We start from the raw sequence: 54925 nt of genomic DNA on the forward strand, positions 1-54925 counted from the left end.
GTGCACGACGGCGCCGCCACCATGGACTGGATGGAGCAGGAGCAGGAGCGGGGGATCACCATCACCTCCGCGGCCACCACCTGCTTCTGGAAAGACAACCAGATCAACATCATCGACACCCCCGGGCACGTCGACTTCACCGTGGAAGTCGAGCGCTCGCTGCGTGTCCTCGATGGCGCCGTCGCCGTCTTCGACGGTAAGGAGGGCGTGGAGCCGCAGTCCGAGCAGGTCTGGCGGCAGGCCGACAAGTACGACGTCCCGCGCATCTGCTTCGTCAACAAGATGGACAAGATCGGGGCCGACTTCTACTTCTCCGTGCGCACCATGGAGGAGCGCCTCGGCGCCAACGTCATCCCGATCCAGCTGCCGGTCGGCTCCGAGGGTGACTTCGAGGGCATCGTCGACCTGGTCGAGATGAACGCCAAGGTGTGGCGCGGCGAGACGAAGCTGGGCGAGACCTACGACACCATCGACATCCCGGCCGAGCTGGCCGAGAAGGCCGAGGAGTACCGCACCAAGCTGCTCGAGGCGGTCGCCGAGACCGACGAGGCGCTGCTGGAGAAGTACCTGGGCGGCGAGGAACTGTCGGTCGACGAGATCAAGGGTGCGCTGCGCAAGCTCACCATCAGCTCCGAGGCCTACCTGGTGCTGTGCGGCAGCGCGTTCAAGAACAAGGGCGTGCAGCCGATGCTGGACGCCGTGATCGACTACCTGCCCTCGCCGCTGGACGTGCCGCCGGCCGTCGGCCACGCGCCGGGCAAGGAGGACGAAGAGGTCACCCGCAAGCCGTCGACCGACGAGCCGTTCTCCGCGCTCGCGTTCAAGGTCGCGACGCACCCGTTCTTCGGCAAGCTGACCTACGTCCGGGTGTACTCCGGCAAGGTCGACTCCGGCAGCCAGGTCATCAACGCCACCAAGGGCAAGAAGGAGCGGCTGGGCAAGCTGTTCCAGATGCACTCCAACAAGGAGAACCCGGTGGAGACCGCCTCGGCGGGTCACATCTACGCGGTGATCGGGCTCAAGGACACCACCACCGGTGACACCCTGAGCGACCCGAACCAGCAGGTCGTGCTGGAGTCGATGACCTTCCCCGATCCGGTCATCGAGGTGGCCATCGAGCCCAAGACCAAGAGCGACCAGGAGAAGCTGTCGCTGTCGATCCAGAAGCTCGCCGAGGAGGACCCGACCTTCAAGGTGCACCTGGACCACGAGACCGGCCAGACGGTGATCGGCGGGATGGGCGAGCTGCACCTGGACATCCTGGTGGACCGGATGCGCCGCGAGTTCAAGGTCGAGGCCAACGTCGGCAAGCCGCAGGTGGCCTACAAGGAGACCATCCGCCGCAAGGTGGAGAACGTCGAGTTCACCCACAAGAAGCAGACGGGCGGCTCCGGCCAGTTCGCGAAGGTCATCATCAACCTCGAGCCGTTCACCGGCGAGGACGGCGCGACCTACGAGTTCGAGAACAAGGTCACCGGTGGGCGCATCCCGCGTGAGTACATCCCGTCGGTGGACGCGGGCGCGCAGGACGCCATGCAGTACGGTGTCCTGGCCGGTTACCCGCTGGTGAACATGAAGGTCACCCTGCTCGACGGGGCGTTCCACGAGGTCGACTCGTCGGAGATGGCCTTCAAGATCGCCGGTTCGCAGGTGCTGAAAAAGGCTGCGGCGCAAGCGCAGCCAGTGATCCTGGAACCGATCATGGCCGTCGAGGTCACCACGCCCGAGGACTACATGGGCGATGTGATCGGCGACCTGAACTCCCGCCGTGGCCAGATCCAGGCCATGGAGGAGCGGAGCGGTGCGCGCGTCGTGAAAGCGCATGTGCCGCTGTCGGAGATGTTCGGCTACGTCGGCGACCTGCGGTCCAAGACCCAAGGCCGGGCGAACTACTCCATGGTCTTCGACTCGTACGCCGAAGTGCCGGCGAACGTGTCAAAGGAGATCATCGCGAAGGCGACGGGCCAGTGAGCGAAGACTCACGATTCCAGAGGCGAGTAAGCGGAGCTTACGAGCAAGGAGTCGAGCCAAAAGCTCAAGTCCGCTCGGAGTAATCTTGCCGGGTCATTGGAATGCCTTGGGCGCGGCACAACTGAAAACACCAACACTGCTTTAACAAGCACCAACTAGTCCAGGAGGACACAGAAGTGGCGAAGGCGAAGTTCGAGCGGACGAAGCCGCACGTCAACATCGGGACCATTGGTCACGTTGACCACGGCAAGACCACGCTGACCGCGGCTATCACCAAGGTTCTGCACGACAAGTACCCGGACCTGAACGAGTCCCGCGCGTTCGACCAGATCGACAACGCGCCCGAGGAGCGTCAGCGCGGTATCACCATCAACATCTCCCACGTGGAGTACCAGACCGACAAGCGTCACTACGCCCACGTCGACGCCCCGGGTCACGCCGACTACATCAAGAACATGATCACCGGTGCGGCCCAGATGGACGGCGCGATCCTGGTGGTCGCCGCCACCGACGGCCCGATGCCGCAGACCCGTGAGCACGTGCTGCTCGCCCGTCAGGTCGGTGTGCCCTACATCCTGGTCGCCCTGAACAAGGCCGACATGGTCGACGACGAGGAGCTCCTCGAGCTCGTCGAGATGGAGGTCCGCGAGCTGCTGGCCGCCCAGGAGTTCGACGAGGACGCCCCGGTGGTGCGGGTCTCCGCGCTCAAGGCGCTCGAGGGCGACGCCAAGTGGGTCGAGTCCGTCGAGCAGCTGATGGAGGCCGTCGACGAGTCGATCCCGGACCCGGTCCGCGAGACCGAGAAGCCGTTCCTGATGCCGGTGGAGGACGTCTTCACCATCACCGGGCGTGGCACCGTGGTCACCGGTCGTGTCGAGCGCGGTGTGATCAACGTGAACGAGGAAGTCGAGATCGTCGGCATCCGCCCGACCAGCACCAAGACCACGGTCACCGGTGTGGAGATGTTCCGCAAGCTGCTCGACCAGGGCCAGGCCGGTGACAACGTCGGTCTGCTGCTGCGTGGTATCAAGCGTGAGGACGTCGAGCGCGGCCAGGTCGTGACCAAGCCGGGCACCACCACGCCGCACACCGAGTTCGAGGGCCAGGTCTACATCCTGTCCAAGGACGAGGGCGGCCGGCACACGCCGTTCTTCAACAACTACCGTCCGCAGTTCTACTTCCGCACCACCGACGTGACCGGTGTGGTGACGCTGCCGGAGGGCACCGAGATGGTGATGCCCGGTGACAACACCAACATCTCGGTGAAGCTGATCCAGCCCGTCGCCATGGACGACGGTCTGCGGTTCGCGATCCGCGAGGGTGGCCGCACCGTCGGCGCCGGCCGGGTCGTCAAGATCATCAAGTAGTTCGCTACTGAGTCAGGTCGAAGCCCGGATTGCCCACACGGCAATCCGGGCTTCGTCTGCTGTGCGCATCGCCTCGCCGGACCGGCGCGGAAATGATGCGGCCGCAGAGCGCCCTGCACTAGGATTTCGGCATAGTTCTCGGTGACCGTGAGGCGTGGCGGGGAGGTGCCGATGTCGTTCGTTCAAACGATTCCCGAATTCGTTGCGGCTGCCGCGACGGACCTGGCCAGGATCGGGACGACGATCACCTCCGCCAACACGGCGGCGATGGGGCCGACGTCGGCGGTGCTCGCCCCCGGCGCCGACGAGGTGTCGGCGAGCATCGCCGCCCTGTTCGACGCCCACTCCCAGGTCTATCAGGCACTCAGCGCCCAGGCGGCCGCCTTCCACAGCCAGTTCGTCCAGCTGATGAACGGCGGTGCGATGCAGTATGCCGCCGCCGAGGCGGCCAACGCGACGCCGCTGCAGACCGCGGCCGCGCCCGCATCGATGGCCGCGCAGGTACCGACGATGACGGCCGGCGCCATGAGCGCCTCCGCGCCGACCGCGCCCGCGGGGCCCCTGGCGGCGGCGGTGGCCCCGGCGGCCGCGGTGCCCGCACCGGCCGGCACGCCGGTCGCGGCGGCGCCGGTGGGGTCGGCGACGCTGGCCTCGGCCACCGCACCCGCCGGACCGGCGCGGGTGGCGACGCCGGCCTACGCACCGGCCGGGCCCGCGAGCACCGTCACGCCCGCGGCGTCGGCACCGACCGGCACGTCCGCCGCGCCGCCGGCGCAGGTGGCGCCGCAGGCCTCCCCGGCCACGACGCTGCCGGTATCGCCGCGCACCGCCCCGCACTCGCCGGCGGGGACGCAGCCCGCGGCGCCCCCGGTGCGCCGGGTGCCGATCGTCCCGCCCGAATCGCTGGCCTGATCGCGGCCGAACCCGGTTTGCGCGTATCGCGTTCGCGGCGAGCCCCCGAGCGCTAATCTGACACAAATCCCCAGCAAGCCTAGGAGGGGCAAGTGTTAGCGCGCTACCTGAAGGCACAGTTAGTCGTTTTGCTGTGCGGAGGCCTCGTGGGGCCGATTTTCCTGGTCGTGTATTTCGTCATGGGGCTCGACAGCCTGCTGCAGTGGATGTTTTACGTCGGCCTGCTGATCACCGCGGCCGACGTGCTGATCGCGCTCGCGCTGGCCAACTACGGCGCCAAGACGTCGGCGAAGGTGGCCGCCCTCGAACAGAGCGGCGTGCTGGCGCTCGCGCAGATCACCGGCATCACCGAAACGGGCACGTGGGTCAACAACCAGCAGGTCGTCAAGGTGCACCTGCACATCGCGGGGCCCGGGCTGCTGCCGTTCGACAGCGAAGACCGCGTGATCGCCAGCGTCACCCGGCTGGGCAACCTCAACGCCCGCAAGGTGGTGGTCCTGGTCAACCCCACCACCAACGAATACCGGATCGACTGGGAGCGAAGCGCTTTGGTCAACGGCCTGGTGCCCGCGCAGTTCACGGTGGCCGAGGACAACCGGACCTACGACCTGAGCGGGCAGGCGGGCCCGCTGATGGAGATCCTGCAGATCCTCAAGGCCAACAACGTTCCCCTCAACCGGATGGTCGACATCCGGTCGAACCCGGCGCTGCGCGGCCAGATCCAGGCGGTGGTGCGCCGGGCCGTCGAGCAGCAGTCATCGGCCGCCCAACCGGCGCCGGGTGCCCCGCCGTCCGCGGGCGCGGCGCCGTCGGCGGTCGTCACGCCGCCCGAACCGTCGATCGCCGCGCGGCTGCAGGAGCTGAACGATCTGCACGCGAGCGGCGCGCTCACCGACCAGGAATACAACAGCCGCCGCGCTGCGATCATCGCCGAAATCTAGGGGCTCGTCCGCCCACCTGCGGGCGAATTAGAACACGTTTCAGTTCCGCTGCTAGCCTGGCTTGGTCTGTCGGCGGTCGAAGGGGTTACACGTGGCTGGATCACTGCACGGGCGGGTGGCATTCATCACCGGGGCCGCCCGCGGCCAGGGGCGATCGCACGCGGTGCGGCTGGCCGCCGAGGGCGCCGACATCATCGCGCTCGACATCTGCGCGCCGGCATCGGCCAGCGTGACCTACCCGCCCGCCACCCCCGAGGACCTCGACGAGACCGCGCGCCTGGTGGAGGGGCAGGGGCGCAAGATCCTGACCCGCGTCCTCGACGTCCGCGACGACGCCGCGCTGCGGGAGCTGGTGGCCGACGGGATGGAACAGTTCGGCCGGCTCGACATCGTGGTCGCCAACGCGGGAGTGCTGAGCTGGGGCCGCGTCTGGGAGCTCACCGACGAGCAGTGGGACGCCGTCATCGGGGTCAACCTGACCGGCACCTGGCGCACGCTGCGCGCCACCGTGCCCGCGATGATCGAGGCGGGCAACGGCGGTTCCATCGTCGTGGTCAGCTCCTCGGCGGGGCTCAAGGCCACACCGGGCAACGGCCACTACTCGGCCAGCAAGCACGGGCTCACCGCGCTCACCAATACCCTCGCGATCGAGCTCGGCGAATACGGCATCCGGGTCAACTCGATCCATCCGTACTCGGTCGAAACCCCGATGATCGAGCCCGAAGCGATGATGGAGATCTTCGGCAGGCATCCCAGCTTCGTGCACAGCTTCCCGCCAATGCCGGTGCAGCCCAACGGCTTCATGACGGCCGACGAAGTCGCCGACGTCGTGGCGTGGCTCGCCGGCGACGGGTCCGGCACACTGACCGGCACGCAGATCCCGGTAGATAAGGGTGCCCTAAAGTACTGACCGGCCACCGTGCTAAGAACTCCACGTGAGTACTGACGCGAGCGCCACCAACGGAATCGTGATCGTCGGCGGCGGATTGGCCGCCGCCCGCACCGCCGAGCAGCTGCGGAAATCGGAGTATTCCGGGCCCATCACGCTCGTCAGCGACGAGGTCCACCTGCCGTATGACCGCCCGCCGCTGTCGAAAGAGGTGCTGCGCAAAGAGGTCGACGACACCGCGCTCAAACCGCGCGAGTGGTACGACGAGAACGACATCACCCTGCGGCTGGGATCGGCCGCGACAAGCCTGGACACCGCGGCGCAGACGGTGACGCTCGACGACGGGACGACGCTTCGCTACGACGAACTCGTCATCGCCACCGGGCTGGTACCGCGACGCATCCCGTCGATCCCCGACCTCGAGGGCATCCGGGTGCTGCGCTCGTTCGACGAGTCCCTGGCGCTGCGCGAGCACGCGTCCGCGGCGCAGCGCGCCGTCGTCATCGGCGCCGGCTTCATCGGCTGCGAGGTGGCGGCCAGCCTGCGCAGCCTGGGGGTGGACGTGGTGCTGGTGGAGCCCCAGCCCACTCCGCTGGCCGCGGTGCTCGGCGAACAGATCGGTGAGCTGGTGGCCCGGCTGCACCGCGCCGAAGGCGTCGACGTCCGGCTCGGGGTCGGCGTGGCGGAGGTGCGCGGTGACACGCGCGTCGAGGCGGTGGTGTTGAGCGACGGCACCGAGTTGGCGGCCGACGTGGTGGTGGTCGGCATCGGGTCGCGCCCGGCGACCGAATGGCTCGAGGGCAGCGGAGTTGACGTCGACAACGGCGTCATCTGCGACGAGGCCGGGCGCACCAGCGCGCCGAACGTGTGGGCGCTCGGGGACGTCGCGTCGTGGCGTGACGCGACGGGACACCAAGGGCGCGTGGAACATTGGAGCAATGTCGCCGATCAGGCCCGCGCCGTGGTGCCCGCGATGCTGGGGCAGGACGTGCCCACCGCGGTGGTGGTTCCCTACTTCTGGAGCGACCAATACGACGTCAAGATCCAGTGCCTGGGTGAGCCGGAGGCCGACGACATCGTGCACGTAGTCGAGGACGACGGTCGCAAGTTCCTGGCCTACTACGAACGCGACGGCGCCCTGGCCGGCGTGGTCGGCGGCGGGATGCCCGGCAAGGTCATGAAGATGCGCGCCAAAATCGCTGCGGCCGTGCCCATTTCGGAAGTGCTGGGCTGAGCCTTCGCTAGCCGACGGCGGTCGCGTACCGGTCGCCGACGTTCTCGGTGTTGCGGATCACCGTCGCGAGTTGCTCGGCGATGCCCGGCGCGCTGATGACCGTCGACGCGGACTTGTGGGTGTGGGGATTGCCCTGGGCGTCGGTGAGCTGCGCCCCCGCTTCCCGGGCGATGAGGGTCCCCGCCGCGGTGTCCCAGGGCTTGTTGGACATCATCACGCAGGCGTCCAGGGCGCCCTCGGCGACGAACGCGAGGTCCAGGGTCGCCGCCCCGATCATGCGGATGCGCTCGACCCGCGGCACCAGCTCGGCGGTGAGCGCCAGCCGGTGCTCGTTCAGCCTGCCGGCGTCGTGGCCGACGGCGTAGTCGCCGAGCGACACGATGGCCCCGCTGAGGCTGTCGGCGGCGCTGGCGTTGATCCGCTGGCCGCCCAGGAAAGCGCCCTTGCCCTCGATGGCGTGGTAGGTCTTGCCGAGCAGGGGAGCGTGGGTGACCGCGACCACGGTGCGCCCGGTGCGCATCAGCGCCAGTGATACGGCGCACAACGGCAGCCCGTGGACGAAGTTCGACGTTCCGTCGATGGGGTCGAGTACCCAGAGCCACTCGGAGGTTTCGATGTCCGGCTGTTGCTCGGACTCTTCGGCCAACAGTGGGATCTCGGGTGTGGTTTGGGCCAGGTAGTCGGCGATGTCACGCTGGATCGCGAGGTCGATGTCGGTGACCAGGTCACGGTCTCCCTTGTGCTGCACCGAGCTCGGCTGTGATTTCTTGAGCGTGGCGGCACCGATTTGCGTTGCTTGCCAGGCAATTTCGAAAAGCTCTTGCATTGTCTTCATGCGACAGACTTGCCTCGCTTCCAGGGGTAGCGCGTGGTCGCGTCTCTCGAGGATAGGGGACAGGTGATTTCACATCACAGTCGCATCACGGTATATCACGTTCGCATCACGACGCAGCTATGTCCGTTCCCCCGGGAGTGAAACACGCACCATTGTCGGTGTTTTCGCCGGTAAGGCGCCTGCCCCAGGGAGAATTACGCTGAAATCGGTGATGCGCCACAACGCAATTCGATGGTGTTGCACATCACATCGGTTTGAGGTTTCGTTTGTCTTCGTCGAGGGCACCGGGCGCTCGTGTTTGCGGTGTCACAAAATTGCCAAAATTCCATCGCCAATCTTATTGTGCTGGAAAGACGTAACTTCTGAGCTCGCGTTTTTTTGCTAATGCGACGTCGACCGCCTCGGTCCGGGCGCCGTCCGCCCGGCTCGGTTATTGTCTCCAAGCGAACGATGTATGGGGCCCATACGCACCAGAAGGGGTTGGCATAAGCCGCCTGGTGTGTTGTCCCTGAATCGTTTACGTCGAAGAAACCCCACACCCCAACCTGGCAGGCAGGTGATTGAAAAGTGACAGTGATTGATGAGATATACAGCGCTTCCAGCGTGATTCCGACCGTCGCTCTCAACGACGAGGCGAAGATGCCCGTACTCGGCTTGGGCGTAGCCAAATTGTCCGATGAGGAGACGGAAAGCTCGGTACTCGCGGCCCTGGAGGCTGGCTGCCGCCTCATCGACACCGCTGCCTCGTACGGAAACGAAGAAGCCGTCGGGCGGGCGATCGCCGCGTCGGGCATCCCGCGTGAGGAGTTGTTCGTCGCCACCAAGCTGGGCACCTCGAGGCAGGGCTTCCAGAGTGCCCAGGAGTCGTGCAAGGAGAGCCTGGACCGTCTTGGGCTGGATTACCTCGACCTCTACCTGATCCACTGGCCGGCGCCGAAGCTGGGCAAGTACGTGGAGAGCTTCGAGGGCATGAAGGTCGCCCGCGACGAGGGGCACGTCCGCTCGATCGGCGTCTGCAACTTCACCGAGGAACTGCTGGCGAACGTCATCGAGGAGACCGACGAGGTGCCCGCGGTGAACCAGGTCGAGCTGCACCCGCGCCTCAACCAGGCCGAGCTGCGCCAGGCGCACGCCCAGCACGACGTGACCACGCAGTCCTACAGTCCGCTGGGCGTCGGCAAGATGCTCGAGGACCCGACCGTGACGGCGATCGCCGCCGAGTACGGCCGCACGCCGGCGCAGGTGCTGGTCCGGTGGAACCTGCAGTTGGACAACGTGGTCGTCTCGCGGTCGTCCAAGCCCGAGCGCGTGGCCCAGAACCTCGACGTGTTCGACTTCACTTTGGAGTCCGAGCACATGGAGGCCATCAACGGATTGCACGACGGCACCCGGGTGCTGCACGATCCGATGACCTTCATGGGGACCTAGTACACGCAACGTCAATGCGGCCGAATTGCCGGGCCTAGTCCGGCAATTCGGCCGCATGCGTTTTACCGCCAGTGCACCGGCGGGCCGTGCGGGTGGCATTCGCCCAGCACGCGCGATTCGCCGTCCGGCCAGCTGCGGGCGCACACCTCGAACCTGATCGGGGCGCCGGGCCCATCGCTCGCCGGCTCCATCGTGAGGTGGGCGAACGGTGAGCGCGCGCCGGCCCGTGCGGCCAGCGCGTCCACGTGGGCGCGCACGGCGTCGCGCTCGTCGGCCGACAGGTATTGCCAGGTGATGGAATGCCAGAGGACGGTGAGCGCGCCGTCGGCCACCCGCAGGCCGGCGACCGCGCCGGCCGCCGTCCGGCGTTCGAGCCGGGCCGGGACCCGGCGGGCCACCTCGATGGCCCCGCGCAGCCGGGCCAGCCGCGTGGCCTGGTCGGGCCAGACGTAGCTCAGCACGGTCAGCTCCCCGTCGGTGTCGCCGACGTCGATCGGCGCGATGTCGTAGCCACACCGCTCGGCGATCCGCACGTCACGCCCGGGCGGCAGCGCGCCGCGCCACGCGTCGTCGATGGCCACCGGCGAGTCGGGCGGCCCCCACTGGCTCCCGGCGAACCGGTAAAGGTAGTGGTCGGCTCGCAGGTTCAGCCCCGCGCTCGACCCGATCTCGAAAAGCCTTATCGGCAAACCGGATTGATTGAGGTGCAGCAAGCCGCCGATCAGTGCGGCCGATCGACCCACCTCGTTGGTCTGCGGGGGTTGATCCAGCGCCGCGCGCAGCGCATCGGCGTGGCCGGCCGCGGCGTCGCGGATCTGAGGCCAGGCCGCTCCGGCGTTCCAGCTCCCGCCGGTGCTGGGGTACCAGCGGCGCAGGTGCGCCGCCCGGCCGTCGAGCACCAGCCGGTGCAGCCCGCCGAGCAGCCGAAGCGGCACCGCGTCGCGCGAGGGGGCGTGGCGGTGCCGGGACAGGATGGCCGCGAACACGCCGCCGGCTTCGACGTCGGCGGCCACCAGCTCGAACAGCTCGCCGTACATCGCGGAGCCCGACGAGGCGCAGAACCTGCCCTGGGCGCGCAGCGTGTGCGCCAGGTGCTCGACGCTCAAGTGTCCAGCTCGTTCAGCCCCGCGCCGACCACGTCGAAGGCATTGCCCAGGGCGACCGGCAGCGGGACGGACTCATCGCTGAGCCAGTGTTCGTAGGCCGACAGCGCCACCCCCAGCATCGTCCAGGCGGCGGTCTGCGGCAGCAGGTCGGTTGTCTTGCAATCGCAACGGCGGGCCACGAACCCGGCGATCACCTCGCGCCAGCCGGCGTACATCGTCATCGAATACGCCTGCAGCTCAGCGGTTTGCAGGATCACCCGCATGCGCTGGCGATGGCGGGCGGTCTCGGACTCGTCAAAGGTGTTGAACGCCAACAACGCCGCGCGCAGGGCATCGCCCAGGCGCACCCGGGAATCCACGTTGTCGAGCAGGTCGCGGAGGTGGGCGAGGTGAGTGTCGAAATCGCCCCACGGGATGGCGTTCTTGGACGCGTAGTAGCGAAAGAGCGTGCGGCGGGAGATGCCGGCGGCGTGGGCGACGTCGTCGACGCTCACGTCGGCGAAACCGCGGGCGGTGAACAGGTCGATGGCCACGTCGGTGATGTGGGCCGGCGTGGTCGAGCGGCGCCTGCCCACCCGCGGCTGCGGCATCTTCGGACCCCGCCCTTCCATTTCGGCACTCGATGCCATATTCTGGCGGCGAGTGTGACTCAGACCCCATCGTTGTCAAGACCCGACGAAAGGCAAGGCCCCGTGGACCACGAGACCGAAACTGACACCCAGCTCGTCACCGAGACCCTGGTCGAAGAGGTGTCCATCGACGGCATGTGCGGGGTCTACTGACCGTGCCTGCGCCCGCGCAGGCCGAAACGGCTCGCCCCGCCGGCGACACCGTGTTCGATCCTGATCGCGGCTGGCGACTGCACCCGCAGGTGGCGGTGCGGCCGGAACCGTTCGGCGCGCTGCTCTATCACTTCGGCACCCGCAAGCTGTCGTTTTTGAAGAACCGCAGCATCCTCACGGTGGTGCAGTCGCTGGCCGAGCACCCCGACGTCCGCTCCGCTTGTCGCGCGGCGGGCATCGACGACGCGGGGCAGGGTCCCTACCTGCACGCGCTGGGTGTACTCGTCGACTCCAAGATGCTGGTGCCCCGGGAGGACCATCAATGACCGCACCGACCCAAGCGGCCGTACCGCGGCTGATCGAGCAGTTCGAGCACGGGCTCGACGCGCCCATCTGCCTCACCTGGGAGCTCACCTACGCCTGCAACCTGGCCTGCGTGCACTGCCTGTCGTCGTCGGGCAAGCGGGATCCGCGCGAGCTGTCCACCCGTCAGTGCATGGACATCATCGACGAGCTGGAACGCATGCAGGTGTTCTACGTCAACATCGGTGGTGGGGAACCCACTGTGCGCCCGGACTTTTGGGAGCTCGTCGACTACGCGACCGCCCATCACGTCGGCGTCAAGTTCTCCACCAACGGCGTCCGGATCACGCCCGAGGTCGCCGCGCGGTTGGCGGCCAGCGACTACGTCGACGTCCAGATCTCGCTGGACGGCGCCACCGCCGAGGTCAATGACGCGGTGCGTGGACCCGGGTCGTTCGACATGGCGGTGCGGGCGCTGGAAAACCTGGCCGACGCCGGCTTCAAAGACGCCAAGATTTCCGTGGTCGTCACGCGGCACAACGTCGACCAGCTCGACGAATTCGCCGCGCTGGCAAGCCGTTACGGCGCCACGCTGCGGATCACCCGGCTGCGCCCGTCCGGGCGCGGCGCCGATGTCTGGGAGGAGCTGCACCCCACCGCCGACCAGCAGGTCCAGCTGTACGACTGGCTGGTCGCCAAGGGCGAGCGGGTGCTCACCGGCGACTCCTTCTTCCACCTGGCCCCGCTCGGTCAGTCCGGCGCGCTGGCCGGCCTGAACATGTGCGGCGCGGGCCGCGTCGTGTGCCTGATCGACCCCGTCGGCGACGTGTACGCCTGCCCGTTCGCCATCCATGACCGCTTCCTGGCCGGAAACGTGCTGTCGGACGGCGGCTTTGACAACGTGTGGAAGAACGCCCCGTTGTTCCGCGAGCTGCGCGAACCGCAGTCGGCGGGCGCCTGCGGCAGTTGCGGGCATTACGACAGCTGCCGGGGCGGCTGCATGGCGGCCAAGTTCTTCACCGGGCTGCCGCTGGACGGGCCGGACCCCGAATGCGTTCAGGGCCACAGCGCGTCGGCGCTGGCGCACGACCGCGAGACGCCGCGCCCCCGGGCCGACCACTCCCGCGGCAAGCGCATCCGCCAACCGGTGCCGCTCACGCTGTCGCTGCGGCCACCGACGGTCACGCCCGCGGCGCCGCCGGCGCGCCTGTGTAATGAAAGCCCGGTGTGACAATGGCCGAGAAATGGTTTGAAACCGTTGCCATCGCGCAGCAACGCGCCAAGCGCCGGCTGCCGAAATCGGCCTATTCGTCGCTGATTTCGGCCAGCGAAAAGGGAATCACGGTTTCCGACAACGTCGAAGCCTTCGGTGAGCTCGGTTTCGCCCCCCACGTCGTCGGCGCGCCGGCCAAGCGCGACATGTCGACCAGCGTTATGGGGCAGGACATTTCGATGCCCGTCCTGATCTCACCGACCGGCGTGCAGGCCGTGCACCCCGACGGCGAGGTGGCCGTCGCGCGGGCCGCCGCCGCCCGCGGCACCGCCATGGGCCTGTCCTCGTTCGCCAGCAAGCCGATCGAAGAGGTCATCGCGGCGAACCCCAAGTTGTTCTTCCAGCTGTACTGGCTGGGTGACCGCGACGCGATCGCGGCGCGGGTCGAGCGCGCCCGGGCGGCCGGCGCGGCAGGCCTGATCGTCACCACCGACTGGAGCTTCTCGCACGGCCGGGACTGGGGCAGCCCCTCGATCCCGGAGAAGATGGACCTCAAGACCATCCTGAAGATGAGCCCGGAGGTGATCACCAAGCCGCGGTGGTTTCTGCAGTGGGCGAAGACCATGCGGCCGCCGGAGCTGCGGGTGCCCAACCAGGGCCGCCGCGGCGAGCCCGGGCCCCCGTTCTTCGCGGCCTACGGCGAGTGGATGGGCACCCCGCCGCCGACCTGGGAAGACATCGCCTGGCTTCGCGAACTGTGGGGCGGGCCGTTCATGCTCAAGGGCGTGATCCGCGTCGATGACGCCAAAAGGGCTGTGGACGCGGGGGTTTCGGCGATCTCGGTGTCGAACCACGGTGGCAACAACCTGGACGGCACCCCGGCCTCGATCCGCGCCCTGCCGGCGATCGCCGCGGCCGTCGGGGATCAGGTCGAAGTGCTGCTCGACGGCGGCATCCGGCGCGGCAGCGACGTCGTGAAGGCCGTGGCGCTGGGGGCGCGCGCGGTGATGATCGGCCGGGCGTACCTGTGGGGCCTGGCCGCGGCGGGCCAACCGGGCGTGGAGAACGTCCTCGACATCTTGCGTGGCGGCATCGACTCGGCCCTGATGGGTCTGGGACATTCCTCGATCCACGACCTCGGGCCCGGCGACATCCTGGTGCCGCCCGGTTTCACCCGGGCGCTGGGCGTGCCGCCGGCCGGCGGATAACGAAAGCCGGGCTATCCAGGGCGGCTTTGTCGGAATTATTTGACGGCCACGGAAATCGTGGTACGGGCGGGGTAACCGTGACGAACGAGCCGACAATTCGAATGACCGATGAACGGCGCGGAAAAAAAGTTATTTTCAAGCTTCAACAATTGGTGCACGCCAGGTGAATTCGTCCTACCATCACCGAGTGCCCGTACTCGGCGAACTAGGAACAGCGACGTCGAGCCAGCTGTCCGGCACGGCGGCATCGGTCATGATTCCGCTGGGTTCGACCGAGCAACACGGGCCGCACCTGCCGCTGGACACCGACACCCGGATCGCGACGGCGGTCGCCCGGCGCGCTCGCGCGCGCCTCGGCGACGGGTGGCTGGTGGCGCCGGCCATCGCCTACGGCGCGAGCGGCGAGCACCAGAGCTTTGCCGGGACGATCTCGCTCGGCACCGAGGCGCTGACGCTGCTGCTGGTCGAGTACGGCAGGTCGGCGGGCACGTGGGCCCGGCGCCTGGTCTTCGTCAACGGCCACGGCGGCAACGTCGCCGCGCTGGGCGCCGCGGTGGCCAGGCTGCGCGCCGAGGGCCGCGACGCCGGGTGGTGCCCCTGTGTGGCCCCCGGCGGTGACGCCCACGCCGGGCATACCGAAACATCGGTGTTGCTGCATATCTCGCCAGCCGATGTCCGGACCGACCGGTGGCGCGCCGGCAACACCGCACCGTTGCCGGAGTTGCTCGGGCCGATGCGCCGCGGGGGAGTCGCGGCGGTCAGCCCGGTCGGCGTGCTGGGCGACCCGACCACCGCCACCGCCGCCGAGGGCGAGCGCATCGTCGCCGAGATGGTCGACGAGTGTGTCCGCCGCGTCGCCCGCTGGGGGCCCGGCCCCGACGGGATGCTGACATGACCTCCTCGGCGCCCCGGCTGCCCGACGGCTTCGCGGTCCAGGTCGACCGCCGCGTGCGGGTGCTCGGCGACGGCTCGGCGCTGCTCGGCGGTTCGCCGACCCGGCTGCTGAAGCTGGCCCCGGCGGCACAGGACATGCTCTGCGACGGCCGGCTGAAGGTGCGCGACGATCTCAGCGCCCAGCTCGCCCGCACCCTGCTGGACGCCACGGTCGCCCATCCCAGGCCCGCCGGCGGGCCGTCGCACCACGACGTGACCGTGGTAATCCCGGTGCGCAACAACCTTTCTGGCGTGCGCCGGCTGGTGAGCTCGCTGCGCGGGCTGCGCGTCGTCGTGGTCGACGACGGCTCGTTCAACGCCGTCGAGCCCGAAGACTTCGTCGGCGCGCACTGCGACATCGAGGTGTTGCGCCACCACCGCAGCAAGGGCCCGGCGGCGGCCCGCAACACCGGGCTGGCGGCCTGCCGGACGGACTTCGTGGCGTTCCTGGATTCCGACGTCGCGCCGCGCCGGGGCTGGCTGGAGGCCCTGCTCGGTCACTTCTGCGACCCCACCGTCGGCCTGGTCGCGCCGCGCATTGTCGGCCTGTCGCACAACGAGAACGTGGTGGCCCGCTACGAGGCCGTGCACTCCTCGCTCGACCTCGGTGAGCGCGAGGCCCCGGTGTTGCCCCACAGCACGGTGTCGTATGTCCCCAGCGCGGCCATCATCTGTCGCTGCTCGGCCATCCGGGAGGTTGGCGGGTTCGACGAGACATTGCAGTCCGGCGAGGACGTCGACCTGTGCTGGCGGCTGATCGAGTCGGGCGTCCGGCTGCGTTACGAGCCGATCGCGCTGGTGGCCCACGACCACCGCACCGAATTGCGGGATTGGCTCGCGCGCAAAGCGTTTTACGGCGGCTCGGCCGCCCCGCTGTCGGTGCGCCACCCGGACAAGACGGCGCCGGTGGTGATCTCCGGCTGGGCGCTGATGACCTGGACGCTGATGGCCTTCGGGTCCACGCTGTCGCGGCTGGCGTCCATCGTGCTGGCCGTCCTGACGGGGCGGCGCATCGCGCGGGCGATGCGCAGCGCGGAGACGTCGATGGCCGATGTCGCCATGATCGCGGGCCGCGGCCTGTGGTCGGCGGCGCTGCAGCTGGCGTCGGCGCTGTGCCGGCACTACTGGCCGCTTGCGCTGATGGCCGCGACCATGTCGCGGCACTTCCGGCGGGTGGTACTGGTCGCGGCCGTCATGGACGGGGTGGTCGACTGGCTGCGCCGCCGGGACGCCGTCGGCGACGACGTCGAACCGATCGGGCTGCCGACCTATCTGGTGCTCAAGCGCGTCGACGACCTGGCGTACGGCCTCGGGTTGTGGTGGGGTGTGCTACGGGAGCGCAACGTGCGCGCCCTGAAACCCCAGATCCGCAGTTAGCCGCCGCCTTGACCGCAGCCGTCTCGCACAGCGATGTGCTGATCGTCGGGGCCGGCAGTGCTGGATCGGTTGTCGCCGAACGCCTTTCCGCCGACGCGGACCGCACGGTCACCGTCCTCGAGACGGGCCCCGCCCTCGACGATCCGGGCCTGCTCGCCCAGACCGCCAACGGTCTGCAGCTGCCGATCGGCGTCGGCAGCCCCCTGGTCCGGCGCTATCAGACCCACCTCACCGACGAACCCGTCCGCCAGCACCCCCTGGTGCGGGGGGCCACGGTGGGCGGATCGGGAGCCATCAACGGCGGCTACTTCTGCCGCGGATTGCCCCGCGACTTCGACCGCATCGGCCTACCGGGCTGGGGATGGTCCGAGGTGCTGGACAGCTTCCGGGCCATCGAGACCGACCTGGACTTCGACGGTCCCGCCCACGGCGACAGCGGCCCCATCCTGGTGCGCCGCACCCACGAGATGACGGGAACCACGGAGCGTTTCATCACCGCCGCCCAGCGCGCCGGATTCGGCTGGATCGCCGACCTCAACGACGTTGCGGCTGAACCGATTTCGGGGATAGGCGCCGTCCCGCTCAACATCGTCGACGGCGTGCGCAGGGGGTCCGGCACCGCGTATCTCATCCCGGCGCTGAGCCGGCCGAACCTGCGCCTGCACGCGCGGACCCGGGCGGTGCGGCTGCGCTTCGCCGGGAGCGTCGCGGTGGGCGTGGACGCGATCGGGCCGGACGGCCACACCGCGTTCACCGCCGACCGAATCGTGTTGTGCGGCGGCGCCATTGAAACGGCGCACCTCCTCATGCTCTCGGGCATCGGCGACCCCGACGCGCTGGCGGCCGCCGGGGTGCCGGTGGTCGCGGCGCTGCCGGTGGGGGCGTCGTTCAGCGATCACGCCGAGTGGGTGCTGCCCACCGACTGGACGGTGGCCCCCGGGCGCCCGGTGCTCGAGGTGGTGCTGAGCACGGCCGACGGCCTCGAGATCAGGCCGTACACCGGTGGATTCGTGGCGATGACCGGCGACGGCACCGCCGGGCACGCCGATTGGCCGCACATCGGGGTGGCCCTCATGCAACCGCGCGCGCGGGGCCGCATCACGCTGGTCTCGTCGGATCCCGACGTGGCGCCGCGCATCGAGCACCGCTACGACAGCGAGCCCGACGACGTCGCGGACCTGCGCCGGGGCATCGACTTGGCCCACGAATTGGCTGGCAGCACAATCGGTTCCGCGACGGCGGTCTGGTCCACCTCGCAGCATCTGTGCGGCACCGCGCCGATGGGTGTCGACGGCGACCCGCGGGCCGTCGTCGACCCCCTGTGCCGGGTCTACGGCATCGACAACCTGTGGGTGATCGACGGCTCGGTCCTGCCCACGATCACCAGCCGCGGTCCGCACGCCACCATCGTGATGATCGGGCACCGGGCGTCAGAATTCGTTTCGACCCGATAGTCTCGTCTCAGACAGGAGGTGGTCGCCATTACCGCCGGGACGACCGACCCGCGCCCCGCGAGGTCGCGGGCCAGGCTGCTGGACGCCGCCGTCACGCTGCTGCGGGCCGGGGGTCCCAGCGCGGTGACGGTCGACGCGGTCACCCGCACCGCCAACGTGGCCAGGGCGACCCTGTATCGCCACTTTCCGAGCGGAAACGACTTGCTGGCAGCGGCTTTCAACAGCCTGATACCGGCGTCACCGACCCCGCCGGCCGAGGGATCGCTGCGGGACCGGCTGGTCGCGGTGGTGTTGGCCCAGGCCGAATCCGTGGCCCACGCGCCCACCCTCATGACGGCGATGTCCTGGCTGGCGCTGGGGCGTGACCTGGAGGGGCTGCCCGAACCCCGGCACAGCGCCAATGCCGACAGCGCGGCGATCACCACCCTGCGCGAGCGGATCGCTCAGCAGTACGCGGAGCCGTTCGACGTCATCTTCGACAGCCCGGAGGCCGCCGAGCTGGGCGAGGTGGACCGATCCCGGGCGATCGCCATGCTCATCGGACCCCTGGTGCTCGGCCGCCTGTCCACCCTGCCCGATTTCGACTACCGCGAATGCGCGCTGGCGGCGGTCGACGGCTTCCTCCACGTCCAGACCAATCGGGCTAACGCAGCGAATACCGAATCGGCAGGTGCTTGAGACCACCCACGAACGTGGTGGCGACGAGTTCGGGTTCCCCGGCGCACTCGACGGACTCCAGCCGGGGCAACAGTTCGGTGAAAAAGCTGTTCACCTCCATGCGGGCCAGCGCGGCCCCCAGGCAGAAGTGCACGCCGTAGCCAAAGGCCAAGTGCTTGTTGGGGTCTCGGCCGACATCGAACCGGAACGGGTCGTCGAACACGTCCTCGTCGCGGTTCGCCGACACGTAGGACAGATACACCGATTCGCCCGCGGCGATCGGCACCCCGCGAACGGCGGTGTCGGCGACCGCGGTGCGCATGAACTCTTTGACCGGCGTCACCCAGCGGATCATCTCCTCGGTCGCCAGCGGCATCAGTGCGGGGTCGGCGGTCAACCGGGCGCGCTGGTCGGGGTTTTCGATCAGCGCCTGCAGCCCGCCGGCGATGGTGGCGCTCGTGGTGTCGTGCCCGGCGGTCGCGATGATGACGTAGTAGGAGGCCGTGTCGACGTCCGACAGCGGCTCGCCGTCGACGCGCGCGTTGGCGATCGCCGACGCCAGGTCGTCGGTGGGGTGGGCCCGCCGCGCCGCGGTGAGATCGCTGAAGTAGCCGAAGAAGTCGAGCAGGATCTGCATCTGCTCCTCGGGCGTGGTGCCCCGCTTGAACTCCTCGTCGTCGCCGCCGAACAGTTCCTGGGTGAGTCTGAGCATGCGCGGGAAATCCGATTCCGGCAGGCCCAGCAGCGACAAGATCACGTACAGCGGGTAGTTCACGGCGACCTCCTGCACGAAATCGCATTCGCCGCCCGCGGCCATCATCTTGTCGACGTAGCTCTTGGCCAGCTCGTCGACCCTGACCTTCAGCGCGCGCATGGCCTTGGGTCGAAACCAGTCGGCACCGATCGCGCGCACCACCCGGTGCCGGGGGTCGTCCATGTGGATCAGGGTGCGCAGGCCCATCCCGGCGTCCAGCTGGGCGCGCGCGAAGTCGTCGGCCTCGGCGGGGGCCAGCAGCGGCCGCGGCTCGTTGAGGAACAGGTCGTTGGCCCGCTCGATCTCCATGACGTCGGCGTGCTTGGTGATCGCCCAGAACGGCCGGTACGGCGGACAGTCGACCAACGACACCGGTGCGTGCGCGCGCAGGTGCGCCAGCGCCGCATGCAGCCGCGGCTCGTCGGCGTACGCGGTGGGGTCGGCGAACACCTTGACGGCCTGCGCGGTTTCCGGATCGACGGTCGGTGTGCTCATGGCACTAGTCTTGGCCTCGGCACCGGCCATCTCAAGGCCTCTGACCTGGGCGTTAGCGTCGCGTAGCGACGGCGTCCGGGCCGGGCGTGACGGATTGGGCCCGCGATCTCGCCCGAATTTTGTTCGGGCCCCGATCTAGGGCATACTGTTCAGGTTGCCTTGAGCCGGGTTTGCGCCTGGTCGGGCATACGACCAGCGTCCAAACGGGCGCGTCCGGTCCCATCCTTCGAGTGCGACGAATTTCGATCGTGAAATCGGCGCGCCGAGGCCGCGCGAGGGTGACACACCCGACCGCGGGGGCCGGTGGACCACGACAGGTAAACAGCGGCGCACTATCCGGCGCAACGCTCGATCGGCCAACATCGGCCGGCCCGATCGGCGCGCCGGTGGCACTGAGGACATGGATTATTTGAGCCCGGAAACCGGGCCTCAACAGGAGCGAGGGTAGGAGAAGCGTGGCGGGACAGAAGATCCGCATCAGGCTTAAGGCCTACGACCATGAGGCTATCGACGCGTCGGCGCGCAAGATCGTCGAGACCGTCGTCCGCACGGGTGCCAGCGTCGTAGGGCCGGTGCCGCTGCCGACCGAGAAGAATGTGTATTGCGTCATCCGCTCTCCGCACAAGTACAAGGACTCGCGGGAGCACTTCGAGATGCGCACGCACAAGCGGCTGATCGACATCCTCGACCCGACGCCGAAGACCGTTGACGCGCTGATGCGCATCGACCTTCCGGCCAGTGTCGACGTCAACATCCAGTAGGGGGTTACAGAGCAATGGCGCGTAAGGGCATTCTCGGTACCAAGCTGGGCATGACGCAGGTATTCGACGAGAACAACAGGATTGTGCCGGTGACGGTCGTCAAGGCCGGGCCGAACGTGGTGACCCGCATCCGCACGCCGGAGCAGGACGGCTACAGCGCCGTGCAGCTGGCGTACGGCGAGATCAGTCCGCGCAAGGTCAACAAGCCGGTGACCGGTCAGTACGCGGCCGCGGGCGTCAACCCGCGCCGGTTCTTGGCCGAGCTGCGGCTGGACAACCCGGACGCGGCGGCGGAATACCAGGTCGGCCAGGAGCTGACGGCCGAGATCTTCACCGACGGCAGCTACGTCGACGTCACCGGAACCTCCAAGGGAAAGGGCTTCGCGGGCACCATGAAGCGCCACGGTTTCCGTGGTCAGGGCGCCAGTCACGGTGCCCAGGCGGTGCACCGTCGCCCGGGTTCCATCGGTGGTTGCGCCACCCCCGCCCGCGTGTTCAAGGGCACGCGGATGGCGGGCCGGATGGGTAACGACCGGGTGACCGTCCAAAACCTGTTGGTGCACAAGGTCGATACCGAGAACGGCGTGCTGCTGATCAAGGGTGCGGTCCCCGGCCGCACCGGTGGACTCGTGGTGGTCCGCAGCGCGGTCAAACGAGGTGAGAAGTGATGGCAGCACAAGGTTCCAAGACGCTCAAGATCGACGTCAAGACACCGGCCGGCAAGGTCGAAGGCTCGATCGAGTTGCCGGCCGAATTGTTCGACGCCCCGGCCAATATCGCGCTGATGCACCAGGTCGTCACCGCCCAGCGGGCGGCGGCGCGCCAGGGCACGCACTCGACCAAGACGCGCGGCGACGTCAGCGGCGGTGGCCGTAAGCCCTACCGGCAGAAGGGAACCGGCCGCGCCCGGCAGGGTTCCACGCGGGCCCCGCAGTTCACCGGCGGTGGCGTCGTGCACGGCCCCAAGCCGCGTGACTACAGCCAGCGCACGCCCAAGAAGATGATCGCCGCGGCGTTGCGCGGTGCGCTGTCCGACCGGGCGCGCAACGGGCGCATCCACGCGGTCACCGAAATCGTCGCCGGCCAGACCCCGTCGACCAAGAGCGCCAGGGCGTTCCTGGGCACGCTGACCGAGCGCAAGCAGGTGCTGGTCGTGATCGGACGCAGCGACGAGGCGGGCGCCAAGAGCGTGCGCAACCTTCCCGGTGTGCACATCCTGACACCCGGCCAGCTCAACACCTATGACGTGCTCCGCTCCGACGACGTGGTGTTCAGCGTGGAGGCCCTCAACGCCTACATCAGCGCCAACACCGGTACTCCCGAGGAGGTTTCGGCCTGATGGCGACCGTCACTGACCCCCGCGACATCATCTTGGCCCCGGTCATCTCGGAGAAGTCCTATTCGCTCCTCGATGACAACGTGTACACGTTCGTGGTGCACCCCGATTCGAACAAGACGCAGATCAAGATCGCCATCGAGAAGATCTTCTCCGTCAAGGTCGCATCGGTGAACACCGCGAACCGGCAGGGTAAGCGCAAGCGCACCAGGACCGGGTTCGGCAAGCGCAAGAGCACCAAGCGGGCCATCGTCACGCTGGCGCCGGGTAGCAAGCCGATCGATCTGTTCGGGGCACCGGCCTAGCCGCCGCGAGAGGAAGACCTGATTAGACATGGCAATTCGTAAGTACAAGCCGACGAGCCCCGGCCGTCGCGGCGCAAGCGTGTCCGATTTCTCCGAGGTCACCCGTTCCACCCCGGAGAAGTCGTTGGTTCGGCCGCTGCACGGCCACGGTGGGCGTAACGCGCACGGCCGCATCACCACCCGCCACAAGGGTGGCGGCCACAAGCGCGCCTACCGGGTGATCGACTTCCGCCGCAACGACAAGGACGGCGTCAACGCCAAGGTCGCCCACATCGAATACGACCCCAACCGGACCGCCAACATCGCGTTGCTGCACTTCCTGGACGGCGAGAAGCGCTACATCATTGCGCCGCAGGGACTTTCGCAGGGCGACGTGGTGGAAACGGGTCCGAACGCGGACATCAAGCCGGGCAACAACCTGCCGCTGCGCAACATCCCGGCCGGTACCGTGATCCACGCCGTGGAACTGCGGCCGGGCGGTGGCGCCAAGCTGGCGCGGTCGGCCGGCGCGAGCATTCAGTTGCTCGGTAAGGAGGGCACCTACGCGTCGCTGCGTATGCCCAGCGGCGAGATCCGTCGCGTCGACGTGCGTTGCCGCGCCACCGTCGGCGAGGTGGGCAACGCCGAGCAGGCGAACATCAACTGGGGGAAGGCCGGCCGCATGCGGTGGAAGGGCAAGCGCCCTTCGGTCCGTGGTGTGGTCATGAACCCGGTGGATCACCCGCACGGTGGTGGTGAGGGCAAGACCTCCGGTGGTCGCCACCCGGTGAGCCCGTGGGGCAAGCCCGAGGGCCGCACCCGCCATCCGAACAAGGCCAGCAACAAGCTCATCGTGCGACGCCGGCGTACCGGCAAGAAGCACGGTCGCTGAGGAAGCCCAGGACCAGGAGTAGTCAGCACATGCCACGCAGCCTGAAGAAGGGCCCGTTCGTCGACGGCCACCTGCTCAAAAAGGTGGACGCGCAGAACGAGAAGAACACCAAACAGGTGATCAAGACATGGTCGCGCCGTTCGACGATCATTCCTGACTTCATCGGCCACACGTTCGCGGTCCACGACGGACGCAAGCACGTCCCGGTGTTCGTCACCGAGTCGATGGTCGGCCACAAGCTTGGTGAATTCGCCCCCACCCGCACCTTCAAGGGACACATCAAGGACGACCGGAAGGCCAAACGGCGATGACCACGACTGAATTTCCCTCGGCGGTGGCCAAAGCGCGCTTCGTGCGGGTGTCGCCGAGAAAGGCGCGACGGGTGATCGACCTGGTGCGCGGCCGCTCGGTGGCCGACGCGCTCGACATCCTGCGCTGGGCGCCGCAGGCCGCCAGCGAGCCGGTGGCCAAGGTGATCGCCAGCGCCGCGGCCAACGCGCAGAACAACAACGGGCTGGACCCGTCGACCCTGGTGGTCGCCACCGTCTACGCCGACGAGGGCCCCACCGCCAAGCGCATCCGGCCGCGCGCCCAGGGCCGCGCGTTCCGGATTCGCAAGCGCACCAGCCACATCACGGTCGTGGTGGAGAGCCGCCCGGCCAAGGACCAGCGGTCGGCGAAGTCGACCCGGGCCCGCCGCGCCGAGGCGAGCAAGGCCGCCGCCAAGAAGGCCCCGGCCACCAAGGCGCCGGCCAGCAAGGCACCCGCCAAGAAGGCCGCGGCAAAAGCGCCCGCGAAGAAGGCCGCACCGAAAGCCGAAGCCAAGACGTCTGAGACTTCTGACGCGAAGGGAGGCTCAGACTAGTGGGCCAGAAGATCAATCCGCACGGCTTCCGGCTGGGCATCACGACCGACTGGAAGTCCCGCTGGTACGCCGACAAGCAGTACTCGGACTACGTCAAGGAAGACGTCGCGATCCGGCGGCTGCTGTCGACCGGCCTGGAGCGGGCCGGGATCGCCGACGTGGAGATCGAGCGCACCCGCGACCGCGTCCGGGTGGACATCCACACCGCGCGTCCGGGCATCGTCATCGGCCGCCGCGGCACCGAGGCCGACCGGATCCGCGCCGACCTGGAGAAGCTGACCGGCAAGCAGGTCCAGCTCAACATCCTCGAGGTCAGAAACCCTGAGTCCCAAGCGCAATTGGTGGCCCAGGGCGTCGCCGAGCAGCTGAGCAACCGCGTGGCGTTCCGCCGGGCGATGCGCAAGGCCATCCAGTCGGCGATGCGCCAGCCCAACGTCAAGGGCATCCGCGTGCAGTGCTCCGGCCGTCTCGGCGGCGCCGAGATGAGCCGCTCGGAGTTCTACCGCGAGGGCCGGGTGCCGCTGCACACGCTGCGCGCCGACATCGACTACGGCCTGTACGAGGCCAAGACCACCTTCGGCCGGATCGGCGTGAAGGTGTGGATCTACAAGGGCGACATCGTCGGTGGCAAGCGCGAACTGGCCGCCGCCGCTCCCGCGGGCGCCGAGCGTTCCCGCCGCGAGCGCCCGTCGGGCACCCGCCCGCGCCGCAGTGGCGCCTCAGGCACCACGGCCACCAGCACCGAGGCCGGCCGGGCCGCCAGCGCCGAAGAGGGCGCCGCGGCCGCCGCACCCGCTGCAGAACCGCAAAGCACGGAGAGCTGAATCATGTTGATTCCACGCAGAGTTAAACACCGCAAGCAGCACCACCCCCGCCAGCGCGGTATCGCCAGCGGCGGCACGGCGGTGAACTTCGGCGACTACGGCATCCAGGCCCTGGAGCACGCGTACGTCACCAACCGGCAGATCGAGTCCGCTCGTATCGCCATCAACCGGCACATCAAGCGTGGCGGCAAGGTGTGGATCAACGTGTTCCCCGACCGCCCGCTGACCAAGAAGCCCGCGGAAACCCGGATGGGTTCGGGTAAGGGTTCGCCGGAGTGGTGGGTCGTCAACGTCAAGCCGGGCCGGGTGCTGTTCGAGCTCAGCTACCCCAACGAGCAGATCGCCCGTGCGGCGCTCACCCGCGCGATCCACAAGTTGCCGATCAAGGCGCGCATCGTGACTCGAGAGGATCAGTTCTGATGGCAGTGGGAATTTCGCCGGGCGAACTGCGCGAGCTCACCGACGAGGAGCTGAGCGAGCGGTTGCGCGAGTCCAAGGAAGAGCTGTTCAACCTGCGCTTCCAGATGGCGACCGGCCAGCTCACCAACAACCGCCGGCTTCGCACCGTGCGTCAGGAGATCGCGCGCGTCTACACCGTGCTGCGCGAACGAGAACTGGGCCTGGCTTCCGGGCCGGATGGTAAGGAATCGTGATGGCAGAAGCCAAGAAGGCCGCCCCCAAGAAGGCCGCCGCAGCCCAAGCCGCGTCGAAGGACAAGGGCCCCAAGCACACTCCCGCGAACCCGAAGGTGCGTGGCCGCCGCAAGATGCGCATCGGTTACGTGGTGAGCGACAAGATGCAGAAGACCATCGTGGTCGAACTGGAAGACCGCGTCCGTCACCCGCTGTACGGCAAGATCATCCGGACCACCAAGAAGGTCAAGGCGCACGACGAGAACAGCGCCGCCGGGATCGGCGACCGCGTCTCGCTGATGGAGACGCGCCCGACGTCGGCGACCAAGCGCTGGCGGCTCGTCGAGATTCTGGAAAAGGCGAAGTAAGGCATCGAGCGACATCGAAACGCCCGGGACGTGATCGTCTCGGGCGTTTTGCTACCCGCACGTAACGCCGCTGCGAAAAAACGCGGAAAGTTCGCGGCCACGTTACGCTCGGCGCATGTCCACTGACTCGCGAGCCTTCAACGGCAAGATCGAGCTCGATATCCGCGATTCCGAACCGGATTGGGGTCCCTACGCCGCGCCGACCGCGCCGCAGGATGCACCGAACGTCCTCTATTTGGTTTGGGATGACACCGGCATCGCGACCTGGGACTGCTTCGGCGGCCTGGTCGAGATGCCGGCCATGTCGCGCATCGCCGAACGCGGCGTCCGGCTTTCGCAGTTTCACACCACCGCGCTGTGTTCGCCGACCCGGGCGTCGCTGCTCACCGGGCGCAATGCCACGACCGTCGGCATGGCCACCATCGAGGAGTTCACCGAGGGCTTCCCCAACGCCAACGGTCGCATCCCGTTCGACACCGCCCTGCTGTCCGAGGCCCTCGCCGAGGCGGGATACAACACCTACTGCGTGGGCAAGTGGCACCTGACGCCGCTGGAGGAATCGAACCTGGCGTCGACGAAGCGGCACTGGCCGCTCTCGCGCGGCTTCGAACGGTTCTACGGGTTCCTGGGCGGGGAGACCGACCAGTGGTATCCCGACCTGGTGTACGACAACCATCCGGTCAGCCCGCCGGCCACCCCGGAGGACGGCTACCACCTGTCAAAGGACCTCGCCGACAAGACGATCGAATTCATCCGCGACGCCAAAGTGATTGCGCCGGAAAAGCCGTGGTTCTCCTACGTGTGCCCCGGCGCCGGGCACGCGCCGCATCACGTCTTCAAGCAATGGGCCGACCACTACGCCGGCCGTTTCGACATGGGCTACGAGCGCTACCGGGAGATCGTGCTGGAGCGGCAGAAGTCGATGGGCATCGTGCCGGGCGACACCGAACTGTCGCCGGTCAACCCGTACCTCGACGTGAAGGGTCCCGACGGCCAGGAGTGGCCCCTGCAGGACACGGTGCAACCCTGGGATTCCCTGAATGACGACGAGAAGAGGCTGTTTTCCCGGATGGCCGAGGTGTTCGCCGGGTTCCTGAGCTACACCGACGCCCAGATCGGCCGGATCCTGGACTATCTCGAGGAATCGGGTCAGCTCGACAACACCATCATCGTGGTGATCTCCGACAACGGCGCCAGCGGCGAGGGCGGGCCCAACGGATCGGTCAACGAGGGCAAGTTCTTCAACGGCTACATCGACACGGTCGAAGAAAGCATGAAGCTGTTCGAGCATCTCGGCGGGCCGCAGACCTACAACCACTACCCGATCGGGTGGGCGATGGCATTCAACACGCCCTACAAGCTCTACAAGCGCTACGCCTCCCACGAGGGCGGGATCGCCGACACCGCAATCATCTCCTGGCCCAACGGGATTGCCGCGCACGGCGAGGTCCGCGACAACTACGTCAACGTCTGCGACATCACGCCGACCGTCTACGACCTGCTCGGCCTGACGCCGCCGCAAACCGTCAAGGGCATCGCACAGAAACCACTGGACGGCGTGAGTTTCAAAGCGGCACTTGACGATCCGAAGGCCACCACCGGCAAAAGCACCCAGTTCTACACCATGCTGGGTACCCGCGGGATCTGGCACGAGGGCTGGTTCGCCAACACCGTGCACGCGGCCACACCGGCCGGCTGGTCGCATTTCGACGCCGATCGCTGGGAGCTGTTCCACATCGAGGCCGACCGCAGCCAGTGCCACGACCTCGCGGCCCAAAAGCCGGAGAAACTCGAGGAACTCAAGGCGTTGTGGTTCTCGGAGGCCGCCAAGTACAACGGGCTGCCCCTCTCGGATTTCAACATCCTGGAGACCCTGGGGCGCTCGCGGCCGTATCTGGTCGGCGAACGGTCCAGCTACGTCTACTATCCCGATTGCGCGGACGTGAGCATCGGCGCGGCCGCCGAGATCCGCGGCCGCTCGTTTTCGGTGCTGGCCGAGGTGACCATCGATACCACCGGCGCCGAGGGTGTGCTGTTCAAGCAGGGCGGCGCGCACGGCGGGCACGTGTTGTTCATCCAGGACGGGCGGCTGCATTACGTGTACAACTTCCTCGGCGAGCGCCAGCAGGAGGTCTCCTCGGCGCAGGCCGTGCCGTTGGGCAGGCATCTGTTCGGCGCCAGCTATTCGCGGACCGGCACGGTCGAAAACAGTCATACGCCGCTCGGTGACGTGACGCTGTTCATCGATGACGAGGTTGTCGGCACGCTCGCCGGGGTGAGCACCCACCCCGGCACCTTCGGGTTGGCGGGCGCCGGCATCACCGTCGGTCGCAACGGCGGGTCGGGTGTGTCCAGTCGCTTCAAGGCGCCGTTCGCGTTCACCGGCGGGACCATCGCACAGGTCACCGTCGACCTGTCCGGCCGGCCCTATCGGGACGTGGAAACCGAGATCGCGCTGGCCTTTTCGCGCGACTGACGCGGCCGCGCGAGCGAGCGCCGGCGACGCCTGGATCGATCGAGCAGGGTTCGTCATACCCTGGACTGGTGCTGAGCGAACTGGTCGACCTCCCCGGCGGGTCATTCCGCATGGGCTCGACCAGCTTCTACCCGGAAGAGGCGCCGATCCATACGGTCACCGTGGGTCCCCTTGCGGTGGAACGGCACCCGGTGACCAATGCGCAGTTCGCCGAATTCGTCGACGCCACCGGGTATCTCACGGTGGCCGAGCAACCGATCGACCCGGCGCTGTACCCCGGTGCGGATCCCGACGATCTGTGCCCGGGCGCAATGGTTTTCCGGCCGACGCCGGGGCCGGTGGACCTGCGTGACTGGCGACAGTGGTGGCGGTGGGTGCCGGGCGCGAGCTGGCGTCATCCGTTCGGGCCCGACAGCGACGTGGCCGACCGCGGCGATCACCCGGTGGTGCAGGTCGCCTACCCCGACGCGGCCGCCTACGCGCGCTGGGCGGGGCGGCGGCTGCCGACCGAGGCCGAGTGGGAGTACGCGGCCCGCGCCGGAAGCACCACGACGTACTCGTGGGGTGACGAGGTCACCAGCGATGGCCGGCTGATGGCCAACACCTGGCAGGGCAGCTTCCCCTACCGCAATGACGGGGCGCTCGGCTGGGTGGGGACCTCGCCGGTCGGCACGTTTGCGCCCAACGCGTTCGGCCTTATCGACATGATCGGCAACGTCTGGGAATGGACCGCCACCGAATTCTCGCCGCACCACCGGCTCGATTCGGCGCCCAAGGCCTGCTGCACCCCGCCGGGCCCCGCCGACCCATCCGTCAGCCAGACGTTGAAGGGCGGCAGCCACCTGTGCGCGCCGGAGTACTGCCACCGATACCGGCCGGCGGCCCGGTCCCCGCAATCGCAGGACTCCGCGACCACCCACATCGGGTTTCGCTGCGTGGCGGATTCGCGGTCAGGCTAGGCCGGGCGGTTGTCGGTTGCCTGTGGCATAGTCGAACGTATGTTCGATGAGGTGCGGCGGCGTGCGGTGATCGCGGAGCTTGATGAGCTCGTTGAGCGGTGTCATCCGTCGTCGACGCGGGAGTCGGCGGCGTTGTTGGAGCACCTCGGGGTTGTGGCGCGGGTGGAGAATCGGGCGGCCGCGGCGCAGTTGGTGGCGATCGGGGAGTTGTTTGCTTACCGGCTCTCGCGCTGTGCGGAGACCGAGGAGTGGGCGGTGGACACCGAGGCGGCGGTGGCTGCGGAGGTGGGCGCGCAGTTGCGGATCGGCCAGGGGTTGGCCGCGAGTCGGGTGCGCTATGCCCGGGCGATGCGGGAGCGGTTGCCGCTGGTGGGGGCGGTGTTTGGCGCGGGGGATATCGATTATCGGATGTTTCAGACGATCGTGTTCCGCACGGATCTGATTACCGACCTCGAGGTGTTGCGTTCGGTGGACGCGGTGTTGGCGGCCAATGTGGGCCGGTGGCCGTCGTTGAGTCAGGGCCGGTTGGCGGCCCAGGTCGACAAGGTCGTGGCCAAGGCTGATGTGGATGCGGTGCGGCGGCGCCAGGAGCGCGCGGCCGGCCGGCAGGTGTGGATGGCCGACATGGGTGATGGGCTGGCGCATCTGGAGGCCACCCTGTATGCCCCGGATGCCCATGCCCTGGATCGGCGCCTGGATGGGTTGGCGGCCACGGTGTGTGCCCATGACCCACGGACTCGCGAGCAGTGCCGCGCTGATGCGTTGGGGGCGTTGGCCGCCGACGCCGATCGGCTGGGGTGTCGCTGCGGGCGCGCGGATTGTGCGGCCGGGGGGCGGGCCGCGGGCCCGGTGACTGTCCATGTGATCGGCGAACACGCGGTGCTGGAGGGTCGCGCATCCACTCCGGGTGTCGAGGTCGGCGCCGAGGGATTGATTCCGCCGGAGGTGCTCGCCGAGCTGGCGGCCTCGGCCACACTGGTGCCGTTGACCCATCCCGCCGATGCGCCACCCGAGGCGGGGTATGTGCCCTCGCGGGCGCTGGCTGATTTTGTGCGGTGTCGGGATCTGACGTGTCGCTGGCCCGGCTGTGATCGCCCGGCCACCGCCTGCGATGTGGACCACACCATCCCCTACGCCGCCGGCGGGCCCACGCACGCGTCGAACCTCAAGGCGCTGTGCCGTACGCATCATTTGGTGAAAACGTTTTGGGGCTGGCAGGAAAAGCAGCTGCCCGATGGCACGCTGATCTTCACCTCCCCGGCCGGGCACACCTATGTGACCACCCCGGGCAGCGCGCTGTTGTTTCCCAGCTTGTGCGCGGCCACCGGCGCGATCGCGGCCCCCGAAGCCGACCCGCCCCCGAACCACTGCGGCCAGCGCACCGCGATGATGCCCCAACGCCGCCGCACCCGCACCCAAGACCGCGCCACCCGCATCGCAGCAGAACGCAAACACAACCGCGACGCCCGGCTGGCCCGGCGGGCCCCGTCGGCGACCTGCTCCTGGCCCACCGTCTACGGTCCCGACGACGATCCGCCGCCGTTCTAGGTGCAGAATTTCCTGATCTCGATGCCGTCGGAGCGGAATTTGGCTCTGAGCTGGTCGTCCCCTAGACTCTAGGGGTTGCCTTGGGCAGACCTCGGCCGGTGCGAATCGGCCCCGCGTGCCCTTCGGTGACAAAGACCGCGCACGTCAGGTTTTTGGTGGGTCATGCCCGCCGAATGCTCACCCAGGTGGGTTCTCCTGCCGTGCACACGCAACCAGGTCAGGAGATCGAGTGATTCAGCAGGAATCGCGGCTGAAGGTCGCCGACAACACCGGCGCCAAGGAGATCTTGTGCATCCGTGTGCTCGGCGGTTCGTCGCGACGCTACGCCGGCATCGGCGATGTCATCGTCGCCACCGTCAAGGACGCCATCCCCGGCGGCAACGTCAAGCGTGGGGACGTCGTCAAGGCCGTCGTGGTGCGCACGGTCAAGGAGCGCAGGCGCCCCGACGGCAGCTACATCAAATTCGACGAGAACGCCGCGGTGATCATCAAGCCCGACAACGACCCACGCGGGACGCGCATCTTCGGGCCCGTCGGCCGCGAACTGCGCGAGAAGCGGTTCATGAAGATCATCTCGCTGGCTCCGGAGGTTTTGTAGATGAAGGTCAAAAAGGACGACACCGTCCTGGTGATCGCGGGTAAGGACAAGGGCGCCAAAGGCAAGGTGCTCAAGGTCTACCCCGAGCGCAACCGGGTGCTGGTCGAGGGCGTCAACGCCATCAAGAAGCACACCGCGATTTCGACCAACCAGCGCGGAGCCCAGTCGGGCGGAATCGTCACCCAGGAAGCCCCGATCGACGCGTCCAACGTGATGGTGGTCGACTCGGACGGCAAGCCGACCCGCGTCGGCTACCGGGTCGACGAGGAGACCGGCAAGCGCGTCCGCATCTCCAAGCGCAACGGCAAGGACATCTGACATGACCACTGCAGAAAAGGTGCAGCCGCGCCTGAAAGAGCGCTACCGCAACGAGATTCGCGATGCGTTGCACAAGGAATTCGGCTACGGCAACGTGATGCAGATCCCGACGGTGACCAAGGTCGTCGTCAACATGGGTGTCGGCGACGCCGCCCGGGACGCGAAGTTGATCAACGGCGCCGTCAGCGACCTGGCGCTGATCACCGGGCAGCGGCCCGAGATCCGTCGCGCCCGCAAATCCATCGCGCAGTTCAAACTGCGTGAGGGCATGCCGATCGGCGCGCGGGTCACCCTGCGCGGGGACCGGATGTGGGAGTTCCTCGACCGTCTAACCTCGATCGCGCTGCCCCGTATCCGCGACTTCCGCGGCCTTTCGCCCAAGCAGTTCGACGGTGTCGGCAACTACACCTTCGGGCTGGCCGAGCAGTCGGTGTTCCACGAGATCGACGTGGACAAGATCGACCGGGTCCGCGGCATGGACATCAACGTCGTCACCTCGGCGACGACTGACGAAGAAGGACGAGCGCTGCTGCGGGCCCTCGGCTTTCCCTTCAAGGAGAACTGAGTACATGGCAAAGAAGGCACTGGTCAACAAGGCCGCACGCAAGCCGAAGTTCGCGGTGCGCGGCTACACGCGCTGCAACAAGTGCGGCCGGCCGCGCGCGGTCTTCCGCAAATTCGGCCTGTGCAGGATCTGCCTGCGCGAGATGGCGCATGCGGGCGAGCTGCCCGGCGTGCAAAAGAGCAGCTGGTAAACAGCGCAAACCCCCAGACCAACCCAGAAAAGTGCGCGACAGGCCCGGGCCGGGAACCACCGCGAGGAAGGTGACAGACACTGTCATGACTGCGACATCGACGATGCAGAGCGCAGCGATGAAGAGGAGTGGCGCTCGATGACTGCGACAGCGACGAAGCAGAGCGCAGCGATGAAGAGGAGTGGCGCTCGATGACTATGACGGACCCGATCGCAGACTTCTTGACACGTCTGCGCAACGCCAATTCGGCGTATCACGACGAGGTGACGTTGCCGCACTCGAAGCTCAAGGCGAACATCGCCCAGATCCTCAAGAGCGAGGGCTACATCAGCGATTACCGCACCGAGGATGCTCGGGTCGGCAAGTCGCTGATCGTTCAGCTCAAGTACGGGCCGAGCCGGGAGCGCAGCATCGCCGGCTTGCGCCGCGTGTCCAAGCCCGGCCTGCGGGTGTACGCGAAATCCACCAATCTGCCGCGCGTGCTCGGCGGCCTGGGAGTGGCGATCATCTCCACCTCCTCGGGCCTGCTGACCGACCGCCAGGCAGCCCGACAGGGCGTGGGCGGCGAAGTCCTCGCGTACGTGTGGTGAGGGGGTAAAAGATGTCGCGTATTGGTAAGCAGCCGGTTCCGGTTCCCGCCGGAGTCGACGTAACGATCGACGGTCAGAAGGTCTCGGTGAAAGGCCCCAAGGGCACGCTGGATCTGACCGTGGCCGAGCCGATCACCGTGGCGCGCAACGACGATGGCGCGATCGTGGTCACCCGCCCCAACGACGAGCGGCGCAACCGCTCGCTGCACGGGCTGTCGCGCACCCTGGTGTCCAACCTGGTCACCGGCGTGACGCAGGGCTACACCACCAAGATGGAGATCTTCGGTGTCGGTTACCGCGTGCAGCTCAAGGGCTCCAACCTCGAGTTCGCGCTGGGCTACAGCCATCCCGTGGTGATCGAGGCGCCGGACGGCATCACGTTCGCCGTGCAGTCGCCGACGAAGTTCACCATCACCGGGATCGACAAGCAGAAGGTCGGCCAGATCTCGGCGAACATCCGCCGTCTGCGTCGCCCCGACCCGTACAAGGGCAAGGGCGTGCGCTACGAGGGCGAGCAGATCCGCCGCAAGGTCGGAAAGACAGGTAAGTAATCATGGCGCAATCACAAGCTGGCGCCGCCGCGCGAAAGCCGGTGGGGCAGAGCGTATCCGCGACTCGGCGCGTCTCTCGGCTGCGCCGGCACGCCCGGCTGCGCAAGAAGATCGAGGGCACGCCGCAGCGTCCGCGGCTGGTGGTCAACCGGTCCGCGCGACACATTCACGTGCAACTGGTCAACGACGAGAACGGGACCACGGTGGCCGCCGCGTCGTCGATCGAGGACGACGTGCGCAGCCTGCAAGGCGACAAGAAAGCCCGCAGCGTGCGGGTGGGCCAGCTGATCGCCGAGCGCGCCAAGGCCGCCGGCATCGACAGCGTGGTCTTCGACCGCGGCGGATACACCTACGGCGGACGGATCGCGGCGCTGGCCGATGCCGCACGCGAGAACGGATTGCAATTCTGATGACTGAGAACGTGTACACGACTGGAAGGACCGCATAATGGCGGAGCAGCCCGCCGGCGGACAAGGCGCCGGCGACAGCCGTGACTCGCGCGGTGACCGCGACAGCCGCGGTCGGCGCGGCGACGGCGGTCGTGGCCGCGACCGCGACGGCGACAAGAGCAACTACCTGGAGCGGGTCGTCGCCATCAACCGCGTCTCCAAGGTGGTCAAGGGTGGTCGGCGATTCAGCTTCACCGCCCTGGTGATCGTCGGTGACGGCAACGGCATGGTCGGCGTCGGCTACGGCAAGGCCAAGGAAGTTCCCGCCGCCATCGCCAAGGGCGTCGAGGAGGCCCGCAAGGGCTTCTTCCGGGTGCCGCTGATCCGCGGGACCATCACGCACCCGGTGCAGGGTGAAGCGGCCGCCGGCGTGGTGCTGCTGCGCCCGGCCAGCCCGGGTACCGGTGTGATCGCCGGCGGCGCCGCCCGCGCGGTGCTGGAATGCGCTGGCGTGCACGACATCCTGGCTAAGTCGCTGGGCAGTGACAACGCCATCAACGTGGTGCACGCGACCGTCGCCGCGCTCAAGCTGCTGCAGCGCCCCGAGGAGGTTGCCGCCCGCCGCGGACTGCCCATCGAGGACGTTGCGCCGGCCGGAATGCTCAAGGCGCGACGGGAAAGCGACGCGCTGGCCAGTGCGGCGGCACGTGAGGCGCAGATTTCGGGGACCCAACCATGAGCAGTCAACTGAAGATCACCCAGGTGCGCAGCACCATCGGGGCCCGCTGGAAGCAGCGTGAGTCCCTGCGCACCCTCGGCCTGCGACGGATCCGCCACTCGGTGATCCGCGAGGACAACCCGCAGACCCGCGGCCTGATCGCGGTGGTCAGCCACCTGGTCGAGGTAGAGGAGGCCAAGTGACTATCAAGCTGCACGACCTGAAACCCGCCCGCGGCTCGAAGACCGCCCGCACCCGCGTCGGTCGCGGTGAAGGCTCCAAGGGCAAGACCGCCGGCCGCGGTACCAAGGGCACCAAGGCGCGCAAGAACGTGCCGGCCACCTTCGAGGGTGGTCAGATGCCGATCCACATGCGGCTGCCCAAGCTCAAGGGGTTCCGCAACCGGTTCCGCACCGAGTACGAGATCGTCAACGTCGGCGACCTCAATCGGCTTTTCCCGCAAGGCGGTTCGATCGGCGTGGACGAGCTGGTGGCCAAGGGCGCCGTTCGCAAGAACTCGCTGATCAAGGTCCTCGGCGACGGCAAGTTGACCGTCAAGGTCGAGGTGACCGCGCACAAGTTCAGCGGCAGCGCACGCGAGAAGATCACCGCCGCCGGCGGCTCGGCCACCGAGCTGTCCTAACTCAGCTGCGGAATCACTTCCGCGGCAAGGCGTTCCATCTGCTCGCGGTTCTCGCTCGCGTCGATGCCGACGGGATTCAGTAACAGCATCTGCGCCCCGGCGTCGATGACCTCGCGCAGCCCGCGGGCCACGTCGTCGGGGGTGCCGGAGACCGGCACGTCCTGCACGCCGGGCATCCGCCCGTAGATGCGATCCAGCCCGGCGAGCACGCGTTCCCGCGCCCTGGCGGCGTCGTCGTCGACCGTCAGGTAGACCCGCTTGGCGATGGTGAACCCGGCGGGGTCCTTGTGTTGCGCGTCGAGCTCACGGCGCACGACGGCGACGGCCCCGGCGAACGCCTCCGTGGTCGACGAGCCGGCGCCCAGGAACGAATCGCCGTGCCGCACGGCGCGGGCCAGGGCCTTCGGGGCGAGGCCCCCGAACCAGATCGGCGGGTGCGGTCGCTGCACCGGCTTGGGCGCGACGGGCAGGTCGTCGACCTCGCGAAAACGGCCGTGGAACGTCACCCGGGGGTCGTCGGACCAGGCGGCCTTCATCAGCTCCAGGCCCTCGGTGAAATACGAGATGAAGGTGTCCTTGTCCACGCCGAAGGCGGCGAATTTCCGCCGCCCGCCACCGGGGGCGACACCCACGTCGAGGCGGCCGTGGCTGAGCCGGTCGACGGCGGTGATCGCCGAGGCCAGCTGCAGCGGTTCGTGCAGCGACGTCACCAGCACGCCGACGCCCAGGCGCAGCCGCTCGGTGCAGGCGGCGCAATAGGCCAGCAGCTCCATCGGGGCCAGTAGCGGCGCGGGTCCGATGATCTGTTCGAGCACCCAGCCACCCTCGAACCCGAGCTCCTCGGCGCGGGTGAGAAAGGACCGCAGCCCCGCCGCGTCGAACGTCTCGTAGTCGAACTGCGGGATGGCGATGGAAAACCTCACCGGACCACCGTACGGTGGCCGGTCGGTAGTCTGCAGGCATGTTCGCTTTCCTGCCCTCGATACCCGGTTTGTCAAAAGGCGCGGACGAGGTGCGCGCGCTGGCCGACCGGGTCGACACCGCACGTCATCACGGCGTGCCCAACGGCTGCGTGCTCGAATTGGATCTGCGCTCAATGCCGCCGGAGACGTCGGGGTTCGACCCGCTGGCGATGATCACCGGTGGGAGCCGTCCGGTGTCGCTGCGCGACACGGTGTCCGCCATCTACCGGGCGGCCGAGGATCCGCGGGTCGCCGGGCTGATCGCCCGCGTGCAACTGACGGCGTCGCCGTCGGCCGCGGTGCAGGAACTGCGCGAGGCCATCGTCGCGTTCACCGCCGCCAAGCCGTCACTGGCCTGGGCCGAGACCTACCCGGGCACGTTGTCGTACTACCTGGCCTCGGCCTTCGGCGAGGTCTGGATGCAGCCGGCGGGAAGCGTCGGGCTGATCGGCTTCGCCAGCAACGCCACCTTTTTACGCGACGCGTTCGACAAGGCCGGCATCGAAGCCGAAGTCGTCGCGCGCGGCGAATACAAGTCCGCGGCAAACCGTTTCACCGAGCACGGCTTCACCGAGGCCCACCGCGAGGCCGTCACCCGGATGCTCGAGAGCATCCGGGAGCAGGTGTGGGAAGCGGTGGGGACATCACGCAAGCTCGACGCCGCCGCCCTGGACGCCCTGGCCGATCGCGCCCCGCTGTTGCGCGAGGAGGCCGTGTCCTCGGGCCTGGTCGACCGTATCGGATTCCGGGACGAAGCCTATGACCGCATCGCGGAACTGGTTGGCGTGAAAGATGTTTCGGAGGAGAATGCGCCGCCGCGGCTGTATCTGTCGCGCTACGCCGGCGCCGCACGGTCGCGGCTGATCCCGCCGGCGCCGTCGGTGCCCGGTCGCCGGACCAAGCCGACGGTGGCCGTCATCAACGTCGACGGCACGATCGTCGACGGGCGCGGTGGACCCCAGTTCCTGCCGTTCGGCACCTCCACGGTCGGCAGCGACACCATAGCGCCGGCGCTGCGGGAGGCCGCCGCCGACGATTCGGTGTCGGCGATCGTGGTGCGCGTCAATAGCCCCGGCGGCTCGGTCACCGCGTCGGAAACCCTGTGGCGCGAGGTGAAAAAGGCCCGCAAACGGGGCAAGCCGGTGGTGGCGTCGATGGGGTCGGTCGCCGCCTCCGGCGGTTACTACATCGCCGTGGCGGCCGACGCGGTCGTCGCCAGCCCCGCGACGATCACCGGTTCGATCGGCGTGCTCACCGGCAAGCTGGTGATCCGTGATCTGCTGGGGCGGCTGGGCGTCGGCTCGGACACCGTGCGCACCAACGCCAACGCCGACGCCTGGGCGATCGACACGCCGTTCACGCCGGAGCAGCGCGCCCACCGGGAGGCCGAGGCCGACCTGCTGTACGCCGACTTCGTGGCGCGGGTGGCCGACGGGCGCAACCTGACCAAAGACGCCGTCGACCGGGTCGCGCGGGGCCGGGTCTGGACCGGCGCCGACGCGCTGGAGCGGGGCCTGGTCGACGAGCTGGGCGGGTTCCGAACCGCGCTGCGGCGCGCGAAAATCCTTGCCGGACTGGACGAGGACGCCGACGTGCGCATCGTCACCTACCCGGGCGGTTCGCTGCTGGACATGCTTCGGCCCCGGGCGTCCTCGCAGCCGGCCGCCGCGTCGCTGCCCGACGCGCTGGGGGCGCTGCTGGGCCGCACCATCGGCGGCATCGTGGACAACGTCGAACGGTCCGTCAGCGGCGCCAGCGCGCTGTGGGCGGGGCCCTGGCGGCTCTAGGGTTTAGCTAGCCGCCGAGCCTGCCGCTGATGAAGACGATCTCACCGAGCGGGTCGTCGTCCTCCGGGGCGCGCACGTCGAACCCGCCGCGCTCGAAAAGCTCGGTGCGGGTCACGCCCTCGGCGTGCCACCCGGTGCTCGACAGGTAGTCCACGACATGGTTGCGGTCGCCGGTGTAGACCAGCGACGCCATGTCGATGTCCACGCCGTGGTCCCGGAACGAACCGGACATCTCCCGCACCTTCTCGGCGTCGAAATCCACGATGCCGGGCACGAATTCGGTGGCGATGGTGCTGCCGGGCGCGCTGAGCGCGGTGATGTTGTCGAACAGCCGGTCCTGGGCGTCCGGCGGCAGGTAGATCAGCAGGCCCTCGGCCAGCCACGCCGTCGGTGCGGTCGTATCGAACCCGGCGTCCTTCAGCGCGGTCGGCCAGTCCGCCCGCAGGTCGATGCCGACGGTGCGCCGATCGGCGGTCGGCTCGGCGCCGATGCCGGCCAGCGTGCTGGTTTTGAACTCGATCACCTGGGGCTGGTCGATCTCGTAGACGACCGTGCCGTCCGGCCACGGCAACCGGTAGGCGCGCGCGTCCAGCCCGGAGGCCAGGATCACCACCTGACGCACGCCGGCGCCGACGGCGTCCATGAAATAGTCGTCGAAGTACCTGGTGCGCACCGTCATTCCGTCGATCATCGCCTGAACGCGCACCGACGAGGCGTTCTCGATCGCATCGATGTCGAGCTCGCCGTCCATCATCTTGGTGAAGAATTCCACCCCGACCGCCCGCACCAGCGGCTCGGCGAACGGATCGTTGATCAGACCCCGCGGATCCTTCGTCGCCATCGCCCGCCCCGCCGCGACCATCGTCGCGGTGGCGCCGACGCTGGACGCCAGATCCCAGTTGTCGTCGTGAGTGCGTGGCATGGGAAAAACCTTACTCGAGCGTCGCGGCGACGTAGCTCAGCTCACCGAAGGTGGCCGCCATCTCGTCCTCGGGAAACTCAAACCCGTTGCGGGCGTATAGTTCCCGGGCGGGATGCGCGCTCACCTGCCAGCCATGGCCGTTCAGGTAGTCGACGACGACGTTGCGCTCGCCCCGGTAGAACAGGTCGGCCGCATTCAGGTCGAAGCCGAAGCGCTGCCACCGCTCGGAGATGCGGCGCAGGCGCTCGTCGGAGAACGCGTCGGGGTCGGGCACGTGTTCGGTCGCCACCCGGCTGCCCGGCGCGGACAGCGCGGTGATGTTGTCGAACAGCCGGTCCTGCGCCTCGGGCGGCAGGTAGGGCAGCAGCCCCTCGGCGCTCCAGGCGGTCGGCTGGGTGACGTCAAAACCACCGTCGCGCAAGGCCGCCGGCCAGTCGTCGCGCAGGTCGATGCTGATCGTGCGGCGCTGCGCGGTGGGGGCGGCGCCGAGGCCGGCCAGCGTGTCGGTCTTGAAGGCGATGACGTCGGGCTGGTCGATCTCGTAGACCACGGTTCCCGCCGGCCACCGCAGGCGGTAGGCCCGGGTGTCCAGGCCGGAGGCCAGGATGACCGCCTGCTTGATGCCCGCGTTCGTCGCGTCCAGGAAGAAGTCGTCGAAAAACCTGGTGCGCACCGTGATCTGCTCGGCCCGCGCCCGGCGGTTGAACAGCGGGTCGTCCTCGAAGTCGATCTCGCCGTCGATGATCCGGATGAAGGGATCCAGGCCGACGGCGCGGACCAGCGGGTCGGCCAGCGGATCGTCGAGCAGCGCGTCGGGACCCTTCGACGCGACCGCGCGGGACGCGGCGACCATGGTCGCCGTCGCCCCCACGCTGTGTGCCGGCCCCCAGCTGTCGCCCTCGGCGCGCCCCTCACTCATAGGTGCCGCTCGTGTAGAGCATCTCGCCCATCCGCATGTCGTCGTCGCCGAGCGGGTCAAGCCCGTTGGCGGCGAACAGATCCCGGATGCTGGCGCTGTTCAGGCGCCACCCGTGAGCGGCCAGGTAGGGGGCGGCCTCGTTGCGGTCGCCGAAGTAGACCAGCCCCGCCATGTCGAGATCGAAGCCGTGCGCGCGCCAGCGCTCGGAGATCGCCTGCATGCGCTCCTTGAGCTTCTCGTCGTCGCCGGGTGCGGGGTTGGGCGCGCTCTCGGTGGCCAGCCGGCTGCCCGGCGCGCTGAGCTCGGTGATGGTGTCCAGCAGGCGATCCTGTGCCTCCGGCGGCAGGTAGCCGAGCAGGCCCTCGGCGCTCCACGCCGTCGGCTGGGCGGGATCGAATCCGGCGTCCTTGAGCGCTGTGGGCCAGTCGTCGCGCAGGTCGACGGCCACCACGCGCCGCTCGGCGGTGGGGGCGGCGCCCAGCTCGGCCAGCGAGCGGGTCTTGAATTCGATGACCTGCGGCTGGTCCACCTCGTAGACCACCGTCCCGGCCGGCCACGCCAACCGGTAGGCCCGCGCGTCCAGCCCGGAGGCCAGGATCACCGCCTGCTTGATGCCCGCGTTCGTGGCGTCCATGAAGAATTCGTCGAAGAACTTGGTGCGCACGGCCATGTTGTCGGCCATCCGCGACATTGCCCCGGCGGAGCTGGCGGCGCCGTCGTGGACGTCGTTCAGCTCGGCCGGGTCGAGCTCGCCGCTGGCCAGCCGGGAGAGCAGGTCGACTCCGACCGCCTTGACCAGCGGCTCGGCGAACGGGTCGTTGATCAGCGGGCTCTCGGCGCGGGTGGCCATCGCCCGGGCCGCCGCGACCATGGTGGCGGTCACGCCGACGCTGGAGGCGAGGTCCCAGGTGTCGCCCTCGTACCTGGTGGAAGTCATGGTGGTGCCCCTATCGGAGGTAGTCAATCTAATATTTAGCCGATATAACAAGCTTCCCCCACTGTACGCTTCCCGCGATTCGCGGCAACCTTTACTGATGGCGTACGAGCGGGTGCTGATCACGGGCGCTTCGTCGGGTCTGGGCGCGGCCCTGGCCCGGCGGCTGGCCGGCGGTGGCGCAGTGGTCGGGCTGGTCGCGCGCCGCCGGGATCGGCTGGCCGAGGTCCTGGCCGACTGCCGGCGTACCGCCCCGGGATCGGCGATGTGGGTCGCCGACCTGGCCGACACCTCCGCGCTGCGTGACCTGGCGGCGACCGCCTGGGACACGCTCGGGGGCATCGACGTGCTGATCAACAACGCGGCCGTCCCGAAGCGGCGCCCGGTCACCGCGCTGGATCCCGACGAGGTCGAAGAGGTCATGCGGGTCAACTTCTTCGCCCCGATGCGGCTGACGCTGGCCCTGTTGCCGCGGATGCGCGAGCGGGGATCGGGCATGATCGTCAACGTGTCCAGTGTCGGCGGCCGGCTCGGGATAATCCACGAAAGCGCCTACTGTGCAAGCAAATTCGCGCTGTGTGGCTGGAGCGAGGCGATGGCCGTGGACCTGCACGGCACACCGATCGCGGTGAAGCTGATCGAGCCCGGCCCGGTGGACACGGAGATCTGGGATCACCCGGGCAGCGAGGAACCCCTCTACCGGGGTCCCAAGGTTTCCGCCGACGAGGTGGCCGACGGCATCCTCGCCGCCCTGGGCACCGAGGGCTTCGAGCATTACGTGCCGGACATGAAACCGGTCGTCGACGCCAAGAACGCCGACCTCGACGCGTTCATCGCCGGGGCGGCGGGGCTGGCGGCGCCATGAGGGCGCTGGTCTACGGCGTGCCACCGGAGCCCTTCGAGGTGCCCGAGCGCGCCAACGCGCTCACCCAGAACCTGGCCCGCACCCCGACCGCGCTGCGCGAGGTGCCGGATCCGCAACTGCCGCAGGAGGACTGGGTGCTCACCCGGCCGCGGCTGACCGGCATCTGCGGGTCGGATTCCAAGCAGATCCTGATGGACTTCGGCGAAGGCGACGCCGACAACGCCATGTCCGCGTTCTGTTCGTTCCCGCAAGTCCTGGGCCACGAGGTGGTGGCCGACGTGGTGGCGCTGGGCCCCAGGGCGCGCGGCCTGCAGGTGGGGCAGCGGGTGGTGCTCAACCCGTGGCTGTCCTGCGGGCCGCGGGGCATCGCGCCGCCCTGCCCGGCGTGTCAGGCCGGCGACTACAGCCTGTGCTGGAGCTTCACCGACGGCGCCCTGAGCCCCGGCATCCACACCGGCGTCTCGGCCGACGTGACGGGCGGCTACGCCGAATTGATGCCCGCCCACGACAGCATGCTGTTCGCGGTTCCGGACTCGATCCCCGACGAGGCGGCCGTGTTCGCCGACCCGTTCTCGGTGTCCCTGCACGCGGTCACCCGCCACCCTCCGCCCGATACGGGCCCGGTGCTGGTGTACGGGGCCGGCTCGCTGGGTTTGTGCGCGGTCGCGATCCTGCGGGCGCTGTATCCCGACGTGGCCGTGGCCGTGATAGCCCGTTTCGGTGCCCAGGCCGAGCTGGCCCGCCGGTTCGGCGCCGCGAAAGTCCTTGCCCACGAGCCGCGTTCGGACCTCATCGAGGAGCTCGTGGCGTGGGGCGGTGGCCGGCTGCGCCGGCCGCTGCTGGGCCTGCCGATGGCCCACCCCGGCGCGGTCGACGTCGTCTACGACACGATCGGAAAGCCCGAGACCTTCGAGGTGGGCGTCCGGGTCCTGCGCTCGCGGGGCACCCTGGTGAAGGCCGGCGTGCACGCGCCCGGCCGCTGGGAGGACAGCCCGCTCTACTTCAAAGAGGTTTCCCTGGTGGGCTCCAACGCCTTCGGCGTCGAGGAGGTCGACGGGCAGCGCAAGCACGCCATCGCCCACTACCTCGACCTGGCCGGCGCCGGACGCGTCGACCTGCGTCCCATGCTCACCCATACCTTCGGGTTGGCGCGGTGGCGCGACGCTTTCTGGGCGCTCGCCGATCAGGGCGAGAGCGGCGCGGTCAAGGTGGCGATCGATCAGCGGTGACCTCGCACGTCACAGGGCTGGAATGTCCAGCCACTCACCGACTTCGAATTCGTCGCCGAGCGCGCGGATCGTCGCGCCGCCGCGGCCGGGGTAGTGCGCGGGTATCACCGTCGCTGTCGCCTGCGCGGCCTCGGTGAAGATGCGGCGGCGGGTCACTGCGGCCGCGGCGGCGTCGATGTCGAAGGCGCACGCGTCGCCGGGGCGACGCACCTGCAACGGGCTGTGGGTGAGATCACCGACGAAGACCGCGGGTTGGCCCGCGTCCAGCCAGAGCACCGAGGAGCCCGGCGTGTGCCCGGGGGCGGGCCGCAGCCGCAGCGAATCGCTGACCGCGTAGTCGTCCGACCACCGGATCAGTTGCCCCGCAGCGTCGATGGGTAACACGCTGTCCGCGAACACCAGCTGGTCGCCGCGCTGCTGGGCAGCTTCGGCTTCGGTGCGCGGCGACCGCCGCGCGGCGGGCCCGTCGGGTTCGAAGTGGCGATAGTCGGCGGCGGGCAGCAGGTACCGGGCGTTGGGGAACGTCGGCACCCAGGTGCCGTTGTCCAGCATGGTGTTCCAGCCGACGTGGTCGGAGTGCATGTGGGTGTTGACCACCACGTCGACGGCGTCGCGCTCGACGCCCGCCGAACGCAGCGCGGCCAAGAACGCCGTGTTCAGGTGGTCCAAGGGCGGCATGTGCGGGCGCAGCCGATCGTTGCCGACGCCGGTGTCGACGATGACCGTCAGGCCGTCGACCTGAATGACCCAGCTCTGGATCGCGATGTGCCACTGATCGGTGTCGGGATCGAAGAAGTCGGGCACCAGCAGGTCGGCATTGTCGTGCCACCCCGACGGCGGGATATGGGGAAAAGACTTGGCGCCCAACGAGAATCGCAGTTCGACTACCCGCGCCAGGGTGGCGCGGCCGAGCCGGAACCGCCGCATCAGGCGTTGGCCCGCAGATAACCGTAGACCGCGGCGAAGTTTTTGTTGACGTCCTCGGGGATCGGCACCGGCCCCCCGAGAGCGCGTGCGCCCCAAACGATTTGGGCGGTGCGCTCCACCAGCGCGGTGACATGTAAAACCTTGTCGGGCCGCGGTCCCACCGCCACCAGGCCGTGGTTGGCGATCAGGGCGGCGGCGCGGCCCTCGAGCGCGGCGACCGCGTTGGTACCCACGTCGGCGGTCCCGGACGCGGCGTAATCGGTGCACCGGACGTCCCCGCCGCAATACACCGCGAACTCGTCGATGCACGCCGGGATCGGTTGGTGGGCGATGGCGAACATGGTCGCCCACACCGGATGACTGTGAATGACGCTGCCGATGTCGTCGAACGCGGCAAAGCAGGCCAGGTGCAACTGCATCTCCGAGGACGGCGACCGGCCATCGGCCGCCTGCAGCACCGAGCCGCCCGGATCGACCAGCACGAGGTCGTCGAGCTGCATGTCGCGGTAGTCGACGGAAGACGGGGTGATGACGATGTTGCCGTCGGCGCGGCGCGCCGAGATGTTGCCGGCGGTGCCCTCCACCAGGCCCCGGCGCAGCATGTCCTTGGCCGCGTCCAGCACCGCGGTCTCCGCGTTCTCGACGAATTTCATGGGCCTAGTACCTCCGGGTTGACGAGATGGGCGGGCGCGTCACCCTTCAGCAGCGCCTCGAGGTCGTCGGCCACCATCTGCGCCTGCCGGGCCTCGGTGTTCCAGGTCGCGCCGCCGATGTGCGGGGTCAGCACGACGTTTGCCATCCCCACGAGCGGATGGTCGGCCGGCAGCCATTCGCCGGCGAAGTGATCCAGGCCGGCGGCGGCCACCTTGCCCGCGACCAGGGCGTCGACGAGCGCGTCGGTGTCGTGCAGCTGGGCGCGGGCGGTATTGAGGAAGACCACGCCGTCGCGCATGGCCGCGAACTGCCCGGCGCCGATCATGCCGGCCGTGTCATCGGTGACCGGCGCGTGCAGCGACACGATGTCGGCCTCGGCCAGCAGCTCGTCGAGGCTGTGGCGCGCGTCGGGGTTGTACGGGTCGTGCGCGATGACCCGCAGGCCCAACCCGGACAGCCGCCACTGGGTGGCGCGGCCGACGGCGCCCAGGCCCACCAGCCCGGCGGTGCGCCCCGCGATCTCGCCGCCGCGGAAACGCTGATAGGGGATGCTGCCGTCGCGAAAGATGTTGCCGCTGCGCACATCCGCGTCCGCGGGCAGCACGTGGCGGGTGGCGGCCAGCAGCAGCGCCACCGTCATCTCGGCGACGGCGTCGGCGTTGCGGGCCGGGGTGTTCAGCACCGGGATGCCGGCCGCGGTGGCCCCGGCGATGTCGACGTTGTTGGGGTCGCCGCGGGTGGAGGCGATCGCGCGCAACCCCTGGGCGAACACCGGGCCGCGCACCGAATCGCTTTCCACCACCACGATTTCGGCGCCCTCGCTCGCGATCCGTTCGGCCAGCTGCTCGGCGCTGTAGATGCGCAGCGGGGTCTGCTCGATCCAGGGGTCATAGATCACGTCGGCCAGTTCCCGCAGCTTGGCGAAGCCCGGGCCCCGCATCGGGGCCGTGACCAAGGCGCGCGGTTTGGACGTCACGAATGCCAATGCTGGCGTACGGTGACGCCCGTGTCACGCATAGACGTCACAATCGGCATCGACGTCGGCAGCACCGCGGTCAAGGCGATAGCCGCCGACGCCGACGGCAACGTGGCGGCGCGGGTGCGCATCCCCCACGCGCTGCGGGTCCCGGCGGCCGACCGCCTCGAGCACGACGCCGACGAGGCGTGGCGGCGGGGGCCGTCGGCGGCCCTGGCCGAACTGGCCGACCGGACCGATGTCGCGGCGGTGGCCGTCTCGGCGATGGTGCCGTCGATGACCGCCGTCGACGCGACGGGCACGCCGATCACGCCGGGGCTGCTGTACGGCGACGGCCGGGGCCGCACCCCCGGCGGGGACGCGCAGCCCCTGCCCGCGCTCGGCGAGGCGGCGGAGTTCCTGCGGTGGACGGCCGCGCAGGAGCCCGACGCCGCCGGCTACTGGCCCGCGCCGGCGGTGGCCAACCACGCGCTGGCCGGCGACGCCGTGATCGACATCGCCACCGCCGCCACGGCGTTCCCCCTGTTCGACGGGACCGGCTGGGACCCCGCCGCGTGTGCCGAGCGCGGCGCCCGCATCGAGCAGATGCCGCGGGTGGAAAGCATGGGGGCCGTCGTCGGGGAGGTGCGGGGCAGCGGCGCCGCGCTGGCCACCGGCGCGATCGACGCGCTGTGCGAACAGATCGTGGCCGGCGCCGACCGCGACGGCGACGTGCTGGTGATGTGCGGCACCACGCTGATCGTGTGGACGACCATTTCCGAGCCCCGGCAGATGCCAGGGCTGTGGACCATTCCCCACACCACGCCCGGCAAGAGTCAGATCGGCGGGGCGAGCAACGCCGGCGGGCTGTTCCTCGGCTGGGTGGATCGCGTTGTGGCGCAAGCGGATCCGACGGCCGTCGAACCCGGCCGCGTACCGGTGTGGTCGCCCTACCTGCGCGGCGAGCGCAGCCCGTTCCACGACCCGGACCGCCGCGGCCTGCTCGAGGCGCTGGATCTGACCCACGACGCCGCCGCGCTGCGGCGGGCCGCCTACGAGGCGTCGGGCTTCGTGGTGCGCCAGCTCATCGAACTGTCCGCCGCGCCGGTGTCGCGCATCGTGGCCACCGGCGGCGGCACCCGGGTCGGGCCGTGGCTGCAGGCCATCGCCGACGCCACCGGGCGCCCCGTCGAGGTGTCCGCGGTGGCGGAGGGGGCCGCGCTGGGGGCCGCCTTCCTCGCCCGCATGGCCGCCGGCCTGGAGACGACGATCGCCGACGCCGCCCGGTGGGTGCGCACCGAGCGCGTCGTCGAGCCCGATCCCGTATGGGCGGCGGCGGTCGAGGACCGCTACCACCGCTTCCTACAGATGGCAGAGCGCCGATGTGGCGCGGTGGCACCACCGCCGTTCTAGGCTGGTGCAATGACCGACCACGACCGCAAAGCCACCCGCCGGGAAATCGCCGACGCCCTGTCGAAAGCCGTGGAGCGGCGGCACGAAATCGCCGACGCCATCGTGGAATCAGAGAACAGGGCGGCCGCGGTGGAGGCGATCGTCCGGCTGCTCGACACCTCCCACCTGGCCGCCGAGGCGGTGATGGGCATGTCGTTCGATCAACTCACCATCGACTCGCGCCGCAAGATCCTCGCCGAACTCGAAGACCTCAACAAGCAGCTGAGCTTCACCCTGGGCGAGCGCCCGGCGAGCTCGGGGGAGACCCTGGAGCTGCGGCCCTTCTCCGCCGCCACCGACCGCGACATCTTCGCCGTGCGCACCGAGGAGATCGGCGCGGCCGGCGACGGCTCGGGCGGGCCGGCCGGCAGCCTGGACGACGAGATCAGCGCGGCCCTCGGGCGCGTCGACGACGAGGAGGCCGCGTGGTTCGTGGCCGTCGACTCCGGCCAGAAGGTCGGCATGGTGTTCGGCGAGCTGGTCCGCGGCGAGGTCAACGTGCGGATCTGGATTCACCCCGATTACCGCAAGCGGGGCTACGGCACCGCTGCCCTGCGCAAGTCGCGCTCGGAGATGGCGTGGTGTTTCCCCGCGGTCCCGATGGTCGTGCGCGCACCGGCGGCCAAACCCCCCGGCTGAGCGCGCGGTTATGAGCCCAATGTCGCGGTGACCGCAACGATGTTGGGGTGCTGGGCCGCCTCGTCATCGTCGGGGAATTCCAGGCCGTAGTCGCCGAACAGATCGCGCCGTGGCCGGGTGCTCACCCGCCATCCCCGGCCGGTGAGGTAGTCGACGACGTTGCTGCGCTCGCCGTCGAAGAACAGCCCGGAAAGGTCGATGTCGCAGCCGACTTTCGCCCACCTGTCGTTGAACTCCCGCGCGCGTTGCGACATCGTCGTCCCGTTGTCGGGGTGATATTCGGTGGCCAGCTTGCTGCCGGGCGCGCTGAGCGCGGTGATGTTGTCGAAGAGCCGGTCCTGCGCGTCGGGCGGCAGGTACATCAGCAGGCCCTCGGCACTCCACGCCGTCGGCCGCGTCACGTCAAAGCCGCTGCCGCGCAACGCCGCCGGCCAGTCCTCCCGCAGGTCGATGCCGACGGTCCGCCGGTCCGCGGCCGGGGAGGCGCCCAGGCTGGCCAGGGTGGCGCTCTTGAACTCGACGACCTTGGGCTGGTCGACCTCGTACACCACGCTGCCGGGCGGCCAGCCCAGCCGGTAGGCGCGGGCGTCGAGGCCGGCGGCCAGGATCACCGATTGGCGAATCCCGTCGCGGGCGGCATTGAGGAAGAAGTCGTCGAAGAAGCGGGTGCGCACCGCCATCGAATCGGTCTCCAGCGCCAGCTCCTTCGCGCCGCCTCCGGCCGCCCCGTCGCCCTCGGGCTCGGTGACCTCGCCGTCGACCAGACGGCGGAAGAAATCCAGGCCGACCGCCCGCACCAACGGCGCGGCGAACGGGTCGTTGATGATCGGATTGGCTCCCCCGCTGGCCAGCGCGCGGGCCGCGGCGACCATCGTGGCGGTGGCGCCGACGCTCGAGGCCAAGTCCCAGCTGTCTTGGTCGGTGCGTGTCATACTGCTCCCAAGTTACTTAGCAAATGCAACGAGACAGCCGCACTCTACGCCGCCGGCCTGACGGCTTCCTGTGCTTTTTCCGGGGCCCCGTCCGAGCATTTCCGGTGGCCGCGGGAAAGGCCCTGACCGGACCTGACCGGACCAGCTGTTAGTCTCGTACACGGTTCGACGCGCGACGCCGTACGTCCTGGCCTGCGGGAGTTGGGCGCGTGATGCAGGAAACCCCCGGCTGCGCAGGAGGAAGAGTTGCTTTCCGCTTTCATCTCATCGCTGCGGACAGTCGACCTGAGACGGAAGATCCTCTTCACGCTTGGCATCGTCGTCTTGTACCGGGTCGGCGCCGCGCTGCCGTCCCCGGGCGTCAACTATCCGAACGTCCAGCAGTGCATCAAAGAGGCCAGCGGCGGCGCGGCCGGACAGATCTATTCGCTGATCAACCTGTTCTCCGGCGGGGCGCTGCTCAAACTCACGGTGTTCGCGGTGGGCGTGATGCCCTACATCACCGCCAGCATCATCGTCCAGCTGCTCACGGTGGTCATCCCGCGGTTCGAGGAACTGCGCAAGGAGGGCCAGTCCGGCCAGGCCAAGATGACGCAGTACACCCGTTATCTGGCGATCGCGCTGGCGATCCTGCAGGCCACGAGCATCGTGGCGCTGGCCGCCAACGGGGGGCTGCTGCAGGGCTGCTCGCTGGACATCATCGCCGACCAGAGCATCTTGACGCTGATCGTCATCGTGTTGGTGATGACCGGCGGCGCGGCCCTGGTGATGTGGATGGGTGAGCTGATCACCGAACGCGGCATCGGCAACGGCATGTCGCTGCTGATCTTCGTCGGCATCGCGGCCCGCATCCCCGCCGAGGGCAAGACCATCCTGGACAGCCGAGGCGGCATGATCTTCACCGCCGTGCTCATCGCCGCGCTGATCATCATCGTCGGCGTGGTGTTCGTCGAGCAGGGCCAGCGGCGCATCCCGGTGCAATACGCCAAGCGCATGGTCGGCCGCCGGATGTACGGCGGCACGTCGACGTATCTGCCGCTCAAGGTCAACCAGGCCGGTGTCATCCCGGTGATCTTCGCGTCCTCGCTCATCTATATCCCGCACCTGATCACCCAGCTGATCCGCAGCGGCAGCGGCGGCGTGGGCAACAGCTGGTGGGACAAGTTCGTCGGCAGCTACCTGTCCGACCCCAGCGACCCCGTCTACATCGGCATCTATTTCGGGCTGATCATCTTCTTCACGTACTTCTACGTGTCGATCACCTTCAACCCCGATGAGCGCGCCGACGAGATGAAGAAGTTCGGCGGGTTCATCCCCGGGATCCGGCCGGGCAAGCCGACCGCCGATTACCTGCGGTTCGTGCTGAGCCGGATCACGTTGCCGGGTTCGATCTACCTCGGTGCGATCTCGGTGCTGCCCAACCTGTTCTTGCAGATCGGCAACGGCGGGGCGGTACAGAACCTGCCGTTCGGCGGCACCGCGGTGTTGATCATGATTGGCGTGGGCTTGGATACGGTCAAGCAGATCGAGAGTCAGCTCATGCAGCGCAACTATGAAGGGTTCCTCAAGTGAGAGTCGTTTTGCTGGGTCCGCCGGGGGCGGGCAAGGGGACGCAGGCGCAGAAGCTCTCCGAAAAGCTGGGGATCCCGCAAATCTCCACCGGTGAGCTGTTCCGCAGCAACATCGAGAACGGCACCAAACTGGGCCTGGAGGCCAAGCGCTACCTGGACGCCGGTGACCTGGTGCCCTCGGAGCTGACCAACCAGCTCGTCGACGACCGGTTGAGCGACCCGGACGCGGCCAACGGCTTCATCCTGGACGGGTTCCCGCGGTCGCTGCAGCAGGCCAAGGCGCTGCACGAGATGCTCGAACGCCGCGGCACCGACATCGACGCGGTGCTGGAGTTCCGGGTCTCCCAGGACGAGCTGCTGCAGCGGCTCAAGTCGCGCGGCCGCGCCGACGACACCGACGACGTCATCCTGAACCGGATGAAGGTCTACCGGGACGAGACCGCCCCGCTGCTGGACTACTACCGCGACGAACTCAAGACCGTCGACGCCATCGGCACCTTGGACGAAGTGTTCGCCCGCGCGCTGCAGGCGCTGGGCAAGTAGAAATGACCCCGCTGGCGCGGCTGCGGAGTCGCAAGGTGGTGCCGCAGCGCAGCGCCGGCGAACTCGACGCGATGGCCGCGGCGGGCGCGGTCGTGGCGGCCGCGCTGCAGGCCGTCCGGGCCGCCGCGGTGTCCGGCGTATCGACGCTGAGCCTCGACGAGATCGCCGAATCGGTGATCCGCGACGCCGGGGCGGTGCCGTCGTTCCTGGGCTATCACGGCTACCCGGCATCGATCTGCGCGTCGGTCAACGAGCGGGTGGTCCACGGAATCCCTTCGGCCGCAGAGGTTTTGGGCTCCGGTGACCTGGTATCGATCGACTGCGGCGCCGTGCTGGACGGCTGGCACGGCGACGCCGCGATCACCTTCGGGATCGGGACCCTGGATGCGGCCGACGAAGCGCTGTCCCAGGCCACCAGGGAATCGCTGGAGGCCGGGATCGCCGCGATGGTGCCCGGCAACCGGTTGACCGACGTATCGCACGCCATCGAGATGGGTACGCACGCGGCCGCGGCCCGCCACTCGCGGTCCTTCGGGATCGTCGAGGGATACGGCGGCCACGGCATCGGCCGGCAGATGCACATGGACCCGTTCCTGCCCAACGAGGGCTCGCCCGGGCGCGGGCCGCAGCTGGCCCCCGGGTCGGTGCTGGCCATCGAGCCGATGCTGACGCTGGGAACCGGCAAGACCGTGGTGCTCGACGACCAGTGGACGGTCGTCACCACCGACGGCTCGCGGGCGGCACACTGGGAGCACACCGTCGCGGTCACCGAGTCCGGACCGCGCATCCTGACCCTGGGGGCCTGAACGAGCCGCGATCGCAGGCGCGGCGAAGCCGGGCGCGGCGGATCGGGGCGGGTCGGGGCCGTTGAACGAGCCACGATCGCAAGCGCGGCGAAGCCGGGCGCGGCGGGTCGGGGCCGTTGAACCGGGCGCCTGCTCGGCTCGTTCTCCCGGCAGGAGGTGATCGAGTGGCTCGTGTGGCTGGCACTCGGAACGCGTCAGCGGCTGCCGAAGCCGCTCTGATGAAGGCGCTTTTCGACGAACACGCCGCGGTTCTGTGGCGCTACGCGTTGCGCCTGACGGGGGACACGAGCCAGTCCGAGGATGTGGTCCAGGAAACGCTGCTGCGGGCGTGGCAGCATCCCGAAGTCGTCGGGGACACCGAACGCTCGGCGCGGGCGTGGTTGTTCACCGTCGCCCGCAACATGATCATCGACGATCGGCGCAGCGCGCGATACCGCAACGTCGTCGGTTCGACCGACGTCTCGGGGGCGCCCGAACAGTCCACGCCGGACGAGGTCAACGCGGCCCTGGACCGGTTGCTGATAGCGGACGCGATGGCCCAGCTGTCCGCCGATCACCGAGCGGTGATCGAACGGTCCTACTACCGCGGTTGGACCACCACGCAGATCGCTGCAGACCTCGGCATCGCCGAGGGAACGGTGAAGTCGCGACTACACTATGCCGTACGGGCGTTGCGACTCACTCTGCAGGAACTTGGGGTTACCCGATGAGGGGCTCCGAAGGCTTGAGGGGTGAAGGACATGGATGAAATGAACACGCCGGTGGCCGATATCGGCCCTCCCGAAGACCGCTACGCGATGTGGGATGCCGCATACGTGCTGGGATCGCTGTCGGCCGCGCAACGCCGCGAATTCGAGACGCACATGGCGCGCTGCACGGCTTGCCGTGAGGCGGTCGCCGACCTCAGCGGCGTGCCGGCCCTGCTTTCGCAGCTGGACCGCGACGAGGTGGCCGCGATCGACGAGTCCGGCCCGGCGCCGGAGATGTCCGAGGAGATGCTGCCGTCGTTGCTGGCCGCGGTGCGGTGGCGCCGGCGGCGCACCCGGGTGGTGACCTGGGTGGCCTCCGCCGCGGCGGCCGCGGTGCTGGCGATCGGGGTGTTCGTCGGCCTGCAGGCCTGGTCGTCGACTCCCGCCCAGCAGGTGACCGCGTCGGCCGAGCCGATGGCGCAGGTGGGCACCTCGCTGCTGACCTCCAGCGTCCAGGTCACCGGCCAGCACTGGGGCACATCCATCGCGCTTCGGTGCGTGTGCCTGGCCCCGCTGAACGCGCACCATGACACGCTGGCGATGGTCGTGGTGGGTCGCGACGGCAGCCAAACCCGGCTGGCGACCTGGGTGGCCGTGCCCGGTCACACCGCGACACCCGTGGGCGCGATCTCGACCCCGGTCGACCAGATCGCCGCCGTGCAAGTGGTCGCCGCCGACAGCGGCAAGGTGTTGTTGCAGCGTTCGCTGTAGAGATCGGAGCCAGCGTGTTCGGGCGTCCGCTTCGGGTGCTGGTGGTGGGCGCCGGCGTGGCCGGCATCTCCGTCGCCCGCGGCTTGGTGAGGGACGGACATGACGTCACCGTCTTCGAGCGCCGGCCCGACGTGCGGGCGCCCGGCGGTGCGGTGACGATCTGGTCCAACGGTGAGACGGTGCTGAACCAGCTGGGCGTCGACATGGGCGGCGCCGGCCGCCTGCTGGCCACCGTGCGGGCCGTGACGTCCCGCGGCCGGCCGCTGGCCACGCTGGACGTCACCGCGATGGTGCGGCGGCTGGGCGCACCCGTGCGGATGGTTCCGCGCCGAGTATTGCTGGAACGCCTTCTCGACGGGTTCGACGCCGAGCGCATCCGGTGCGGCTCCCCGGTGATCGCGGTGAACCGTACGGACGTCGGTGTCTGCGTGGAGTTCGGCGACGGCACCGTGGCTGATGCGGACGTGGTGATCGGTGCCGACGGGTTGCACTCGATGGTGCGCAATTGCGTTGGCGCGCAAGCCGCCAAGCCGACCGGCTGGTGCAGTTGGCAGGGGCTTGCCACTGTCCCGGAGATCGCGGATTCCGATGCCGCGCTGATGATCATCGGTGCGCGCGGAAACCTCGGCCTGTGGCCCGCCGGCGGGTCGGAGGTGCAGTGGTGGTTCGACCTGCCGTGGTCGCATGGCTTCGTCCGACCGCAGCGCCCGATCGAGATGATCCGGTCCCACTTCGCCGGATGGTCCGACTCTGTCGACCGGGTGCTCGCGACGCTGAGCGACGACGACCTGGCCGGCTCGCCATTCCCGCATTTTCGCCATCCGATTCCGGGCCCGGGGCACGGCCCCGTCACGTTGCTCGGCGATGCCGCGCACGCGATGCCGCCCACCCTGGCGCAGGGGACCAACCAGGCGCTGCTCGACACGATGGTTTTGTGCAAGGCGCTGAGGGATTTTCGCGGTGGGACCAACGGCGGCGCCGATGTCTCGGCCGCCCTGCGGTGGTATGAGAGGACCCGTCGACGCAAAGTCATGGCCGTGTCCTGGGTGGCGTCGCTGCCGGTGTCGCACGGTGAGTTCGTGCTGCGACCGGCCGCGCTGATCTCCGACCGGCTGCAGGCCGGCGCGCTGACGACGTTTCTGCGCCTTACGAGTCACCGCCGGATGTCCGCCGAAATCAGCCGAAACTTGGGGGTAGCGGCGACGGTCCCGTCAAGCCCGTGAACAGCCCGGCCGATTCCGTAAGAGTGCGAGGCGATTTCGACTCGCCCTCGCGCTGGCTCTGGCTGGTGAAGTGGTGCGTGCTGGCCGTGCCGCACTACCCGATACTGATACTGCTCTACCTGATCTATCCGTTCTCGACCGTGGCGGCCGGAGTGGCCATCCTGTGCACCGGGCGATATCCGCGGCCGCTGTTCGTATTCAACGTCGGCGTGCTGCGCTGGTCGTGGCGGCTGATGAACTACCGCTTCCCGATGAACAGCACCGACAGGTACCCGCCTTTCACGCTGGCGTCTCGGCCCGACTACCCCGGCGATCTCGCGGTCGACTATCCCGAGCGGCTGAAAAACTGGGCGGTGCTGGTGAAGTGGCTGCTGGCCATCCCCCAGGTTCTGCTGTGCTGGTCGATGGAGGCGCCGCTGCAGGTGCTGTGTGTCATCGCCGCGCTGGCGCTGCTGTTCACCGGGACGATCCCACGGGGCGCGTTCGATCTGCTCATGGGCATGGTCCGCTGGCGATACCGGGTGGCGGTGTACGTGTCGTTGATACGCGACGAATACCCGCCGTTCCGAATGGATTTGGGCGCACGATGACCCTGCGAAGCCTGGCGTTCCCCTACGTGTACCGATTCGGCCAGCCGCTTTTCGACCGGCTCTTTTACCACCGCTACCGACGGGCGGCGCTGAGTAACGCGAACGGCCGGCTGCTGATGCTCGGGCTGGGGCCGGGAACCGACTTGATGTTTCTGCCCGACACGGTGACGTCGGTCGCCGCCGTGGAGC

The 54925-nt window shown here is 68.8% G+C and carries 64 protein-coding genes and 1 pseudogene (2 of these 65 cut by a window edge); 52 read left to right on the top strand and 13 right to left on the bottom strand.

Annotated features, from left to right (window positions below):
- The 6 genes from fusA to QGN31_RS03785 all read left to right on the top strand — a co-directional run.
- On the top strand, positions 1-1971 hold the 3' portion of the coding sequence (gene fusA, locus QGN31_RS03760; RefSeq protein ID WP_008260848.1) for an elongation factor G. 135 nt of this gene lie to the left of the window's left edge; 1971 of the gene's 2106 nt are visible here — the last part of the coding sequence; its start codon lies off the left edge, out of view; its stop codon occupies positions 1969-1971.
- Positions 1972-2147: 176 nt separating this feature from the next.
- Positions 2148-3338, top strand: a complete 1191-nt coding sequence (gene tuf, locus QGN31_RS03765) for an elongation factor Tu (protein WP_008260847.1) — start codon at positions 2148-2150, stop codon at positions 3336-3338.
- A gap of 165 nt (positions 3339-3503) precedes the next feature.
- The gene (locus QGN31_RS03770; RefSeq protein WP_014942920.1) at positions 3504-4250 is read left to right on the top strand and encodes a PE family protein; all 747 of its coding nucleotides are present in this window, start codon (positions 3504-3506) and stop codon (positions 4248-4250) included.
- Between the two features lie 92 nt (positions 4251-4342).
- Complete coding sequence (locus QGN31_RS03775; RefSeq protein ID WP_041785217.1) at positions 4343-5191, top strand: SHOCT domain-containing protein; 849 nt, start codon at positions 4343-4345, stop codon at positions 5189-5191.
- Between the two features lie 91 nt (positions 5192-5282).
- The gene (locus QGN31_RS03780; protein ID WP_014942919.1) at positions 5283-6101 is read left to right on the top strand and encodes a mycofactocin-coupled SDR family oxidoreductase; all 819 of its coding nucleotides are present in this window, start codon (positions 5283-5285) and stop codon (positions 6099-6101) included.
- A 25-nt stretch (positions 6102-6126) separates the two neighbouring features.
- Positions 6127-7314, top strand: a complete 1188-nt coding sequence (locus QGN31_RS03785; protein ID WP_014942918.1) for an NAD(P)/FAD-dependent oxidoreductase — start codon at positions 6127-6129, stop codon at positions 7312-7314.
- 7 nt (positions 7315-7321) lie between these two features.
- Here the strand turns inward: QGN31_RS03785 and QGN31_RS03790 are convergent, their stop codons facing one another.
- Positions 7322-8149, bottom strand: a complete 828-nt coding sequence (locus QGN31_RS03790) for an inositol monophosphatase family protein (RefSeq protein ID WP_009956322.1) — start codon at positions 8147-8149, stop codon at positions 7322-7324.
- 567 nt (positions 8150-8716) lie between these two features.
- Here QGN31_RS03790 and QGN31_RS03795 point away from each other — a divergent pair.
- Positions 8717-9577, top strand: coding sequence for an aldo/keto reductase (locus tag QGN31_RS03795; protein ID WP_193375520.1), 861 nt, complete (start codon positions 8717-8719; stop codon positions 9575-9577).
- Positions 9578-9639: 62 nt separating this feature from the next.
- Here QGN31_RS03795 and QGN31_RS03800 read toward each other — a convergent pair whose 3' ends face one another.
- Both QGN31_RS03800 and mftR read right to left on the bottom strand, forming a co-directional pair.
- Complete coding sequence (locus tag QGN31_RS03800) at positions 9640-10683, bottom strand: DUF2332 domain-containing protein (RefSeq protein ID WP_014383299.1); 1044 nt, start codon at positions 10681-10683, stop codon at positions 9640-9642.
- The gene (mftR, locus tag QGN31_RS03805) at positions 10680-11273 is read right to left on the bottom strand and encodes a mycofactocin system transcriptional regulator (protein ID WP_009957101.1); all 594 of its coding nucleotides are present in this window, start codon (positions 11271-11273) and stop codon (positions 10680-10682) included. The genes QGN31_RS03800 and mftR overlap by 4 nt, the downstream gene beginning before the upstream one ends.
- Positions 11274-11375: 102 nt before the next feature.
- Here mftR and mftA point away from each other — a divergent pair, with 102 nt between their 5' ends.
- From mftA to QGN31_RS03845, 8 genes are all read left to right on the top strand, one after another.
- Entirely contained in the window at positions 11376-11465 is a 90-nt protein-coding gene (gene mftA / locus QGN31_RS03810) for a mycofactocin precursor MftA (protein ID WP_007773607.1), read from the top strand.
- A complete protein-coding gene (mftB, locus tag QGN31_RS03815; RefSeq protein ID WP_201358779.1) occupies positions 11450-11791 on the top strand; it encodes a mycofactocin biosynthesis chaperone MftB in 342 nt (113 codons plus the stop codon). Before mftA ends, mftB begins: the two co-directional genes overlap by 16 nt.
- Positions 11788-12999, top strand: a complete 1212-nt coding sequence (mftC, locus tag QGN31_RS03820) for a mycofactocin radical SAM maturase (protein WP_009957098.1) — start codon at positions 11788-11790, stop codon at positions 12997-12999. Before mftB ends, mftC begins: the two co-directional genes overlap by 4 nt.
- Before the next feature lie 2 nt (positions 13000-13001).
- Entirely contained in the window at positions 13002-14189 is a 1188-nt protein-coding gene (gene mftD / locus QGN31_RS03825; protein ID WP_009957097.1) for a pre-mycofactocin synthase MftD, read from the top strand.
- 163 nt (positions 14190-14352) lie between these two features.
- Entirely contained in the window at positions 14353-15084 is a 732-nt protein-coding gene (gene mftE / locus QGN31_RS03830) for a mycofactocin biosynthesis peptidyl-dipeptidase MftE (RefSeq protein WP_014942914.1), read from the top strand.
- Positions 15081-16499, top strand: coding sequence for a mycofactocin biosynthesis glycosyltransferase MftF (mftF, locus tag QGN31_RS03835; protein WP_014385805.1), 1419 nt, complete (start codon positions 15081-15083; stop codon positions 16497-16499). Before mftE ends, mftF begins: the two co-directional genes overlap by 4 nt.
- A gap of 8 nt (positions 16500-16507) precedes the next feature.
- Positions 16508-17953: a mycofactocin dehydrogenase MftG gene (gene mftG, locus QGN31_RS03840; RefSeq protein WP_014942913.1), complete on the top strand. Its 1446-nt coding sequence runs from the start codon at positions 16508-16510 to the stop codon at positions 17951-17953.
- Positions 17954-18076: 123 nt separating this feature from the next.
- On the top strand, positions 18077-18631 hold the full coding sequence (locus QGN31_RS03845; protein WP_026071194.1) for a TetR/AcrR family transcriptional regulator: 555 nt from the start codon (positions 18077-18079) through the stop codon (positions 18629-18631).
- Here QGN31_RS03845 and QGN31_RS03850 read toward each other — a convergent pair.
- Positions 18597-19859: a cytochrome P450 gene (locus QGN31_RS03850; protein WP_009957094.1), complete on the bottom strand. Its 1263-nt coding sequence runs from the start codon at positions 19857-19859 to the stop codon at positions 18597-18599. The genes QGN31_RS03845 and QGN31_RS03850 overlap by 35 nt on opposite strands.
- 138 nt (positions 19860-19997) lie before the next feature.
- Positions 19998-20204: pseudogene (locus tag QGN31_RS26310) on the bottom strand (hypothetical protein); the annotation flags it as partial.
- A gap of 110 nt (positions 20205-20314) precedes the next feature.
- Here QGN31_RS26310 and rpsJ point away from each other — a divergent pair.
- The 24 genes from rpsJ to rplO all read left to right on the top strand — a co-directional run bounded on the left by rpsJ (position 20315) and on the right by rplO (position 35366).
- Positions 20315-20620: a 30S ribosomal protein S10 gene (rpsJ, locus tag QGN31_RS03855; protein WP_003873519.1), complete on the top strand. Its 306-nt coding sequence runs from the start codon at positions 20315-20317 to the stop codon at positions 20618-20620.
- A 14-nt stretch (positions 20621-20634) separates the two neighbouring features.
- On the top strand, positions 20635-21288 hold the full coding sequence (gene rplC, locus QGN31_RS03860; protein WP_008260820.1) for a 50S ribosomal protein L3: 654 nt from the start codon (positions 20635-20637) through the stop codon (positions 21286-21288).
- Positions 21288-21959 carry a 50S ribosomal protein L4 gene (gene rplD / locus QGN31_RS03865; protein ID WP_009957092.1) on the top strand — a complete coding sequence of 224 codons (672 nt, stop codon included), beginning with the start codon at positions 21288-21290 and terminating at the stop codon, positions 21957-21959. Before rplC ends, rplD begins: the two co-directional genes overlap by 1 nt.
- Entirely contained in the window at positions 21959-22261 is a 303-nt protein-coding gene (gene rplW, locus QGN31_RS03870; RefSeq protein WP_003873516.1) for a 50S ribosomal protein L23, read from the top strand. Before rplD ends, rplW begins: the two co-directional genes overlap by 1 nt.
- A gap of 28 nt (positions 22262-22289) precedes the next feature.
- Entirely contained in the window at positions 22290-23132 is an 843-nt protein-coding gene (gene rplB, locus QGN31_RS03875) for a 50S ribosomal protein L2 (protein ID WP_008260807.1), read from the top strand.
- 29 nt (positions 23133-23161) lie between these two features.
- Positions 23162-23443 (top strand): 30S ribosomal protein S19, encoded by a 282-nt coding sequence (gene rpsS / locus QGN31_RS03880; RefSeq protein ID WP_009957090.1) that lies wholly within the window; start codon positions 23162-23164, stop codon positions 23441-23443.
- On the top strand, positions 23440-23997 hold the full coding sequence (gene rplV, locus QGN31_RS03885; protein ID WP_009957089.1) for a 50S ribosomal protein L22: 558 nt from the start codon (positions 23440-23442) through the stop codon (positions 23995-23997). Before rpsS ends, rplV begins: the two co-directional genes overlap by 4 nt.
- A complete protein-coding gene (rpsC, locus tag QGN31_RS03890) occupies positions 23997-24821 on the top strand; it encodes a 30S ribosomal protein S3 (protein WP_008260804.1) in 825 nt (274 codons plus the stop codon). Before rplV ends, rpsC begins: the two co-directional genes overlap by 1 nt.
- A 3-nt stretch (positions 24822-24824) precedes the next feature.
- Positions 24825-25241 carry a 50S ribosomal protein L16 gene (rplP, locus tag QGN31_RS03895; RefSeq protein WP_008260803.1) on the top strand — a complete coding sequence of 139 codons (417 nt, stop codon included), beginning with the start codon at positions 24825-24827 and terminating at the stop codon, positions 25239-25241.
- The gene (gene rpmC, locus QGN31_RS03900; protein ID WP_043955376.1) at positions 25241-25474 is read left to right on the top strand and encodes a 50S ribosomal protein L29; all 234 of its coding nucleotides are present in this window, start codon (positions 25241-25243) and stop codon (positions 25472-25474) included. Before rplP ends, rpmC begins: the two co-directional genes overlap by 1 nt.
- Positions 25474-25821, top strand: coding sequence for a 30S ribosomal protein S17 (rpsQ, locus tag QGN31_RS03905; RefSeq protein ID WP_008260801.1), 348 nt, complete (start codon positions 25474-25476; stop codon positions 25819-25821). Before rpmC ends, rpsQ begins: the two co-directional genes overlap by 1 nt.
- A 115-nt stretch (positions 25822-25936) precedes the next feature.
- Complete coding sequence (locus QGN31_RS03910; protein ID WP_014942911.1) at positions 25937-28297, top strand: arylsulfatase; 2361 nt, start codon at positions 25937-25939, stop codon at positions 28295-28297.
- A 68-nt stretch (positions 28298-28365) separates the two neighbouring features.
- Positions 28366-29256: a formylglycine-generating enzyme family protein gene (locus QGN31_RS03915; RefSeq protein WP_014942910.1), complete on the top strand. Its 891-nt coding sequence runs from the start codon at positions 28366-28368 to the stop codon at positions 29254-29256.
- A 39-nt stretch (positions 29257-29295) separates the two neighbouring features.
- A complete protein-coding gene (locus QGN31_RS03920) occupies positions 29296-30804 on the top strand; it encodes an HNH endonuclease signature motif containing protein (protein ID WP_201407268.1) in 1509 nt (502 codons plus the stop codon).
- A gap of 229 nt (positions 30805-31033) precedes the next feature.
- Positions 31034-31402 (top strand): 50S ribosomal protein L14, encoded by a 369-nt coding sequence (gene rplN / locus QGN31_RS03925; RefSeq protein ID WP_003403649.1) that lies wholly within the window; start codon positions 31034-31036, stop codon positions 31400-31402.
- A complete protein-coding gene (gene rplX / locus QGN31_RS03930) occupies positions 31403-31720 on the top strand; it encodes a 50S ribosomal protein L24 (protein WP_008260626.1) in 318 nt (105 codons plus the stop codon).
- A gap of 1 nt (position 31721) precedes the next feature.
- Positions 31722-32285, top strand: a complete 564-nt coding sequence (gene rplE / locus QGN31_RS03935; protein ID WP_008260625.1) for a 50S ribosomal protein L5 — start codon at positions 31722-31724, stop codon at positions 32283-32285.
- A gap of 4 nt (positions 32286-32289) precedes the next feature.
- Complete coding sequence (locus QGN31_RS03940; RefSeq protein WP_003873499.1) at positions 32290-32475, top strand: type Z 30S ribosomal protein S14; 186 nt, start codon at positions 32290-32292, stop codon at positions 32473-32475.
- 191 nt (positions 32476-32666) lie between these two features.
- The gene (rpsH, locus tag QGN31_RS03945) at positions 32667-33065 is read left to right on the top strand and encodes a 30S ribosomal protein S8 (protein WP_008260619.1); all 399 of its coding nucleotides are present in this window, start codon (positions 32667-32669) and stop codon (positions 33063-33065) included.
- A gap of 11 nt (positions 33066-33076) precedes the next feature.
- The gene (gene rplF, locus QGN31_RS03950) at positions 33077-33616 is read left to right on the top strand and encodes a 50S ribosomal protein L6 (protein WP_008260611.1); all 540 of its coding nucleotides are present in this window, start codon (positions 33077-33079) and stop codon (positions 33614-33616) included.
- 41 nt (positions 33617-33657) lie between these two features.
- Positions 33658-34026 (top strand): 50S ribosomal protein L18, encoded by a 369-nt coding sequence (gene rplR, locus QGN31_RS03955; RefSeq protein WP_008260609.1) that lies wholly within the window; start codon positions 33658-33660, stop codon positions 34024-34026.
- 37 nt (positions 34027-34063) lie between these two features.
- Positions 34064-34744: a 30S ribosomal protein S5 gene (gene rpsE, locus QGN31_RS03960; RefSeq protein WP_008260606.1), complete on the top strand. Its 681-nt coding sequence runs from the start codon at positions 34064-34066 to the stop codon at positions 34742-34744.
- Entirely contained in the window at positions 34741-34926 is a 186-nt protein-coding gene (rpmD, locus tag QGN31_RS03965; RefSeq protein ID WP_009951873.1) for a 50S ribosomal protein L30, read from the top strand. The genes rpsE and rpmD overlap by 4 nt, the downstream gene beginning before the upstream one ends.
- Positions 34923-35366, top strand: coding sequence for a 50S ribosomal protein L15 (rplO, locus tag QGN31_RS03970; RefSeq protein WP_008260595.1), 444 nt, complete (start codon positions 34923-34925; stop codon positions 35364-35366). The genes rpmD and rplO overlap by 4 nt, the downstream gene beginning before the upstream one ends.
- Here rplO and QGN31_RS03975 read toward each other — a convergent pair.
- On the bottom strand, positions 35363-36289 hold the full coding sequence (locus QGN31_RS03975; protein WP_014381111.1) for an LLM class flavin-dependent oxidoreductase: 927 nt from the start codon (positions 36287-36289) through the stop codon (positions 35363-35365). The genes rplO and QGN31_RS03975 overlap by 4 nt on opposite strands.
- A gap of 38 nt (positions 36290-36327) precedes the next feature.
- Between QGN31_RS03975 and sppA the strand changes: the two genes are divergently transcribed.
- The gene (gene sppA, locus QGN31_RS03980) at positions 36328-38115 is read left to right on the top strand and encodes a signal peptide peptidase SppA (protein ID WP_014942883.1); all 1788 of its coding nucleotides are present in this window, start codon (positions 36328-36330) and stop codon (positions 38113-38115) included.
- Positions 38116-38122: 7 nt separating this feature from the next.
- Here sppA and QGN31_RS03985 read toward each other — a convergent pair whose 3' ends face one another.
- The 3 genes from QGN31_RS03985 to QGN31_RS03995 are packed head-to-tail and all read right to left on the bottom strand — an operon-like array spanning position 38123 to position 40893.
- Entirely contained in the window at positions 38123-39037 is a 915-nt protein-coding gene (locus QGN31_RS03985; RefSeq protein ID WP_009951877.1) for a class I SAM-dependent methyltransferase, read from the bottom strand.
- 10 nt (positions 39038-39047) lie between these two features.
- Complete coding sequence (locus QGN31_RS03990) at positions 39048-39956, bottom strand: class I SAM-dependent methyltransferase (RefSeq protein ID WP_029383862.1); 909 nt, start codon at positions 39954-39956, stop codon at positions 39048-39050.
- On the bottom strand, positions 39949-40893 hold the full coding sequence (locus QGN31_RS03995) for a class I SAM-dependent methyltransferase (RefSeq protein WP_014385798.1): 945 nt from the start codon (positions 40891-40893) through the stop codon (positions 39949-39951). The genes QGN31_RS03990 and QGN31_RS03995 overlap by 8 nt, the downstream gene beginning before the upstream one ends.
- A gap of 97 nt (positions 40894-40990) precedes the next feature.
- Between QGN31_RS03995 and QGN31_RS04000 the strand changes: the two genes are divergently transcribed.
- Positions 40991-41755 carry an SDR family NAD(P)-dependent oxidoreductase gene (locus QGN31_RS04000; RefSeq protein ID WP_014381107.1) on the top strand — a complete coding sequence of 255 codons (765 nt, stop codon included), beginning with the start codon at positions 40991-40993 and terminating at the stop codon, positions 41753-41755.
- Entirely contained in the window at positions 41752-42984 is a 1233-nt protein-coding gene (locus tag QGN31_RS04005; protein ID WP_014381106.1) for a zinc-dependent alcohol dehydrogenase, read from the top strand. Before QGN31_RS04000 ends, QGN31_RS04005 begins: the two co-directional genes overlap by 4 nt.
- A 9-nt stretch (positions 42985-42993) precedes the next feature.
- On the opposite strand, the gene QGN31_RS04010 is transcribed toward QGN31_RS04005, so the two are convergent.
- From QGN31_RS04010 to QGN31_RS04020, 3 genes are read right to left on the bottom strand one after another with little or no spacing between them, the layout of a single operon-like run.
- Positions 42994-43911 carry an MBL fold metallo-hydrolase gene (locus QGN31_RS04010; protein WP_014942882.1) on the bottom strand — a complete coding sequence of 306 codons (918 nt, stop codon included), beginning with the start codon at positions 43909-43911 and terminating at the stop codon, positions 42994-42996.
- A complete protein-coding gene (locus QGN31_RS04015) occupies positions 43911-44564 on the bottom strand; it encodes an L-fuculose-phosphate aldolase (protein ID WP_014381104.1) in 654 nt (217 codons plus the stop codon). Before QGN31_RS04015 ends, QGN31_RS04010 begins: the two co-directional genes overlap by 1 nt.
- A complete protein-coding gene (locus QGN31_RS04020; protein WP_041785209.1) occupies positions 44561-45541 on the bottom strand; it encodes an NAD(P)-dependent oxidoreductase in 981 nt (326 codons plus the stop codon). Before QGN31_RS04020 ends, QGN31_RS04015 begins: the two co-directional genes overlap by 4 nt.
- Positions 45542-45571: 30 nt before the next feature.
- Between QGN31_RS04020 and QGN31_RS04025 the strand changes: the two genes are divergently transcribed.
- On the top strand, positions 45572-46933 hold the full coding sequence (locus QGN31_RS04025; RefSeq protein ID WP_014381102.1) for a xylulokinase: 1362 nt from the start codon (positions 45572-45574) through the stop codon (positions 46931-46933).
- 9 nt (positions 46934-46942) lie between these two features.
- Positions 46943-47611 carry a GNAT family N-acetyltransferase gene (locus tag QGN31_RS04030; RefSeq protein ID WP_008260545.1) on the top strand — a complete coding sequence of 223 codons (669 nt, stop codon included), beginning with the start codon at positions 46943-46945 and terminating at the stop codon, positions 47609-47611.
- An 8-nt stretch (positions 47612-47619) separates the two neighbouring features.
- On the opposite strand, the gene QGN31_RS04035 is transcribed toward QGN31_RS04030, so the two are convergent.
- Positions 47620-48543, bottom strand: a complete 924-nt coding sequence (locus QGN31_RS04035; RefSeq protein ID WP_014385793.1) for a class I SAM-dependent methyltransferase — start codon at positions 48541-48543, stop codon at positions 47620-47622.
- 246 nt (positions 48544-48789) lie between these two features.
- Between QGN31_RS04035 and secY the strand changes: the two genes are divergently transcribed.
- From secY to QGN31_RS04075, 8 genes are all read left to right on the top strand, one after another.
- Positions 48790-50115: a preprotein translocase subunit SecY gene (gene secY / locus QGN31_RS04040; protein WP_008260543.1), complete on the top strand. Its 1326-nt coding sequence runs from the start codon at positions 48790-48792 to the stop codon at positions 50113-50115.
- On the top strand, positions 50112-50657 hold the full coding sequence (locus QGN31_RS04045; protein WP_009956578.1) for an adenylate kinase: 546 nt from the start codon (positions 50112-50114) through the stop codon (positions 50655-50657). Before secY ends, QGN31_RS04045 begins: the two co-directional genes overlap by 4 nt.
- 2 nt (positions 50658-50659) lie before the next feature.
- Positions 50660-51463 carry a type I methionyl aminopeptidase gene (gene map / locus QGN31_RS04050; protein WP_009956580.1) on the top strand — a complete coding sequence of 268 codons (804 nt, stop codon included), beginning with the start codon at positions 50660-50662 and terminating at the stop codon, positions 51461-51463.
- Positions 51464-51681: 218 nt separating this feature from the next.
- Positions 51682-52173: a sigma-70 family RNA polymerase sigma factor gene (locus QGN31_RS04055; RefSeq protein ID WP_009956581.1), complete on the top strand. Its 492-nt coding sequence runs from the start codon at positions 51682-51684 to the stop codon at positions 52171-52173.
- A 30-nt stretch (positions 52174-52203) separates the two neighbouring features.
- The gene (locus QGN31_RS04060) at positions 52204-52923 is read left to right on the top strand and encodes an anti-sigma factor family protein (RefSeq protein WP_036389836.1); all 720 of its coding nucleotides are present in this window, start codon (positions 52204-52206) and stop codon (positions 52921-52923) included.
- Between the two features lie 14 nt (positions 52924-52937).
- The gene (locus tag QGN31_RS04065) at positions 52938-54146 is read left to right on the top strand and encodes an FAD-dependent oxidoreductase (RefSeq protein WP_009956583.1); all 1209 of its coding nucleotides are present in this window, start codon (positions 52938-52940) and stop codon (positions 54144-54146) included.
- A 23-nt stretch (positions 54147-54169) separates the two neighbouring features.
- Positions 54170-54736 (top strand): DUF4389 domain-containing protein, encoded by a 567-nt coding sequence (locus QGN31_RS04070; RefSeq protein WP_014942880.1) that lies wholly within the window; start codon positions 54170-54172, stop codon positions 54734-54736.
- Positions 54733-54925, top strand: the 5' portion of a protein-coding gene (locus tag QGN31_RS04075; RefSeq protein WP_009956585.1) for a class I SAM-dependent methyltransferase. 431 nt of this gene lie beyond the right edge of the window; only the first 193 of its 624 coding nucleotides appear in the window; its start codon is at positions 54733-54735; its stop codon lies beyond the right edge, outside the window. Before QGN31_RS04070 ends, QGN31_RS04075 begins: the two co-directional genes overlap by 4 nt.

Source organism: Mycobacterium sp. 2-64, assembly GCF_035918375.1.
Taxonomy (GTDB): Bacteria; Actinomycetota; Actinomycetes; order Mycobacteriales; family Mycobacteriaceae; genus Mycobacterium; species Mycobacterium intracellulare.

What these genes read in the sequence shown, in the direction of transcription:
- QGN31_RS03790 (WP_009956322.1), bottom strand. Translation starts at nt 8,149, where the DNA reads ATGAAGACAATGCAAGAGCTTTTCGAAATTGCCTGGCAAGCAACGCAA.
- mftR (WP_009957101.1), bottom strand. Translation starts at nt 11,273, where the DNA reads ATGCCGCAGCCGCGGGTGGGCAGGCGCCGCTCGACCACGCCGGCCCAC.
- mftC (WP_009957098.1), top strand. Translation starts at nt 11,788, where the DNA reads ATGACCGCACCGACCCAAGCGGCCGTACCGCGGCTGATCGAGCAGTTC.
- mftD (WP_009957097.1), top strand. Translation starts at nt 13,002, where the DNA reads ATGGCCGAGAAATGGTTTGAAACCGTTGCCATCGCGCAGCAACGCGCC.
- mftF (WP_014385805.1), top strand. Translation starts at nt 15,081, where the DNA reads ATGACCTCCTCGGCGCCCCGGCTGCCCGACGGCTTCGCGGTCCAGGTC.
- QGN31_RS03850 (WP_009957094.1), bottom strand. Translation starts at nt 19,859, where the DNA reads ATGAGCACACCGACCGTCGATCCGGAAACCGCGCAGGCCGTCAAGGTG.
- rplC (WP_008260820.1), top strand. Translation starts at nt 20,635, where the DNA reads ATGGCGCGTAAGGGCATTCTCGGTACCAAGCTGGGCATGACGCAGGTA.
- rplD (WP_009957092.1), top strand. Translation starts at nt 21,288, where the DNA reads ATGGCAGCACAAGGTTCCAAGACGCTCAAGATCGACGTCAAGACACCG.
- rplW (WP_003873516.1), top strand. Translation starts at nt 21,959, where the DNA reads ATGGCGACCGTCACTGACCCCCGCGACATCATCTTGGCCCCGGTCATC.
- rplB (WP_008260807.1), top strand. Translation starts at nt 22,290, where the DNA reads ATGGCAATTCGTAAGTACAAGCCGACGAGCCCCGGCCGTCGCGGCGCA.
- rpsS (WP_009957090.1), top strand. Translation starts at nt 23,162, where the DNA reads ATGCCACGCAGCCTGAAGAAGGGCCCGTTCGTCGACGGCCACCTGCTC.
- rplV (WP_009957089.1), top strand. Translation starts at nt 23,440, where the DNA reads ATGACCACGACTGAATTTCCCTCGGCGGTGGCCAAAGCGCGCTTCGTG.
- rplP (WP_008260803.1), top strand. Translation starts at nt 24,825, where the DNA reads ATGTTGATTCCACGCAGAGTTAAACACCGCAAGCAGCACCACCCCCGC.
- rpmC (WP_043955376.1), top strand. Translation starts at nt 25,241, where the DNA reads ATGGCAGTGGGAATTTCGCCGGGCGAACTGCGCGAGCTCACCGACGAG.
- rpsQ (WP_008260801.1), top strand. Translation starts at nt 25,474, where the DNA reads ATGGCAGAAGCCAAGAAGGCCGCCCCCAAGAAGGCCGCCGCAGCCCAA.
- QGN31_RS03910 (WP_014942911.1), top strand. Translation starts at nt 25,937, where the DNA reads ATGTCCACTGACTCGCGAGCCTTCAACGGCAAGATCGAGCTCGATATC.
- QGN31_RS03920 (WP_201407268.1), top strand. Translation starts at nt 29,296, where the DNA reads ATGTTCGATGAGGTGCGGCGGCGTGCGGTGATCGCGGAGCTTGATGAG.
- rplX (WP_008260626.1), top strand. Translation starts at nt 31,403, where the DNA reads ATGAAGGTCAAAAAGGACGACACCGTCCTGGTGATCGCGGGTAAGGAC.
- rplE (WP_008260625.1), top strand. Translation starts at nt 31,722, where the DNA reads ATGACCACTGCAGAAAAGGTGCAGCCGCGCCTGAAAGAGCGCTACCGC.
- QGN31_RS03940 (WP_003873499.1), top strand. Translation starts at nt 32,290, where the DNA reads ATGGCAAAGAAGGCACTGGTCAACAAGGCCGCACGCAAGCCGAAGTTC.
- rpsH (WP_008260619.1), top strand. Translation starts at nt 32,667, where the DNA reads ATGACTATGACGGACCCGATCGCAGACTTCTTGACACGTCTGCGCAAC.
- rplF (WP_008260611.1), top strand. Translation starts at nt 33,077, where the DNA reads ATGTCGCGTATTGGTAAGCAGCCGGTTCCGGTTCCCGCCGGAGTCGAC.
- rpsE (WP_008260606.1), top strand. Translation starts at nt 34,064, where the DNA reads ATGGCGGAGCAGCCCGCCGGCGGACAAGGCGCCGGCGACAGCCGTGAC.
- rpmD (WP_009951873.1), top strand. Translation starts at nt 34,741, where the DNA reads ATGAGCAGTCAACTGAAGATCACCCAGGTGCGCAGCACCATCGGGGCC.
- sppA (WP_014942883.1), top strand. Translation starts at nt 36,328, where the DNA reads ATGTTCGCTTTCCTGCCCTCGATACCCGGTTTGTCAAAAGGCGCGGAC.
- QGN31_RS03985 (WP_009951877.1), bottom strand. Translation starts at nt 39,037, where the DNA reads ATGCCACGCACTCACGACGACAACTGGGATCTGGCGTCCAGCGTCGGC.
- QGN31_RS03990 (WP_029383862.1), bottom strand. Translation starts at nt 39,956, where the DNA reads ATGAGTGAGGGGCGCGCCGAGGGCGACAGCTGGGGGCCGGCACACAGC.
- QGN31_RS03995 (WP_014385798.1), bottom strand. Translation starts at nt 40,893, where the DNA reads ATGACTTCCACCAGGTACGAGGGCGACACCTGGGACCTCGCCTCCAGC.
- QGN31_RS04000 (WP_014381107.1), top strand. Translation starts at nt 40,991, where the DNA reads ATGGCGTACGAGCGGGTGCTGATCACGGGCGCTTCGTCGGGTCTGGGC.
- QGN31_RS04005 (WP_014381106.1), top strand. Translation starts at nt 41,752, where the DNA reads ATGAGGGCGCTGGTCTACGGCGTGCCACCGGAGCCCTTCGAGGTGCCC.
- QGN31_RS04010 (WP_014942882.1), bottom strand. Translation starts at nt 43,911, where the DNA reads ATGCGGCGGTTCCGGCTCGGCCGCGCCACCCTGGCGCGGGTAGTCGAA.
- QGN31_RS04015 (WP_014381104.1), bottom strand. Translation starts at nt 44,564, where the DNA reads ATGAAATTCGTCGAGAACGCGGAGACCGCGGTGCTGGACGCGGCCAAG.
- QGN31_RS04030 (WP_008260545.1), top strand. Translation starts at nt 46,943, where the DNA reads ATGACCGACCACGACCGCAAAGCCACCCGCCGGGAAATCGCCGACGCC.
- QGN31_RS04035 (WP_014385793.1), bottom strand. Translation starts at nt 48,543, where the DNA reads ATGACACGCACCGACCAAGACAGCTGGGACTTGGCCTCGAGCGTCGGC.
- map (WP_009956580.1), top strand. Translation starts at nt 50,660, where the DNA reads ATGACCCCGCTGGCGCGGCTGCGGAGTCGCAAGGTGGTGCCGCAGCGC.
- QGN31_RS04055 (WP_009956581.1), top strand. Translation starts at nt 51,682, where the DNA reads ATGAAGGCGCTTTTCGACGAACACGCCGCGGTTCTGTGGCGCTACGCG.
- QGN31_RS04060 (WP_036389836.1), top strand. Translation starts at nt 52,204, where the DNA reads ATGGATGAAATGAACACGCCGGTGGCCGATATCGGCCCTCCCGAAGAC.